The 57,671-nt window shown below is 47.9% G+C and carries 41 protein-coding genes (2 of these 41 cut by a window edge); 11 read left to right on the forward strand and 30 right to left on the reverse strand.

What is annotated here, in order from left to right; all coding sequences use genetic code 11:
* A protein-coding gene (locus tag MKY95_RS27190) for a glycosyltransferase (RefSeq protein ID WP_081745804.1) crosses the window boundary here: on the reverse strand, positions 1-161 show its start. 796 nt of this gene lie to the left of the window's left edge; the window shows 161 of its 957 coding nt (coding positions 1-161); the start codon lies at positions 159-161; its stop codon lies off the left edge, out of view.
* A 539-nt stretch (positions 162-700) separates the two neighbouring features.
* Entirely contained in the window at positions 701-898 is a 198-nt protein-coding gene (locus tag MKY95_RS27195; protein ID WP_339195350.1) for a hypothetical protein, read from the reverse strand.
* 30 nt (positions 899-928) lie between these two features.
* Between MKY95_RS27195 and MKY95_RS27200 the strand changes: the two genes are divergently transcribed.
* Positions 929-2,494, forward strand: coding sequence for a M4 family metallopeptidase (locus MKY95_RS27200; protein WP_036605810.1), 1,566 nt, complete (start codon positions 929-931; stop codon positions 2,492-2,494).
* 170 nt (positions 2,495-2,664) lie between these two features.
* Here MKY95_RS27200 and MKY95_RS27205 read toward each other — a convergent pair whose 3' ends face one another.
* On the reverse strand, positions 2,665-7,878 hold the full coding sequence (locus tag MKY95_RS27205) for a WIAG-tail domain (RefSeq protein ID WP_339195352.1): 5,214 nt from the start codon (positions 7,876-7,878) through the stop codon (positions 2,665-2,667).
* 516 nt (positions 7,879-8,394) lie between these two features.
* Here MKY95_RS27205 and MKY95_RS27210 point away from each other — a divergent pair.
* Both MKY95_RS27210 and asd read left to right on the forward strand, forming a co-directional pair.
* On the forward strand, positions 8,395-9,525 hold the full coding sequence (locus tag MKY95_RS27210; protein WP_036605809.1) for a YheC/YheD family protein: 1,131 nt from the start codon (positions 8,395-8,397) through the stop codon (positions 9,523-9,525).
* 85 nt (positions 9,526-9,610) lie between these two features.
* Positions 9,611-10,402 (forward strand): archaetidylserine decarboxylase, encoded by a 792-nt coding sequence (asd, locus tag MKY95_RS27215; RefSeq protein ID WP_036605808.1) that lies wholly within the window; start codon positions 9,611-9,613, stop codon positions 10,400-10,402.
* 347 nt (positions 10,403-10,749) lie between these two features.
* Here asd and MKY95_RS27220 read toward each other — a convergent pair whose 3' ends face one another.
* Together MKY95_RS27220 and MKY95_RS27225 are read right to left on the reverse strand one after the other, a co-directional pair.
* Positions 10,750-11,535 carry an AraC family transcriptional regulator gene (locus tag MKY95_RS27220; RefSeq protein WP_036605807.1) on the reverse strand — a complete coding sequence of 262 codons (786 nt, stop codon included), beginning with the start codon at positions 11,533-11,535 and terminating at the stop codon, positions 10,750-10,752.
* A gap of 178 nt (positions 11,536-11,713) precedes the next feature.
* Entirely contained in the window at positions 11,714-13,171 is a 1,458-nt protein-coding gene (locus MKY95_RS27225; protein ID WP_339200056.1) for a PLP-dependent aminotransferase family protein, read from the reverse strand.
* A 155-nt stretch (positions 13,172-13,326) separates the two neighbouring features.
* Here MKY95_RS27225 and MKY95_RS27230 point away from each other — a divergent pair, with 155 nt between their 5' ends.
* The 3 genes from MKY95_RS27230 to MKY95_RS27240 all read left to right on the forward strand — a co-directional run bounded on the left by MKY95_RS27230 (position 13,327) and on the right by MKY95_RS27240 (position 15,763).
* Positions 13,327-13,944, forward strand: a complete 618-nt coding sequence (locus MKY95_RS27230) for a pyridoxamine 5'-phosphate oxidase family protein (protein ID WP_036605805.1) — start codon at positions 13,327-13,329, stop codon at positions 13,942-13,944.
* Positions 13,945-14,122: 178 nt separating this feature from the next.
* Positions 14,123-15,421, forward strand: a complete 1,299-nt coding sequence (locus tag MKY95_RS27235; RefSeq protein ID WP_036605804.1) for an aminotransferase class I/II-fold pyridoxal phosphate-dependent enzyme — start codon at positions 14,123-14,125, stop codon at positions 15,419-15,421.
* 213 nt (positions 15,422-15,634) lie between these two features.
* Entirely contained in the window at positions 15,635-15,763 is a 129-nt protein-coding gene (locus MKY95_RS27240; RefSeq protein ID WP_017692471.1) for a hypothetical protein, read from the forward strand.
* Positions 15,764-15,932: 169 nt separating this feature from the next.
* On the opposite strand, the gene MKY95_RS27245 is transcribed toward MKY95_RS27240, so the two are convergent.
* The 5 genes from MKY95_RS27245 to MKY95_RS27265 all read right to left on the reverse strand — a co-directional run bounded on the left by MKY95_RS27245 (position 15,933) and on the right by MKY95_RS27265 (position 20,807).
* Entirely contained in the window at positions 15,933-17,150 is a 1,218-nt protein-coding gene (locus MKY95_RS27245; protein WP_036605803.1) for an ABC transporter permease, read from the reverse strand.
* Between the two features lie 2 nt (positions 17,151-17,152).
* A complete protein-coding gene (locus MKY95_RS27250; protein WP_036605802.1) occupies positions 17,153-17,905 on the reverse strand; it encodes an ABC transporter ATP-binding protein in 753 nt (250 codons plus the stop codon).
* Positions 17,906-17,932: 27 nt separating this feature from the next.
* The gene (locus MKY95_RS27255; RefSeq protein WP_036605801.1) at positions 17,933-19,306 is read right to left on the reverse strand and encodes a DEAD/DEAH box helicase; all 1,374 of its coding nucleotides are present in this window, start codon (positions 19,304-19,306) and stop codon (positions 17,933-17,935) included.
* Positions 19,307-19,518: 212 nt separating this feature from the next.
* Complete coding sequence (locus MKY95_RS27260) at positions 19,519-20,292, reverse strand: SDR family oxidoreductase (protein WP_036605800.1); 774 nt, start codon at positions 20,290-20,292, stop codon at positions 19,519-19,521.
* A gap of 56 nt (positions 20,293-20,348) precedes the next feature.
* On the reverse strand, positions 20,349-20,807 hold the full coding sequence (locus tag MKY95_RS27265) for a chemotaxis protein CheX (RefSeq protein ID WP_036605799.1): 459 nt from the start codon (positions 20,805-20,807) through the stop codon (positions 20,349-20,351).
* Positions 20,808-21,263: 456 nt separating this feature from the next.
* Between MKY95_RS27265 and MKY95_RS27270 the strand changes: the two genes are divergently transcribed.
* Complete coding sequence (locus tag MKY95_RS27270) at positions 21,264-22,166, forward strand: LysR family transcriptional regulator (RefSeq protein WP_036605798.1); 903 nt, start codon at positions 21,264-21,266, stop codon at positions 22,164-22,166.
* A 30-nt stretch (positions 22,167-22,196) separates the two neighbouring features.
* Positions 22,197-23,006, forward strand: coding sequence for a histidinol-phosphatase (locus tag MKY95_RS27275; protein ID WP_339195360.1), 810 nt, complete (start codon positions 22,197-22,199; stop codon positions 23,004-23,006).
* Between the two features lie 472 nt (positions 23,007-23,478).
* On the opposite strand, the gene MKY95_RS27280 is transcribed toward MKY95_RS27275, so the two are convergent.
* From MKY95_RS27280 to MKY95_RS27305, 6 genes are all read right to left on the reverse strand, one after another.
* Positions 23,479-24,111 carry a GNAT family N-acetyltransferase gene (locus tag MKY95_RS27280; protein ID WP_076319788.1) on the reverse strand — a complete coding sequence of 211 codons (633 nt, stop codon included), beginning with the start codon at positions 24,109-24,111 and terminating at the stop codon, positions 23,479-23,481.
* Positions 24,112-24,279: 168 nt separating this feature from the next.
* Positions 24,280-25,011 (reverse strand): metallophosphoesterase family protein, encoded by a 732-nt coding sequence (locus MKY95_RS27285; protein WP_076319789.1) that lies wholly within the window; start codon positions 25,009-25,011, stop codon positions 24,280-24,282.
* Positions 25,012-25,068: 57 nt separating this feature from the next.
* The gene (locus tag MKY95_RS27290; RefSeq protein ID WP_076319790.1) at positions 25,069-26,043 is read right to left on the reverse strand and encodes a metallophosphoesterase; all 975 of its coding nucleotides are present in this window, start codon (positions 26,041-26,043) and stop codon (positions 25,069-25,071) included.
* 175 nt (positions 26,044-26,218) lie between these two features.
* On the reverse strand, positions 26,219-26,983 hold the full coding sequence (gene sdhB, locus MKY95_RS27295; RefSeq protein WP_036605794.1) for a succinate dehydrogenase iron-sulfur subunit: 765 nt from the start codon (positions 26,981-26,983) through the stop codon (positions 26,219-26,221).
* A 663-nt stretch (positions 26,984-27,646) separates the two neighbouring features.
* Positions 27,647-29,389, reverse strand: coding sequence for a succinate dehydrogenase flavoprotein subunit (sdhA, locus tag MKY95_RS27300; protein ID WP_036673387.1), 1,743 nt, complete (start codon positions 29,387-29,389; stop codon positions 27,647-27,649).
* 43 nt (positions 29,390-29,432) lie between these two features.
* The gene (locus MKY95_RS27305) at positions 29,433-30,101 is read right to left on the reverse strand and encodes a succinate dehydrogenase cytochrome b558 subunit (RefSeq protein WP_036605792.1); all 669 of its coding nucleotides are present in this window, start codon (positions 30,099-30,101) and stop codon (positions 29,433-29,435) included.
* A gap of 295 nt (positions 30,102-30,396) precedes the next feature.
* On the opposite strand from MKY95_RS27305, the gene MKY95_RS27310 reads away from it, so the two are divergent.
* Complete coding sequence (locus MKY95_RS27310) at positions 30,397-31,326, forward strand: LysR family transcriptional regulator (protein WP_036673385.1); 930 nt, start codon at positions 30,397-30,399, stop codon at positions 31,324-31,326.
* 54 nt (positions 31,327-31,380) lie between these two features.
* Here the strand turns inward: MKY95_RS27310 and MKY95_RS27315 are convergent, their stop codons facing one another.
* Both MKY95_RS27315 and MKY95_RS27320 read right to left on the reverse strand, forming a co-directional pair.
* Complete coding sequence (locus MKY95_RS27315) at positions 31,381-32,052, reverse strand: TrkA family potassium uptake protein (RefSeq protein WP_017692455.1); 672 nt, start codon at positions 32,050-32,052, stop codon at positions 31,381-31,383.
* Positions 32,053-32,106: 54 nt separating this feature from the next.
* Positions 32,107-33,447, reverse strand: coding sequence for a TrkH family potassium uptake protein (locus tag MKY95_RS27320; protein ID WP_100529755.1), 1,341 nt, complete (start codon positions 33,445-33,447; stop codon positions 32,107-32,109).
* Positions 33,448-34,054: 607 nt separating this feature from the next.
* Between MKY95_RS27320 and MKY95_RS27325 the strand changes: the two genes are divergently transcribed.
* A complete protein-coding gene (locus tag MKY95_RS27325) occupies positions 34,055-35,752 on the forward strand; it encodes a type II CAAX endopeptidase family protein (protein WP_076319791.1) in 1,698 nt (565 codons plus the stop codon).
* Here the strand turns inward: MKY95_RS27325 and uvrC are convergent.
* A complete protein-coding gene (uvrC, locus tag MKY95_RS27330) occupies positions 35,721-37,808 on the reverse strand; it encodes an excinuclease ABC subunit UvrC (protein ID WP_076319792.1) in 2,088 nt (695 codons plus the stop codon). The two genes, MKY95_RS27325 and uvrC, sit on opposite strands and share 32 nt — an antisense overlap.
* 446 nt (positions 37,809-38,254) lie before the next feature.
* Positions 38,255-38,572, reverse strand: coding sequence for a thioredoxin (gene trxA, locus MKY95_RS27335; protein WP_017692451.1), 318 nt, complete (start codon positions 38,570-38,572; stop codon positions 38,255-38,257).
* 265 nt (positions 38,573-38,837) lie between these two features.
* Here trxA and MKY95_RS27340 point away from each other — a divergent pair, with 265 nt between their 5' ends.
* Positions 38,838-38,993, forward strand: coding sequence for a YqzM family protein (locus tag MKY95_RS27340; RefSeq protein ID WP_143781130.1), 156 nt, complete (start codon positions 38,838-38,840; stop codon positions 38,991-38,993).
* A 179-nt stretch (positions 38,994-39,172) separates the two neighbouring features.
* Here the strand turns inward: MKY95_RS27340 and dnaI are convergent, their stop codons facing one another.
* The 10 genes from dnaI to MKY95_RS27390 all read right to left on the reverse strand — a co-directional run.
* A complete protein-coding gene (dnaI, locus tag MKY95_RS27345; protein WP_076319793.1) occupies positions 39,173-40,123 on the reverse strand; it encodes a primosomal protein DnaI in 951 nt (316 codons plus the stop codon).
* Positions 40,124-40,386: 263 nt separating this feature from the next.
* Entirely contained in the window at positions 40,387-43,170 is a 2,784-nt protein-coding gene (locus MKY95_RS27350) for an alpha-mannosidase (RefSeq protein ID WP_076319794.1), read from the reverse strand.
* Positions 43,167-46,346 carry a beta-galactosidase gene (locus tag MKY95_RS27355; RefSeq protein WP_076319795.1) on the reverse strand — a complete coding sequence of 1,060 codons (3,180 nt, stop codon included), beginning with the start codon at positions 46,344-46,346 and terminating at the stop codon, positions 43,167-43,169. The genes MKY95_RS27350 and MKY95_RS27355 overlap by 4 nt, the downstream gene beginning before the upstream one ends.
* Entirely contained in the window at positions 46,343-47,662 is a 1,320-nt protein-coding gene (locus MKY95_RS27360; protein ID WP_076319796.1) for a glycoside hydrolase family 125 protein, read from the reverse strand. The genes MKY95_RS27355 and MKY95_RS27360 overlap by 4 nt, the downstream gene beginning before the upstream one ends.
* A 255-nt stretch (positions 47,663-47,917) precedes the next feature.
* Positions 47,918-51,124 (reverse strand): alpha-mannosidase, encoded by a 3,207-nt coding sequence (locus MKY95_RS27365; protein ID WP_339195369.1) that lies wholly within the window; start codon positions 51,122-51,124, stop codon positions 47,918-47,920.
* Between the two features lie 4 nt (positions 51,125-51,128).
* A complete protein-coding gene (locus tag MKY95_RS27370) occupies positions 51,129-53,483 on the reverse strand; it encodes a glycoside hydrolase family 3 N-terminal domain-containing protein (RefSeq protein WP_339200058.1) in 2,355 nt (784 codons plus the stop codon).
* A gap of 36 nt (positions 53,484-53,519) precedes the next feature.
* Positions 53,520-54,440, reverse strand: a complete 921-nt coding sequence (locus MKY95_RS27375) for a carbohydrate ABC transporter permease (RefSeq protein WP_036605781.1) — start codon at positions 54,438-54,440, stop codon at positions 53,520-53,522.
* A 23-nt stretch (positions 54,441-54,463) separates the two neighbouring features.
* Positions 54,464-55,393 carry an ABC transporter permease subunit gene (locus MKY95_RS27380; RefSeq protein WP_036605780.1) on the reverse strand — a complete coding sequence of 310 codons (930 nt, stop codon included), beginning with the start codon at positions 55,391-55,393 and terminating at the stop codon, positions 54,464-54,466.
* Positions 55,394-55,470: 77 nt separating this feature from the next.
* Positions 55,471-56,943 carry an ABC transporter substrate-binding protein gene (locus MKY95_RS27385; protein WP_036605779.1) on the reverse strand — a complete coding sequence of 491 codons (1,473 nt, stop codon included), beginning with the start codon at positions 56,941-56,943 and terminating at the stop codon, positions 55,471-55,473.
* Positions 56,944-57,224: 281 nt separating this feature from the next.
* A protein-coding gene (locus MKY95_RS27390; protein ID WP_339195373.1) for a response regulator transcription factor crosses the window boundary here: on the reverse strand, positions 57,225-57,671 show its end. It continues 1,068 nt past the right edge of the window; 447 of the gene's 1,515 nt are visible here — the last part of the coding sequence; the start codon falls outside the window, past its right edge; the stop codon is at positions 57,225-57,227.

Here is a 57,671-nt window from a genome sequence, read left to right on the forward strand (position 1 = left end):
TCCTTAGCCTGTGACATCAGCTGTTTGGATGGAATAACGAACGTATAGGCCTTTGTACCCTTTTTGTGTCCAGACTTCCATCTTCGTTTCTTCAGCACTGTTTTTCTTCGTGTCACATTGGTTCGGGTTGCATAACGTGCTGTGGTACGGGTTTTGCGCAACAGTTTCACCTCCCGCATTCGATCATCGGCATGCCAAGGGAGTACACGTTATTCTATGTATTCGTGGAGCAGTGGAAACGGCGTTTGTCCTTGCACTAAGCAGGTTCTCCCTGTGAACACGAGGGTACAGGCCTTGCTTTTAGACAAAATACGTCAAAATATGTGAAAAACGCTACCTCTCCCCTACTTCAGACACAAATTTAACAAAAATCTAAAATTGTATCTTTTCCAAAGTTTTACATTGTGATAATATACGTTCCAAGCAGTTTTATTTACAAAAATAACCTTGTGGTGAACATAAGTTCCTCTATATTTTTTAAATCAATTTATTGACCTTAGGTTGATTAGATTATGACCTCATTCACAGATCTTGTTAAGCAGATACATTCTACTCTTGAGAGGAGTGATGCCGTTCAGAACACACTGCCTTTGTCATTTACGCAAACCCGGATTGAACACCCCAGTTTTCCGTGAACGTATCTTCTACCTGCGCAATTGGACAACCCCCGGCTTTCTGAAAGAGGAACACAATAGACGATTCAACCTTCGGTTGAACTGAATAAACGGTTATCCTTTTTGTTTGGTGTCGTGCTTAACACTTCCCGAGCTAAGGCCAAGCCGATTTTGTTCCAATCGTTTCTTGTCTCATTCCACGCTTCAGGTCTAGCCCCACGCTCCGCGCTGCCCAAGTTGCAGACGGAATTCCAACCGAGACTGGCATGAACATTTTCCAACAAAAAATAAGTTTAAGAATGGGAGAGTTTACTATGAAATTTGCCAAAGTTATGCCAACAATTCTTGGAGGAGCTCTTTTGCTCGCTTCCGTGTCCTCTGCTACTGCAGCTCCAGTGTCTGATCAATCCATTCCACTTCAGGCCCCTTATGCTTCTGAGGAGGGTATTCCATTGAACAGTGGAACAGATGACACTATCTTTAATTATCTTGGACAGCAGGAACAACTCCTGAATTCCGATGTGAAATCCCAACTCAAAATTGTCAAAAGAAACACAGATACATCTGGCGTAAGACACTTCCGCCTGAAACAGTATATTAAAGGTATCCCGGTTTATGGTGCAGAACAGACGGTCCACCTGGACAAAACCGGAGCCGTGAGCTCCGCACTTGGCGATCTTCCACCGATTGAAGAGCAGGCCATTCCGAATGATGGTGTAGCCGAGATCAGCGGAGAAGACGCGATCCAGATTGCAACCGAAGAAGCAACCTCCCGGATTGGAGAGCTTGGCGCCGCGGAAATCACACCTCAAGCTGAATTGAACATCTATCATCATGAAGAAGATGGTCAGACGTATCTGGTTTACATTACGGAAGTAAACGTACTCGAACCTGCCCCTCTACGGACCAAATATTTCATTAACGCAGTGGATGGCAGTATCGTATCCCAGTTTGACCTCATTAACTTTGCCACCGGAACAGGTACAGGTGTACTTGGAGATACCAAAACCCTGACAACCACCCAATCCGGCAGCACCTTCCAACTGAAAGACACCACTCGCGGCAATGGCATCCAAACGTACACGGCGAACAATGGCTCATCACTGCCTGGTAGCTTGCTCACAGATTCGGATAATGTATGGACTGATCGTGCAGGTGTAGATGCTCACGCTCATGCCGCTGCTACGTATGATTTCTACAAAAACAAATTCAACCGTAACGGTATTAATGGTAACGGATTGTTGATCAGATCAACCGTGCACTACGGCTCCAATTACAATAACGCCTTCTGGAACGGGGCACAGATTGTCTTTGGTGACGGCGATGGAACGATGTTCCGATCCCTGTCTGGTGATCTGGATGTTGTGGGCCATGAATTGACGCATGGTGTTATTGAATATACAGCCAATCTGGAATATCGCAATGAACCAGGCGCACTCAATGAAGCCTTTGCCGATATTTTCGGTAATACGATCCAAAGCAAAAACTGGCTGCTCGGTGATGATATCTACACACCTAACACTCCAGGAGATGCGCTACGCTCCCTCTCCAACCCTACATTGTATGGTCAACCTGACAAATACAGCGATCGCTACACAGGCTCACAGGACAACGGCGGTGTCCATATCAACAGTGGTATCATCAATAAAGCCTATTTCCTTGCTGCTCAAGGCGGAACACATAATGGTGTGACTGTTACCGGAATCGGTCGGGATAAAGCGATCCAGATTTTCTACAGCACACTGGTGAATTACCTGACACCAACGTCCAAATTTGCCGCTGCCAAAACAGCTACCATTCAAGCAGCCAAAGATCTGTACGGAGCAACTTCCGCTGAAGCTACTGCTATTACCAAAGCATATCAAGCTGTAGGCCTGTAAAATCTTATTTTATTGTAGTTCAACTTATAATGTACTCATCCTAATGGTAACAAAACGTTCAGACACCCCTCACCGTCCGAACGGATTAAGCTGATATCAATCAAAAGCGGTGTCCCGGACAACTCTGGACACCGCTTTTGTCATTTGTTTATTACGGATACAATCCTGCACTATCCTTGCGAAGGTCCCGCAGCAATCCATGACAACAATCCGTACGTATGCTTGCAATCTGCTGTACGTGACACTTCAAGTACCGCTTCATCCTCACTCTGCGAGAGCAAGGAAATCTGGAATCCCCGATCATTACTCATGCCCACAATCACATAATGTTCTGAAGCAAATGACTCTTCAAAAACAACAGTTACCTCTGTGCATACTTCACTCTCTGGCAGTACAAAAGCTTCCATTCCGAATTGTTGTACAACCGGTTGTTTGCTTACGCTGCGAACGGGCTGGAAGGCCAGATGTTTGGCTTGAACTGCCCCCGATTGCAACTGGCTGCTGCCCACGGTATCATCACAGAGATGCTCCTGTTTAATCGATTGTTCACTTAACATAAACTCCGTAGTTCCAGCGATCTCCTGTGACTGTTCAAGCTGTGGTTGCTGAGCCTGATCTTCCTGATCTGCCTGCACTGCCTGCTCAGTTGTGAACAAAGCTGCCGGTAGTTCGCCAAGCTGATCTGTTTGGGATACCAGCTCTTGTTGTTGCTCCAGACCAGCACTCGGTAATGCCTCGACGATTACCTGCTGTGATTGCTGTACAACCTCATTTTCTGGTTGAAGCAATCCCTCTTGTCTTTTGATAGCTGCCAGCTGCTCCAGCGTTTCTCCACTGAACTGACGAATCGCATTCCATATCTCTTCGCTCAGATGCGCTGGACCTACAATCCCCGCATTCAAATGATTAGAGGTAATACTCTGCTCACTCAGTTTGCTGCCGTTCACGCTGCCATCGGCCAATTTGGCACTGGTGACGGACCCATTTTGCAGATGAACCCCGCTTACTGCTTCCTCTTCCAGATGAGTTGTGCGAATACTGCGTTCTTGAATATGATCAGCAAGAATGGTTCCATCCTGGATATGACGAGTTTGCACACTTTTGTCTGCTATGTGGATAGCCGATACCGCACCTTCAAGCAATTTATTACCGTTTACACTGCCGTCAGCCATTTTGGCACTTGTTATGGAACCATTGTGCAGATGAATCGAACTTACCGATTCGGCTTTGAGGTGGGAGATTCCAATGCTTCGCTCTTGAATATGGTCAGCATGTATGGCTTTCTCTTGGATATGACGGGATTGCACACTTCCATTGGCAATATGGACATCCGACACCGCATCTTCTAGCAGTTTGTCACTGCTCACACTGCCATCCGCCAGTTTGGCACTCGTTACAGACCCATTTTGCAGATGAACCGCACTTATGACTTCCTCTTCCAGATGGGACGTACCAATGCTATGCTCCTGAATATGATCAGCAAGGATCGCTCCTGCCTGGATATGGCGAGTTTGCACACTTTCCGACGCGATATGGCTCCCCAATACAGTATCTTCGAGCAATTTGCTGCCGCTAATGCTACTGTCAGCCAATTTGGCACTTGTGACGGACCCATTTTGCAGATGAACCGCACTTACGGCTTCCTCCTCCAGATGGGCTGTGCCGATGCTTCGCTCCTGAATATGAACAGCATGAATAGCTCCTGCCTGAATATGCCCGGATTGCACACTTTCCGATGCGATATGAATCCCGGATACCGTACCTTCGAGTAACTTGCTGCCAGTTATACTACCATCCGCCAGTTTGGCACTCGTTACAGCTCCATTTTGCAAATGAATGGCACTTACAGACTCCTCTTCCAAATGTGCTGTGCCGATGCTCCGCTCTTGAATATGATCAGCATGAATGGCTCCTGCCTGAATCTTACTGGATTGCACACTATCATCTGCAATGTGGATATCTGATACTGCTCCTTCGAGCAACTTGCTGCCGGTTACACTGCCGTCGGCCAACTTGGTACTTGTTACAGATCCATTTTGCAGATGAATGGCACTTACTGCTTCCTGTTCCAAGTGAAGCATGCCAATGCTGTGCTCCTGAATATGGTCAGCAAGGATTACTCCTGCCTGGATATGGCGGGATTGCACACTTTCAGAAGCGATATGGATTCCCGACACTGCATCTTCGATCAACTTGCTGCCGGTTACACTGCCGTCGGCCAGTTTGGCACTGATGACAGACCCATTTTGCAGGTGAATCGCACTTACTGCTTCCTCCTCCAGATGGGTTGTGCCGATGCTCCGCTCCAGAATATGGTCAGCATGAATGGCCCCTGCCTGAATATGCCCGGTTTGCACACTTTCGGACGCAATATGAACCCCCGATACGGTTCCTTCAAGCAATTTGCTGCCGTTGATACTGCCATCCGCCAGTTTGGCACTTGTTACAGATCCATTTTGCAAATGAACTGCACTTACAGACTCCTCATCCAAATGAACTGAGCCAATACTGCACTCTTGAATATGATCAGCAAGGATTGCTCCTTCTTGGATATGATGGGTTTGCACACTTTCATTGGCAAGGTGAGTAGCCGATACGCTTCCTGCAGCTAATTTGCTGCCATCCACACTACCCGTTGCTAGTTTGGAGCGTGTTACAGATTCATCCTGCAAAATAATCGTACTTACCGCTTCTTCTTCCAGATGAGATGTTCCGATGCTGCGTTCATGGATATGATGAGGAAGAATTTCACCATCTTGAATATGACGGGAATGCACAGCTCCTTGCTGCAGGTGAACAGCACTTGTCGACTCTGCCTGAAGATGCAAACCACTGATCAAACCTGGCTGAAGGTGAGCCGCTGTAATGGATAAAGGTGCCAGATGGTCTGTTTCGACAGATCCAGGTGCCAAGTGATGCGATGTGACCACCTGTTCAGCAATATGCTCCTCATGAATGATGTCTGGCTTCAGATGCTGTGAGCTCACTACTTGAGTCCCCAAATGGTCAGATTTCACGCTGCCTTCAGCCAGATGGACGGATTGTACAACGGATGGCTGCAAGTGCTCGCTACCTACAGCAGCCTGTTGCAGTTCTGTCCCGGATACCGAGTCTGCTGTCAAATGGTCCGCACTTATGGAGCCATGCTGAAGTTTGTTGCCGGTAATACTGCCATCAGCAAATAACTCGGGCGAGCGTATTTCTTCCGACAAATGTTCCAGGGAAACGGCATGCTGCTTCAGGTGATATCCGCGAATGGTTCCTGCTGGAATATGTTTGGCGTTAATACTCTCTGCCATAATCTTGGAAGAAGTCACGCTGCCGTCTGCCAGTTTAGCTGACGTGACAGCAAAATCCGCCAGTTTATCTGTTGCAACACTCTCTGGTGAAAGCTTGGGGGAGGTAACCGCATGATCTGTTAGATGAGGCGGAAAAATGGACCCGCCAGCCAGCTGGGCTGAAGTTACACTATCAATAGCCAATTTGTCTGTTGTGACCGCGGCCCGTGCAATCGCATCCGTTTCAACACTACCCGGCTGAAGATGAGGTACACCTACGGCGTGTTCTGTCAGATGTTCCGATTTCACTGCATAAGGTCTCAGGGCCTCGGAACCCACGCTGCCTGGAGCCAGATGTGTCCCTGTGACTCCACCACTCGCAAGATGCGAGGATATAACACTTCCCGGGGCAAGCGCTCTGCTACTCACCGATGCCGTTCCAAGCTTTTCTGTTGTCACACTTCCATCCGCAAGTTTAACGTCTGTAACGGCACCATCCTGCAATTCATACGTACCCACGGCCGACTCTGCAAGATGCCGCTCACACACCACGTCGTCTGCAAGAGCGTCTCCGGACACACTTCCGGCAGATAGATGAGCTGCCTCGATGCTTCCACTTGCAATGTGAATAGAGTGAATTGCGGAATTGTCCACATGTACTGGCGTAATTCCCCGATTTGCAATGTGTTCCGCACGAATGGACCCTTTGGCAAGATGTTTACCTTGTACCGCTTCATCCGCAATTTTGGAAGAAATGACGCTCTGATCAGAGATCTTGGATGCCGTAATGGACTGTTCCAGCAATTTTGCTGTTCCAACAGACTGGTCTGCCAGTTTGCTACTGGTTACTGCACCTTCCGTCAAATGCTCACTGCCCACTTCTCCATTGCCAATCTGCTCCTTGCCAACGGAATGAGCGCGAATCTGGTTTGATCCGATTGAACCGTCCAGGAGATGTCTTCCAGTTAGTGAACCCTCAGCTAAATGTCTTGTTTGTATGGATCCATCCTCTATCTGGTCACTTCCAATACTGCCACTTAATAGTTGGGAACGACCGACAGACCCTTCTGCCAGATGTGTCTGTTTAACAGCACCTGCCTGAATGTGGTGGGACTCGATGGAGTGTTCTTCGATTTTGCTGCCTGTGACAGCAGCTTCACGAATTTTGGTTGTAGTCACTGCATCGTCAGCCAGTTTGGAGGTATTCACAGCTCCTCCCGTGAGATGCCTTGTATCCACCCCGCTAATCGCGATCTTGTCTCCAGTTACGGCATGATTCTTGATTAATTCTTCCGTTACCAGCATCCGGCTGAGATGTCTTGTGCTGATAGAACCGTCGGCAATTTTGGCCGAATCGATGGCCTGGTTGCCAAGCTTCTGAGAAGTAATACTGCCATCTCTGATTTTCTCACCGGCAATAGAAGCATTTCGTATTTTGTGACCAGACACAGAACCGTCAATCAGGTGCTCCTCAGATACAGACGCTTCCGCAAGTTTCGCTGAAACGATGGCCCCGTCTGCAATGTGAATGCTGGTCACCGCATAATCCTGCAATGCTTCACTGCCAACCGCATCCGGTTTCAGCTTGGAGGCATCTACAGAGAAAGGAGCCAACTTGCTCTCCGTAACAGCAAATTCACTCAAGTCGTCCGTGTAGATGTAATGTCCGGTATGACCCGGCATCTGGTTCTGGTTCAGGATCTGCAGCCGGTCCTTGCTTGTTGTTTCTTGCTTGATGATATCCACCTCTTCTTCCAGAACAGGCGGAGCCACGCTGCTAACCTGAATTTGTTTATCCGAGCTATCTTCTGTCTCGATTTCCTTGCTATCAGACTCTACGGGTTCCGGCTTGATTTCGGCTTCGATCTCCACCTCTTCCAGCTCGTTTGTTGAAGCAGGTAGCTCCATTGAGTCGAATAGGAATTCTTCCGACTCCTGAACAGCCCTTGATTCCCTTTTATTCGTATTCAAACGTTCTTCCCTATTCACAGTGAAACCTGAGTTCATCTTGTCTGCCCGGCGATCAGTCAGTTCCAATTCTTTGTATTTCGGGCTCACATGCCGCAGTTTCGGCGTTGGAACCTTCTTTTTGCCATTTTTACTCATGCAGCTTGCTCCTTCCTCTAACGTTCGTCTCCGGCATCATATGCTTCCATATGGGCATCTGCCACTTCATTTATGACTTTTGCGGATTCCAGAGCACGAATGTACAGGCGTCAAGACAGGAAGGTTCGATGATCTTCGTGGAAATAGGCGTGTCAGGGCTGCAGAGGAAAGGCGGCTGTCCACGCCCCCGTCCCAGTCATGTCATAGGATATTATATCTAGGTCGTGTCTGAAAACTCGCTGAAGTGCATCTTTCACCGTCTTTTCGCCCCCCTGCTGTGTCACTTTCCCTAGCCGTGCCCCGGCACGCCTGCGGAAAACCTCCTTGCTTGGAACGAAGATTCGGCAAAACCTGCTTCCTTCAGAGTTTTAGACTCGCCTTGAGCAAGCACTAGTGCTTGGCGATGCATCTTACACACCGGTCTGCGTTATCGCGATGTCTGAGCCATGCGGTGACAGGCCGGCATTCCATGAATGGACGATCCATGGTCGCGATAACATCGAAGGAGGAACGGTCATGCTCCAAGAAACGATCGGCATTATGTTCGATTCACGCATGTACCGGGGGATACCGGCCGGAAGGACCGGTCAGGAATCACTCGCGAATTATGAACAGGCAGCGGCCAGTTATGGATTAACCCCCTGCTTTTTGAGGCTGGAAGATATCGATTCGGATCAAAAAACATGTCTTGCCTATGTTAAAAAAGAAGGCAGATATGTTCGCGAGCGTATGCCACTGCCCTCCGTCATTCATAACCGCTCACTCCAGCTTCGCCGGACGGAACAGCATCAGATTACCAAGCTGATGTTGCAGGGTATCCAGGTATTCAACGTTCGCAACCGGTACCGTAAAGATCACATTCATGACATGCTTCATCAGGACCTCGCCTTGCGAGAACACCTGCCCCGTGCAGTCAAAGCTACGCCAGAGTCTCTGGCCTATATGATGGAACAATATGATGACCTCGTCATCAAACCATGCAGCGGTAGCATCGGTCATGGGATTATGCGAGTCTTCGAGCGAGATGGGCAGTGGAAACTAACCTGTGAGACGAAGGCGGCACGCAAAGGGTGGGCTACCTTCCGATTGAGCAAAGGACAGCTTCCTTCCGCCACCCTAAGGCGGATCTTTCGCCATGCCTACCTCATTGAAGAGCGTATCCCACTGGTACGTTATGAGGGCAGGCCGGTAGATTTGCGGGTATCTGTACAACGTGGCAGCGATGGTCTTTGGGGAATAACAGGCATGTTTGCCAAAGCGGCTCCTGCCCATACGTTTGTCAGCAATATCGCCCAGGGCGGTAAAGTCATGAAGCTCGCAGAGGCCCTTGGATTAGGGGAATCTGGCTTTGACCTGGCCCAATTGGAATACAGAATCGGACTCGTTGCACTTCGAATTGCCCAGAACCTGGCGGCCAGTCTGCCACATCTGGCTGATCTGGGTCTTGATCTCGGGATAACGCGCAGCGGCCAGATCTATTTTATTGAATGCAATGGACGGGATCAGCGTTACGGTTTTCGCAAGGCGGGAATGTCGGAACACTGGAAGGCAACGTACAGCAAACCGATGGCTTATGGGCGTCTGCTGCTGGAACAGAATTCGAGAATTCCGAGACAACCGCAGACATACGATAGGAGACTATATTGATTTCGTGTGCATTCTGTGTCAATATTATGCAGAACGGCCGGTCTTGCCGGCCTTGAAGTTCGCATTAACCCTAAGGGGGATATTCATGGCAAAAACGCTGTTGCGATTAATGACCGAGCTTTCTTCGCGCAAATGGATCTCCCGGACCGTGGGAGCCTTCTCCAAAAGCCGGGGAAGTAAGGCATTTATCCCTTATTTTGTCCGGACCTACGACATCCCTGTTCAGGAGGCCGAGAAAGACTGGAAGGAATACCGTTCACTGAACGATTTCTTTACCCGCAAATTAAAGCCGGGCATGCGCCCGTTGGAACTTTCAGAGCATGCACTGATCAGCCCGGTAGATGCCAAGATTACGGCAGCCGGTCCAATATCTGCAGGGACACTCCTGAATGTTAAGGGACAAAATTATACACTTGCTGAATTATTAAACCATTCTCCCCATCTGGAGAAGTACAAGCACGGGTACGGGTTCGTCCTCTATCTCAGCCCTCGCGACTATCACCGCATTCATGCACCTGTCAGCGGCCGCAAGATAGAGAGCGAACACATCAAAGGCAAAGTTTATCCCGTGAATGACTTTGGCCTGACCCATATGAGATCCGTGCTTAGTCGAAACGAACGACTCATTACGTATATCGCACATGATTACGGTGAAGTGGCGGTTGTCAAAGTAGGTGCGATGAACGTGAGTAGCATACAATATGCTGATACGGACATAAGTACCTGGGCACAAGGCGATGATCTGGCCTATTTTGAATTCGGTTCCACCGTTGTTCTGCTGACGCAGAGTGGCACATTCGAACCAAACCCGGGCTTACAGCCAGGCGATTCCGTCAAAATGGGAGCATTGCTTGGTCGTTTAAAACCGAAGAACTAATGAGTCCATACGCAAATAAAGAGGATGGCGCAGCACCTGTAACCAGGTATTGCGCCATCCTCTTTATGAATTCATATTCATCCATATATACATGCAATACGAAGCTTCGCTCCGTCGTTATTGGTCTGCTGAGTTCTCCTCAAAACCACACATCTTGCAAGTCCTCTGCCGGTTTGAAGCGACGCAGACGGTTCCGGAAAATATTGCATCCCTTCGTAGAGCATCCCCGGTTGCGGACCCGACGTTTTCCGTTCATCATAAGTTCCCCCTTTTGGTCATCTGGAATGCTAGATAATTACCCTTGCATTCCAGACTTGAAACGGTTTCCTGTTTTTCTCATTAGAATTTTAACGAATCTCGGACGGGCTTTTGCCGGTATACTGCTTGAACTGACGACTGAAGAAGAAAATATCCCGGTAGCCCAGAGCATCCGCCACTTCGGTCACATTCATGCCGGTATGCACCAGCAGATGTTCCGCCCGTTCAATACGCATGCGGATAATATAAGATTGCACCGATGATCCCACCAGTTCCTTGAACTTGATCGAGAAGTATCGGGGCGATAAGCCAGCCCGCGCAGCCAGATCTTCCACCCGATGCGTAATCCCGGGATGCTGACGCACATAATTGGCGACCTCCTGGATGACATCGGACAACTGGTTGCTCACCTTTTTCTCCACAGGTTCTTCCGTATCGGCGCGCAGCAGATGAATCATCAATTGTTTCAGAATCAATCGGCTCTCTTCATCACGTCCGTACACATCCGATAAGAACAGTCTTACATAACGTGCCAGCAAGTGCTCAAACTCCACCGTTTCCTGTACCTCGCGATAGGACTGGGGAACGTCAGCAACAGGCACGTCCACATCAAAGTGAATATACGTAAGTACCAACGGTTTTTGCTTATTATGTGTTGCAGTAGGATGATCTCCTGGCCTGAACAAAAAACAACTACCCTTGCCAACTTCATACGACTGGTCATTCAGTACAAGCGTTCCTTCACCACTCCATACATAAAATAAATCATAGTTTTGCATCGGTTTTTCCCGTTTCTGCCACTTCCAGCCCGGTTCACAGACAATTTTGGCGACAGCGGGCAAAATAACAAATGATGACGGCGATGCCTGCAGCATGTCGCCACTCCCCCTTGATAGTTAATCTCTCTGCATATGGCATCATTCTGATCTGAATCTCACTTCTTCAATCCAGGCCATATGTATTTCAGTATCTTGCATGATTCAATCCAACTTGCTCATATATAATCTCTGCCCCTACAGGAGCGAAATGTCTTATCCCATTATACAGCGGAATTCACCGAAACGAAAATGTGCACTTCTCCCAGGCTAGCCGCATTCGCCGGATTCCCTCTGTCATCTCTTCTTTCTCCAGATGTGCAAAAGCAAAACAGGCCGCCGGATGACCTGAAGTCAACCGATATCGCTCTGCATCACGGAACAATATGCCATCCTCCTGAGCAAGCTTTTTAAATCGCTGATAACTGTCCACATCGCCATTCCAGGTAGCGTAGATATGCAGTCCTGCATCACCAAGCTGCATTGTGAATGCCTCCGGCAACTGTAGTTCCATCTCGCGGACAAAAAAATCATGCCGTTCCCCATATAACCGGGTTAACCGTCGTAAGTGCCTCAGGTAACCTCCTCTGGTCATAAATTTTGCCAGTGCGCGCTGCTCTAACAGCGCCGGAGGTACCGGTTCATACAACGCCTTGGCGGCAAGCAGAGGTTCTACCAGACCAGGTGGCAGTACGGCGTAGCCAAGTCGAAACGAAGCAACCATCGTTTGTGAGAATGAACCAACGTAGATGACGCGCTGTTCACGATCAAGCACTTTGAGGGGTTCAATTGGTCTTCCACCCCATCGGAATTCACTGTCGTAATCATCTTCAATGATGACCGCATTCCGCTTTGAGGCCCACGCAAGCAAGGCACGTCTTCTGTCCAATCCCAGCACGGCCCCTGTTGGAAACTGCCGGGTAGGGGTGACAAATAACGTCTGTGCCCCCCAAGGCTGAGGAATAATGCCTGCGGCATCCAGCTCTGCCGGGATGATATGCCCACCACAGGACTTGACGGCATGAGCGATGCCCGGATACCCCGGATTCTCTAATACAACTGCTGCCCCCTCTGTGATCAACAGCTGGGATAGTAAGGTGATGCCTTGCATTGAACCACTGAACAATACAATCTGAGAGGGTTCAGCCTGAATACCACGTGTCCATCTGAGATGGGAGGCGATGGCCTCACGCAGCTCCGGATCACCTGCTACACCGCTCGATTCTCGCCAACCACTGCGATGAACCGCAGCGAGTGCACTCTTCCACTCCCCTAACGGGAAATGTTCTGCAGGCATGCGCTGCATTTGAAAATTAATGACGGACGCCTTCGGTGAAGACATCTGAGTCCGCAGGATTTCATGTTGCGTATTCAACATCTGTACTCGTTCGCCCCAGGGAGACAACTTGAGAACGGCTTCCTGTTTTTCATTTTCCTGAGTGGATAATGTTTCGGTGACAAATGTACCTCTTCCCCGATGTGCATGGACATAACCATCCGCAAGCAACATGTCATATACCTGAGCTACCGAACCACGTGACATCTCATATTGCTTTGCCAGCTCACGGGTGGAAGGAAGCCGCGTGCCTCCCACCAATGTGCCTGCATGAATGGCATCACGTAACGCATGGTACAAGGCCTCATACTTGTATCGATGCTGAAGTTCATAGGTATCCATCGGCAGCCACAATTCCATCATGCACCTCTCTTCATTTGTATTCATCTGTGATCCCCGACTAATTGGCCTACTAAAGTGAATGTAAATTGGATCTATTTCATTGTCAATGTATGAACTATGGTTATCCATAAGATATGGCGTTCTATTATACATTCAATGATGGGGGAATACACATGAGACGGAAAGAATTCACAGTAGATGAAGAACAGGAAATTACCGCATTTCTGGATCAGTGCTCCTTCGGGTTTCTGGGAACGGTCAGTCCGGACGGACAACCACGGGTTACACCGCTGAATTTCGTATATATGGACGGTTGCTTTTATTTTCACGGCAGTCTGGCTGGCGAGAAGATGAAACAGATCAAACAGGATTCGTCGGTCAGTTTCACAGTAGCTGAAGAGTTCTCCCTGATTCCATCTTATTTCAGTGATCCTGAGCTTGCTTGTCCAGCGACTTCTTTCTTCAAAAGTGTTATGGCCTTTGGTCAGGCTGAACCGGTTAAAGATCTGGACATCAAAGGTAAGGTACTGCAACGATTCATGGAGAAACTCCAGCCGCAAGGCGGATATGTACCCATTGACGCTACTGACTCGCGTTACACAGGAAACCTCAAAGCTGTAGCCGTAGTCCGAATTAGTCCTGAAAGGATCAGTGCCAAGTTTAAATTTGGACAAAACCTCTCGAGTGAACGATTCGATCATATCCGTGGTGAACTGGAACAGCGCAATGAAGGAAGAGATGCCGAAACTGCTGAAATGATGCGGAAATACTGTCCATTTCATCAGCAATAAGTTTCATTTCTTGAGGATTACTCCAAGGTCGAATACAACGATAACCCACCCGAAAACCCTCTGCAACAACGCGGTAAAGTGATATAACTGTCATATTGCGTAATTTCCGTGACGGGGGCATGTCAAGGTGATATAATGTTAGGCAGTTGAATCACAAAGACTTGGAAGGATGAAAAGAATGAATCCACTGGCTGAACAGTTGAACGAAAGTATTCAGACAGGCAGCAGTCACGTCTACTCCATGCTGTCACAGCTTGGCAAAGAAATTTATTTTCCTAAAGAGGGGATTTTGAGTCAATCTGCTGAAGCAGCAAGCTTGGCCAAGACCCATAATGCCACGATTGGTATCGCCCTGGAGGGTGGTGTGCCGATGCATCTTCAGGTTATTCAGGAGAAGCTGTCTGCATTCCAACCAAAGGATCTGTATCCTTACGCTCCACCTGCAGGCAAACCTGAATTGCGGACCGTTTGGAGAGACAAGATGCTGAAGGAAACACCTTCTCTGGAAGGCAAAACGTTTGGCAATCCGATTGTAACCAATGCATTAACCCATGGACTTAGTATCGTAGCCGACCTGTTCGCCGATGAAGGGGACGCTGTCATATATCCAGATAAAAACTGGGAAAATTACGAGCTGACCTTCGGAATTCGTCGTCATGGCCAGTTGGTTCATTATCCCCTGTTCGATGATCAGTTGAACTTCAACAGTGATGGTCTGCTTCAGGCTTTGCTTGATCAAAAGGACAAAGGTAAAGCCATCGTTCTGCTCAACTTCCCGAATAACCCTACAGGTTATACGCCTGGAGCCGAAGAAGCAGATGCCATTGTGAACACGATTCTTCAGGCAGCTGAAGCCGGCGTTAACGTGGTTGCTGTAACAGATGATGCCTACTTTGGACTGTTCTTCGAAGATTCCATTCATGAATCCCTGTTTGGCAAACTTGCCAACATTCATCCACGTGTGTTGACCGTAAAAGTGGATGGTGCAACCAAGGAAGAATTCGTATGGGGCTTCCGCGTTGGATTCATTACGTATGCCCATGAAGATGCAGCCGTTCTGCATGCATTGGAACAAAAAACACTCGGTATTATCCGGGCAACGATCTCCAGTGGCCCGCATCCTTCCCAGACTTTTGTACTGGATGCGCTCAAAGCACCGGAATTTGAAGCACAGAAACAGGAGAAGTTCGAGATTATGAAAGGCCGTGCCAATAAGGTAAAAACCATTCTCGATAGCGGCAAGTATGGAGATGCATGGGACTATTATCCGTTCAACTCCGGTTACTTCATGTGCCTGAAGCTGAAAGAAGTTGGCGCTGAAGAACTTCGAAGCCATTTGCTGCACAAATATGGTGTGGGTACAATCGCGCTGGGTGAATCGGATCTGCGAATCGCCTTCTCCTGTATTGAAGAATCCGGGTTGGAAGATCTGTATGAAACCATCTATCGTGGAGTTCAGGATCTGCGGACGAGTTAAATCATACCTGAACCCTGAATGTTATAAGAACCCTTTGTATAACGGCGACGCTTCATGTCACTGAATATACAAAGGGTTCTTTTGTGTTTTATCAGCCCAAAAGCTTTAATTTCTGGCTTTACCGGGCATCGGCCCAATCAGCCTACCCCCATGGCACATAATATACGATGTACGCAAGGGCGTGCCAAACAACCACTTGAAAGGGGAATGACCATGTCTGGAGTTGAAGATACAAGAGGCGGTTATGGATGCGGCGGTTACGGCGGAGGATTTACAAACACAGGTGCCATTCTCGTTCTGTTCATCTTGCTCGTGATCATCACTAAATCGTTCCTCTGTTAGTATCAATACACACTTGCGCGAGAATCAAGTGATCTGATTGCAAGATTCCATTACAGCACAAAGAAGGGTATACCGGGATACAGCCCGGCATACCCTTCTTTTGTTATCTTTTGTACCTCTCACTGATGAACCCAATGTAATAATCCGAGTTGGTCAGGTGTCCGATCGTTTACTCGTCCTCTTCTTCCTTCAACCACTTGTTACCTTGCGAACGCCGCATGATCACAATCACCAGTATACCCAAAATAAGTGCTACTCCGGTGACAGTCAGTCCGCTTGCTCCGGCAGCCAGCATAGGCAACCACATGAGCAATGCAGCCAGTGCATGTAGATGGAATATGAATCCCAACACCTGAGAACGACGACTCTCACCCGAGATTGGATAGATCATAATCCAGAACGATTCACTATGACTGCGACGCAGTGCACCTAACTGAACACCTGCAAGCAACAGGAAGAACAGATACACCCCGACACCAAAGTAGCTGCCTGCTGTCCACCAGGATAGTAACATGCCCAGAACAACTAGGCGTAACACGATTGAGAACACTTCGGTTCGAACAAACGTTTTGGTTATCAAGTAACGGTAAGCTTTACCTGCATTCCAGGGAAGACCACTCCCCAATCTGCTAAGCCAGCGACGCGAACTTACTTTCTGTCCGGATGAAGGTACATCCACAAACCAGCCAAGCGTCCGCATAACCCTGCCAGCCTGACCCTGCTCTACCTGAATCAGTCGTTCCCACGCTACACGATGTTTCACCGGTATACGCAGGGCGACGATGTAGACAACAGCCAGCAACAGCAGGAACCAGACGCTGCGCTGCGGAGGTTGCCACAGCCAAGCGCTAACCGCCAGCACTGCCAGAGCCCATCGCAAGAGACGATATCCTCTTGCTGCCCCAACCTGAACCATTCTTAGCTCTTGCCATGCTCCATAACTGGACAACCCTTTCCACAGCAGCAGGAACACAATGAACCAGCCAAATGGCCGTGCATCCAGATCTGCTCTGACATAGAGCGGCCACAGTGTAACAAATACAAGCAGCAAGCCGAGAGTTTTATAGATGATGCCCCGGGCAAAGCTGTTCTTCAAATATTCCTGCATCCGATATTCCTGTGGTCGCAGGAACACAATATCTGCCGGAAGCAGATATGTACGATAACTGCTAAACAGCACTAGTGGTGCCAGCAGCAGCAATGCAACCCAGCGAATCGGAAATTCCGCCGGAATGTTCTGGACAAACGATGTATACCAGGCGGAGAACGCAATGACGAGAAATAAAAAAACCATAGCTACACCGCTCTGGATCACATAACCCAGATAAGGAAGAATTCCATTCCAGAATCCTGTGCGTCTTTGCTTCCATAGCAGCTTGAGATCCATGCTCAATCCCTGCCTTGTACGAGGGAATAGAACATGTGCTCCAGCGTGGCATCGGATTCCCCGAATTGGGAGCGCAGTTCATTCAGCGTACCTTGAGCAATAACCTGCCCACGGTGCAGAACGATAAAACGGTCACAGTAATTTTCAATCGTGGACAGAATGTGTGAACTGAGCAGGATGGATGATCCCGAAGCTTTCATCTCCAGCATAAAATCAAGCAAAGAGCGAATACCCAGCGGGTCCAGTCCCAGGAAAGGCTCATCAATGATGTACAGTGGTGGTCCTGCCACAAAAGCACACATGATCATGACCTTTTGTCTCATCCCCTTGGACAGGTGAGTCGACAGACTTGTACTTTTCTCATTCATACGGAACAGTTCCAGCAGTTTCTCCGTACGTTGTTTGAAATCAGCCTCCGACACATTGTACGCTCTTGCCGTAAACTCCAGGTGCTCCATCACCGTCATCTCATCATACAGTTCGGGTGATTCCGGTACAAATGCCATAGCCGATTGGTAGATCTGCGCATCCTCGTCCCGCTTCTTGCCCATCACTCGCACTTCGCCCTGTTGAGGGGTCATCAAGCCGAGGATGTGTTTCATGGTTGTGCTTTTGCCAGCACCGTTTAAGCCGATTAGTCCGACCATCTCTCCACGTCCAACTTCCAGATCGATGCCGTGAAGGACGGGCCGTTTGGCACTATAACCTCCGCTTAACCCGCTGATTTGCAGAACAGGCGATTGAACGTTTTCCATCTATCCCTGCACCCCTTTCGTCAGATTCTATTCTTCGGAGCGTGGCGTTTTATCTTTACTCCACTTGGGTGCTCCTTTGTTTTTACGATCCTGGTCGCGCTCCGTGCGGCCTGTATTAACCGTTGGTTTGCTACCCACTGGACGCGAATTGGAGATTGTAGCTCTGGTTCCCCCATTACGATTGCCCTGACCTGGTTTGCGATCTCTGGATTGTCCTGGTTTTCTCGAGAACGAATGTCCCTCAGGCCGCGTGTCCGGACGCGGGTCAGCCTCCAATACTTTACCGCCAAAGAGTACACGTTCTGACAGTTCGATTCCGAGTTCGCGTGCGAATTTACGCATAATAAAGATCTGTGTTTCATCCACAATGGACAAAACGATACCCGAGCGTCCCATCCGGCCTGTACGACCTGCACGGTGAACATAGTGCTCCGAGTCAAAGGCAGGGTCATAGTTAATGACCATTGGCAAACCTTCGATATCCAGTCCTCTGGCAGCCACTTCGCTGGCAATCAGCAACTGAAGTTTGCCATTACGGAAGGCAGACAATACGTTACTGCGGGTCACTTTGTCAGCATCTCCATACAGCGCAGCAGCGGACAAGCCCAGATGATTCATTTTTGCTTCAACTTCACCGATATCTTCGGTTGCATTCACAAATACGATTGCCCGATCCGGATTGTACTGTCTAACCAGACGACGCAGCATGTCAATTTTGTTACGGTTTTCTTCTACAAAATAATAATGCTCAAGGCCCGCAGCCGTAGCTCGATCCGGTTCAATTCCGATCTGAACAGGCTCTTTCATCTCACGCTTTGCGAGTCCAGCTGTATGCTCATCAATGGTTGCTGACAGGAAGATCAGCTGACGGTCCCGCAATGCGCTCTTAAGTACAAAGTTCACGTCACTTACGCCGCCAAGTTGGAACACTTGGTCTGCTTCATCGATAACGATCGTGGAAACGTTGTGCATTTTCAGTTTTTTGAGTGTAATCAATTCCTTCAGTCGTCCCGGTGTACCCACAACCAATTGTGGATGCTCACGCAGCTTCTCGATCTGACGTTTAGCCGCTGCACCTCCAATTAGACCCAATACGCCAATCTTACGTTCTTCCGCATAACGCTGCGCTTCACGTACAATTTGCATCGCCAGCTCTTGCGTAGGTGCAATAATGAGTTTCTGCGTACCTTTGATATCCATTTTGATGGATTGTAACAGTGGCAGCAGATATGCCAGCGTTTTTCCTGTTCCCGTCTGGGATTTGGATACGACATCTCGTCCTTCCAAAATAACCGGGATCGTCTGAGCCTGTACAGGTGAAGGTTCGTTAATGCCATGTTTCGCCAAAACGGCCTCCAGATCCTGTTCCACGCCAATTGAAGCAAATGTTTGATTCGTCATGTATGTCCATCCTTTTAATTTATTCATTTTGATGTTAGCCTTGCTTGTACGGATATAAAACCGAAGCCTGTCATCACATTACCTTTCATTATATGCGAAAAAAGCCTGTGTACCAAATCTTATTCCAGAATTGTATGTATACACGCCAAAAAAAAGAAAAGCCCCTCGGCGGAGCCTTTCTTTCATTCCGTATATGATGCCTCGTATCACATTTACTTCTGATTCATTACACCGTGCGACAATCGATCTGCAAGACGAGGAAATAGCTGGTACAACCATATGCCAGCAGAAGCAAGTCTTGGCAGATTCACTTCTTCCTTGCGCTTTTTCATCGCCCGAATCATATGACCCGCAACGTCTTCCGGTTTCAACATCATCCAGCGTACATTATTCACATAATTGCCAGAAGGGTCAGCCCGATGGAAAAATGGTGTATCAATCGGACCCGGATTAATCGTTGTCACCAGGACGCCAGTCTTGCGAAGCTCTTGACGCAGCGCATTACTAAATCCGAGGACAGCATGTTTCGTAGCTGTATAGGAAGCGGATTTGGCTGTACCAATTTTGCCAGCCATGGAGGCCACGTTCACAATCTGACCTTTGCCACGTTCCAGCATTTGTGGAAGCACTGCTTTGGTACAGCGGACAATGCCCATGTAATTAACGTCCATCATCTCATCGAATTCCTGTACAGACATCTCTGTCATCGCTGCGAATTTCCCGTAACCTGCATTGTTCAGCAAAATGTCGATTCGTCCGTATTTATGCAATATCGCATCCACAGCTGCCTGAACCTGCTCACTATCCGTAACATCAAGCGTGAGTAATTCATGCGGCCCTTTCAGCGAGGCACCAATCTCTTCCAGCTTGTCCCGTGAACGGGCAGCCAGAATTGGGATGGCTCCTTCTTCTATCAGCATCTGCGCACACAGCGCACCGATACCACTCGATGCACCTGTGATAAACACTACCTGATCTTTCAGCATCCGTGATGTCCTCCCGTATTGAACACATATTGCCTTTTGAGGCGTATGGTTCTATTCTACGAGATCATGACCTGAATATCCATCTCACCAATGCCGTCCATCAGCAAAGGAATGCTCAGTGCTTTCGTTGCACTAAATGTAGTCAGATGTTCGGACTTCATCACTTGTGGAGGTGTAATATCGACCACAACACCCTGGTTTGACAGGATAGTGCTGGCGTTACCACTGATCATATTACCCAGTTCGGAAATCGCACTTTTGCTCATTTCATCCATTTCTGTAATGACAAAACCGCCCATCATCGCAGATACAATTTTCAATGCAACTTGTTCATTAATTCCAAATACAATGTTTCCGCTAAGTTGTCCGGTCATTCCGATCACGATCCAGACATGGTCTGCAATGTACTCTACATTTTTCACGCCAAGACTCCCGGTGGAAGGCGAAACCTGGATGAGCTGTTCAAATACGTTCCGTGCCGATTCCAGGAAAGGATTAATCACTTCCGCTTTCACTGTCTATGTCCCCCTCGCACTGGGTTATTGGTCACACACCAAAAGTCCCATATTCATTAAATTTATTATACTTTATCACGTACAAGAATTCATTAAGAATTCGTTAAACCATGTGTACTATAATTTATCGTCATCCGTGGGGCAAATGTTTATAGCTGATTCTAGCGAATAAACAGCGCTTTTCACTTCTTTTGAAGAAAGCTTTTCGTTCATTGTGCGTGGCAAAAGGCATTTAGGACTTTATTACTGCTTCTCACAACTGTAAAAAAAATCAAATTCTTGTATTCGCGTTTTTTTCACAGTCTCTTGAACTACTTTTGATCCTGATAATTACCTTCATTGCTCTGCTGTCCTGAATCACCTATAATTTAAGATAACGGAACAATAACTAGTTACGGGATTACATCGAACCAAACACTACATAATCAAGAAATTTTGCCTGCAAGGAGGTCACCTATGAACATAAGCCAACTGGAGACACTAATTACCATTTCCAAAACGATGAGCTTCCGCAAGGCGGGAGAACTTCTGAACCTTACCCAGCCTGCCGTCTCGGCCCAGATCAAAAGTCTGGAGGACGAATTCAGCACCGTTCTTGTGGATCGGAACCAACCCGTTACCCTGACAGACCGTGGACAGGTATTCCTGGAGCACGCTGAACGGATGCTCGACATCGTTGATGAGTTAAAACAAAAATTGTCCGATCTCGATGAAACGCCTCAGGGACGTATCGTATTAGGCACAACAACTTCCATTGCTATTCAGATCTTGCCAAGGGTGTTATCCTATTTCCAAGATCAATTCCCGTTGATCAAAACCAGTATCCAATCCCTTCCCTCATCACAGATCTATACCCAGGTCGAAAATGGTCTGGTTGATATTGGTATCGGTTATCTCACGGAGCGTAATCCCAACCTGAATACATCTGTGCTGTACTATGACACATTTGAACTCGTGGTATCTCCTTCCCATCCGCTGGCGAAGAAAAAACATGCTGCAGTCGATGTACTCCGGAGTACACCATTGATTCTGCTGTCCCCTGATACCGTAGGACGAAGGTTTACGGAAACGATCTTCAAGAAACATAATATTGAACCTAATATTGTAATGGAGTTGTCGAGCAGCGAAGAAGTGAAACGGATGGTCGAGATTGATCTCGGGGCAGCTGTCATCTCCAAACAATCTGTTGCGCATGAGTTGCGTCAAGGTACATTGCGAATGATACCCTTAAGTGAGCTGGAGGTCAGTCACCCTGTCGGTGTCATCTATAAGTCCAGTCGATACCTTAACTCAGCGATGCAGCAATTCATAAGCGATCTCAAAGGTATGCCGGAAACCCAATTCATCAGTTCAGAATGACAATGAGCCATGAGAAAGGAAGGATTCCATATGAAATTTGATCTTCATACACATCATTTTCGTTGTGGTCACGCAGACGGCAACATCCGCGATTATATAGATGCAGGTATTAAGGCAGGACTTCAGGCCATCGGTATCTCGGATCATACGCCATACTTTGGCAGTGAGCTTGAGCAGGCATTTCCCCGGATCGCAATGGGTAAGTCGGAATTACAGCATTATGTGGAAGAAGTCCTTGCTCTGAAAGAAGAATACGCTGGTAAAATCGATGTGCTGCTTGGCATTGAATCCGACTACTTCCCTACTCATGCGGAATTGTATCGTACCACGCTGGGACAGTATCCTTTTGACTATATTATTGGTTCAGTTCATCATACCGAGGATGTAAGCATCTTCAACAAAACCCGGTGGAATGGCCTAAGTAATGCTCGCAAAGTTGAAGTGAAAGAGAGCTATTATTCATTAATCCGGGAATCGGCTCGCAGCGGTATATTCCAGATTCTTGGACACATTGATGCGATGAAAGGAAACTATCCACCTTTCTCCGAAATTATCGCTGATCAGGCCATTGATGAAACGTTGCAGGTCATTGCAGAATCCAACGTAGCGATTGAAATTAACACATCTGGCAAAACCAAACTCAGCGGTGGCTGGTATCCCTCGGATGCCATTCTCGAACGCGCCCAGCATTATGGAGTGAAGGTGACATTTGGATCGGACGCTCATAAACCACAGCGGGTGGCAGACGAGCTGGATGACGTTCGTACACGTCTCAAGGAGATCGGATTCACCGACTGGGTATACTTCAAGCAGAAACAGATGCAGATTGTATCACTGTAAAATAGAGCAAACACAAAGCCCCCCACAGCGTGCTTGTTTACGCCGTGGGGGGGCTTTGTAGTGTCCTATATAAAGAGATACAACTATATTTTGCACGATAACGGAGAGGACAGAAAAAACCAGAAGAAGCGAAGCGGTCGCCTAAAAGCTTTCTGAAAGAAAGCTGCATCGGAAGCATACGCTATCAACGGATTTTCCCTTTTCAAAAGGGAATCAAAAAATCTGGGGATAACAGCGATCAGAAGGTTATTCTGTCATCGGAGTGGCCAGTGTAAATCCCCCACAGTTAACTTATATGGACAAAAAAAATGAACCCGCTCGCGCGGGTCCCAACAGCATTATCTATTATCAAAAAGGGGGTCATGAGATAAGTTTACCCCCTGTCTGTTAGAGTTCAATTGCAGCTATATTTCAATTGTGTAACAAATGATTGAAGTTCGATTCATTCACGTTTGACTACTCTTACTCTATGTCATTGCGGCTTGTCAGATACCAGGGTTTGCAGATCTTTTTCCTTAAGCGGGCGGGCGTATTGTTCCCGGTACATACTGTACACTTTGACATCCATCAGGGATTCAGATCCCTCGTCATCCTCATCATGCAGTACAAACGAGGGAAGACTCCGCTCATAGGACATCCCTATTTTGCTTAACACCCGTTGTGAAGATACATTGGCCTCATAACAACGTGCTTCCACCCTCCACAAATGAAGATCGTCAAATCCAAACTGCAACAGCCGCTGTACCGCCTCGGTAGCCACCCCCATGCCCCAACAGGACCTGTTAAGGATATAACCAATCTGTGCGGTACCATTCTGATCATTCCAGTGCTGGAATGAGGTGATCCCAATCACCTGTTCCTTGCCTCTCCAGCAGATCCCATAATGTAACGAATCCAGCTTGGCGCTGCTGCTCCGTATCTGGTTCAATAACCGTCTCGCCCTGATTGGCGTGGGCTGGCTTCCCCTATTAACATATCTTATGACTTGAGGATCGGAAAAGAGTTCCGATAATGTGCTGTAATCACTTTGACGTAATGATCGCAGGACAAGCCGCTCTGTCCACAAAGCCGGCAGACCTTGAACCAGCATTTTTCGGGTAAGCATGACAATCGCTCCTTTTGCCTAAACGGGCTCTAGTCCGGTAAGACAAGCATGCTCTGATGATGATCCGGCGTAATACCATTTGAACTGATCCACGAACTTTAGTATTCGCATTTTAGTATTAATATATTGCATCATTCAATTCCTCATGCTAAAAGGCCCAGATACTGACTACTCCTGCAGCCCGCGATAGATACCCGTACGAATCTCACGAATATAGAAATCCAATGCAGGAACATTCGCCGACTGTGCAACCTGTACTTCTCGCTCAATATCATAAGGCACCCTCACAAATTGAACATTGAACGGGGTGTTGTTATCGTTGCTGTCTTCACCCTCCAGAATACAGTAGGAAGCTTGGGGAAGATCGAGTGGATTACCAACACTGCCTGCATTAAACAGTAACTTGCCGTTCATATACTGCAAGTATGCGTTATGCACATCCCCATAACCTACAACATCTGCAATACCTTGCTCAGGCTCATCAGCCGGAGGATCAAACATTGCCAACCTCTTTTCCATCGCGTCCCACGGCTGTACACGATGGTATACACTTTGAGGTGAAGCATGGACCAGACGGATGGTGCGACCGCTCAGTTGAAATTGATGACTGAAGGGTAGGCCCGCCAAGTACGCCAATCGTTCCTCACCCAACCGTTCTGCTTGCCACGTAAAGTTCTCGTTGTCCTGGTTAACCGCAACCAGTTCATCCCAATTGCCACGGATAACAAGTTCGCACGTCGCTCTCACCTGATCCACAACCTGTACCGGTTCTGGCCCCTTGCCCACGAGGTCACCAAGACAAAAGATTCGCTCTACGCCACGACTTCGGATATCTTTTAACACTGCTTCCCAGGCAGTCATGTTGCCATGAATGTCGGATACAATCGCAATTCTTTCCATCTGGATAACCTCCATTCATGTTGAATCCTTTATGTTTTATATTCATCTTATATTCTTTTATGTGGTTGATCCTTTAAGCTCAAAAACCGTTAATTCTGGTCTGCACAGAAAACGAATGGGCAGTTGAGTCATGCCAAAACCACGATTCACATACACCGGCATCTGTGTCTGGGTGGTGTAATATACCCCCTGGACATCCGTGTAATACAACCCTTGAACATACTTGTGTGAACCTCGCGGAGTTGTCAGTGCCCCAATCCAGGGAAAACGTACCTGTCCACCATGGCTATGACCGGAAAGTTGTAATCCGAAACCATAGGGAGTGGCAATGTCGGCATAATCCGGTTCATGCATAAGTAACAATTTCCACACATCGTGATCCAATCCCTTGATGGCTTCAGCAGGATCAGGCCTGCCTGTAAGTGCGTCATCCAGACCAGCTATGGCCAGACGTTCGCCCCCTTGTTCAATCACCACATGTTCGTTCCGTAACAAAGTGAATCCAGCTTCACGGAACATGGTTGTCACTTCATTCTGCTGCCCGCCCCGATAATCATGATTCCCCAAAACAGCAAATTTGCCATACTTTGCTTGCATGGAGGCGAGTACCGGAATACATTCTCGCATCGGCTCTGCTTCCCTCTCGACGATGTCTCCGGTAAAACAAATCAAGTCCGGTTGCTGCTCCTCAATCGTTGCTGCCAGCTTCTTCAGCTCTTTCACCCCGGTATGAAAACCAAGATGGGCATCGCTGAACTGAACGACACGCAAACCGTCAAATGCCTTTGGAAACTTCGGAAGTTTCAGCGCCACTTGCTTGATCTCCAGACGACGCGGTTCCCATAACCAGGCATAACCTCCTGTAAGCAGACTAGCACCCGCTGTCATCAAAACCATGCGCAATAAGAAACTTCGGCGAGAGGGATCATGATCCTTTTCTTCCCCAGGAAACACAGACTCTTCTGCACCTGGTGCTTTGTGCGAGCGCTGGGACGGCGAGTTGTTGCTGCCCTGACGCGGTGTCTCTGCCATATCTCCCCCTCCTTCTACGCTCTTAATCCATCCGCTTAGTATATCATATTCTGCATGGGTAGCCCGGTTCCTCTGCTTCATTACAAAAAGAAGCCGGGATCTCCGGCATGTTGCTGCACGGGATCACGACTTCTTCTAAGTTGCAGATTACACTTCTGCACATTTTATGACGAGATTATACACCCAACCAGCGTTTGAACATATGCTTGGTCGTTTGTTTGTTCATTTCGGCAATGGAGGTTGTCAGTGGAATGCCTTTTGGACAGGATTGCACACAGTTCTGTGAGTTACCACAGCCCTCAATGCCTCCGTCTTCCATCAACGCTTCCAGACGATCGTCGGCGTTCATCTCCCCTGTTGGGTGAGCGTTGAACAGGCGCACTTGGGACAGTGCTGCTGGACCGATAAAGTCTGTTTTCTCATTGACGTTCGGACATGCTTCCAGACATACACCACATGTCATGCATTTGGACAGCTCATATGCCCACTGACGCTTCTTCTCAGGCATCCGTGGACCTGGACCGAGGTCATAGGTACCATCGATCGGAATCCATGCTTTTACGCGTTTCAGGGCGCTAAACATCCGGCTACGGTCGATGACCAAGTCACGAACCACTGGGAATGTCTTCATCGGTTCGATACGAACGGGCTGTTCGAGCTTGTCGATCAGGGCTGCACATGCTTGACGTGGCTTGCCGTTGATGACCATGGAGCAGGCACCGCAGACTTCTTCGAGACAATTGGAATCCCAGCAAACGGGAGCAATGGATTTGCCATCTGTATTGACGGGGTTCCGCTGAATCTCCATCAGGGCGCTGATCACATTCATGTTGGGACGGTACGGAAGCTCAAATTCTTCGTTGTACGAAGATGACTCCGGGCTATCCTGACGGGTGATGATAAACTTGACGGTTTTGTTGGCTGTAGCTTGTTCCGCCATATCGTAGTCCCCTCCTCTGGTGACGATGATTGGTGTTGCTGATGCGCAAAGTTACTCTTTTGGTGCACGGGTGGCGCTCCGTCAGTGGAATGACCTTCCGACCGCTGTTGCTCCCCCATTTTACTGAATGGATCTCTATTGAATAAAATGGGGTATCAAAGGCGGACGCTTCGCTTCTTCAGGTCAATTCCACTTCCTCCGCTACGTTGTGCACGCAGAGTCACTTTGCTGGAAAACTGCACTCCATTCATGCTGGATGGCAGTATTGAAGTGCTGAAGCATCGCTAGGCGCTTTGCTTCTTCTGGGCATTTCCGCTTCCTCCGCTACGTCGTGCACGCAGGGTCACTTTGCTGGAAACTGCACTCCATTCATGCTGGATGGGCAGTATTGAAGTTCTGAAGCATCGCTAAGGCGCTTTGCTTCTTCTGGGCATTTCCGCTTCCTCCGCTACGTCGTGCACTGGGTCACTTTGCTGGAAACTGCACTCCATTCATGCTGGATGGGCAGTATTGAAGTTCTGAAGCATCGCTAGGGCTTTGCTTCTTCTGGGTCTTTCCTTCACTTTGATGGCAGTAACTTTGAAGAAGCTCTGCTTCTTCAAAGTTCTCCTGCCTCTCCGTTCAGGTGTTTAACTATTCATTGCATGAATAGTGTGGTACTTCTTAATCCTTGGAGTAATCCCGGATACGTGGTGGGATCAGGGATACGTCTACTGGCTCGTACGAGATTTTCGGGCCTTCCTTCGACCAGCTTGCGATAGTCGTTTTCAGGAACTCTTCGTCATTACGTTCCGTAAATTCCGGTTTGTAATGCGCGCCGCGGCTTTCGTTACGGAGTAGAGCACCGAGAGTCATTGCTTCTGCCAGTTCAATCATGTTCCACAGTTGGCGAGTGAATGCTGCGCTTGGGTTATTCCAACCGGAGCTGTCATACATGTTGATTTTGCCATAACGCTCTTTCAATTCCTTGATCTTGCCAATCGTGGCTTCAAGCTTGTCGTTGTAACGCACAACCGTCATGTTGGCTGTCATCCACTCGCCAAGCTCTTTATGAATGACATAGGCATTTTCCGTGCCCTGCATTTTCAAGATGCCTTCGTACTTGTCGCTTTGTTGTTTGGTGTGTTTCTCAAATACGGAAGATGGGATATCAGCGGACGATTTTTTAAGTCCTTTGATATATTCAGCCGCTTTTGGTCCAGCCACCATACCACCATAGATCGCAGATACCAATGAGTTTGCACCCAGACGGTTCGCACCATGGTATTGATATTCACATTCACCAGCTGCGAACAGCCCAGGAATGTTAGTCATTTGATTGTAATCTACCCACATGCCGCCCATGGAATAATGGACTGCCGGGAAGATTTTCATTGGGATTTTACGCGGGTCATCACCCATGAACTTCTCATAGATCTCAATGATTCCGCCGAGTTTAACATCCAGTTCCTTCGGATCTTTGTGCGACAGGTCGAGATAAACCATGTTCTCGCCGTTCACACCCAGACCCATATCTACGCAGACGCTGAAGATTTCACGAGTCGCGATATCACGTGGAACCAGGTTACCGTAGGATGGATATTTTTCTTCAAGGAAGTACCAAGGTTTTCCGTCTTTGTACGTCCAGATCCGTCCACCTTCACCACGCGCGGATTCAGACATGAGACGTAGCTTGTCATCCCCTGGAATGGCTGTTGGGTGAATCTGAATGAATTCCCCGTTTGCGTAATTTACACCTTGCTGATACACCGCACTTGCTGCTGTACCTGTGTTAATTACAGAGTTGGTCGTTTTACCGAAGATGATCCCCGGACCACCACTCGCCAGAATAACCGCTTCTGCCGGGAAGGTCTGTACCTTCATCGTTTTCAGATCTTGGGCTACGATTCCGCGACAAACGCCTTCATCATCCAAAACCGCCTGCAGGAACTCCCAGTTCTCATATTTCGTAACCAGGCCAGCTGCTTCCCAGCGACGTACCTGCTCGTCTAATGCATAGAGCAATTGTTGTCCTGTTGTCGCTCCTGCAAATGCCGTACGGTGATGCTTCGTTCCCCCGAAACGACGGAAATCAAGCAAACCTTCCGGTGTCCGGTTGAACATTACGCCCATACGGTCCATCAAGTGAATGATGCCAGGTGCTGCTTCGCACATCGCTTTAACAGGAGGTTGGTTCGCAAGGAAGTCACCGCCGTATACCGTATCATCAAAGTGTACCCATGGGGAGTCACCCTCACCCTTGGTATTTACCGCTCCGTTAATGCCGCCTTGTGCGCATACAGAGTGGGATCGTTTAACAGGAACCAGTGAAAATAAATGAACATGGACTCCGGCTTCAGCCGATTTGATCGCCGCCATCAATCCCGCGAGACCGCCGCCCACAATAATTACATTCGTTGATGCCATTGCTGTTCACTCCCTTATAAGTCAGCATTTATACGCTAAATGCTTAAATTAGAACTGTTTTTACTGCGTCAATCATCGAAGTAGCTGTTTGGAAATCAATGCTCCGGAAAGCAAATAGTGAAGCAATAAACATGATGGAAACAATAGCGAACAAGCTCATACATACGTAAGAGGATACACGTTGCGCACGCGGACCAACCGTAATTCCCCAGCTAACAAGGAACGACCACAGACCATTGGCAAAGTGATATGACGCCGCAACCACACTGATCATATATATCGCAAAGGTTATCGGATTCGTCACCGCATCATGTATGACGCCGCCAATCTCTTCATGGGATACATTACCCAGCGCAATCTGTACTCGCGTCTCCCATACGTGCCAGATGACGAATACAAACGTAATAATACCGCTTACCCTCTGTAACGTGTAGCGCCAGTTGCGCTCATTACCGTAACGCCCAACGTTAGGCTTGGCCTGATAGGCAATGTAAAGACCATAAACACCGTGATAGAACAACGGCAGCCAGATAAGTAATGCCTCAATTACAATAACAAGAGGCAAACCGTTCAGAAATGCAACGGCACCGTAAAAAGCTTCTTTGCCGCCTTCAACTGCCGTGAAGTTCGTCACCAAATGCTCAACAAAAAACAAACTGAGCGGAATGACGCCAAGCAAGGAGTGCAGCTTTCTGGAGTAAAACCCTTTCATAAAATGTCGATCCCCTTTCGCTAAATACAACGTTTTCATAAATGATTTCACTTATCATGACACGAATCCTTTTCCATGAAAAGGTTCGACAAATTGTTCCGTTTTCCCCAGGTGTGAACAACTTGTGTCACGGTTCATGTTACTCCTTTTTTTCTTATAAGGGAATTGCAATATAATTATTAAATGTTATAACCTATAGGTATAAGCAGTGAAACATTGGGTTTACAGGCTATACAACATGGAAAACGATTGAGCAAGGGCAAGAATCACATTCATGGAAAAGAGGTTATTGTTCATGTTTGAGGAGTTAAATGCATTTGCAGCGGTCGTGGAGCAGTCCAGCCTGAACCGTGCATCCAAGTTACTGAACTTGTCCCAACCCGCACTCTCACGCAAAATCGCCAAATTGGAGGATGAACTCGGAGTTGCCCTGTTCCACCGCCGTGGCAAACGGCTGGAGTTAACCAGTGTGGGCCAGTTCACCTATACCTACGCTGTAGAACAGAAGCAGCAACAACAGAAGTTCCTCACCATGCTGGCCCAGTATAAAGACGAAGAACAAAGCACCATTACACTTGGAGCCAGTCTGACGACGCTTCAAACTACGTTACCACCTCTCGTCAATGCCTTTATGGAGAAACATCCAAATGCCGAACTGAAACTGTTGACGGGTAAAACACATGAGATTGTGTCGTTTGTGCGTGACAAAAAAGCCGATGTGGGCATTGTCGCCTCCTCCATCAGCGAAGTGGGGCTTAACTGTGTGCCGCTCTTTGACGATCACCTGGAACTGGTTGTGCCGCTTACACACCCCTTGTCCGGTAAGGAAGCTGGGATGGAGCATTTGCAGGATCTGCCGATGATCACGTTCTCCAAAGGCACCTGGTATCGCAAATTAACGGACGATCTCTTCCAGCGCTGTGCCGTGATGCCGGATATTCGCATGGAGATTGATTCCTTCGAAGCGATCATCCGACTTCTGCCTTCCGCCAAAGCTGCTGCTCTATTGCCCAAGTCATATCTTCGTCCACAATTGCTCGCGGACAATGATCTTGTTTCTGTTCATTTGCCTCAATTACAGCAGACCCGCAGAACAACTTGTATGATCTATGGGGAAAAAGAGGACCTCAGCGAGACCTCCAGACAATGGGTCAAGGAGACTGCTGCACTCTTTACAGCAAAGGCGCCATTGCCCTCACGGAGGGCTACGACGCCTTTGCCTTGATCTGAATCAGCCAGGTTCTAACGCCTGGCTTCCATATTTAACTCATGATAATTATCAGCTCTCTTGGCTGATAACCTCTTCTTCAAATCGGTCGATATCTGCATTATTACCAATAATGACCATGATATCCCCCATTTGAAGCGAATCCAGTGCCGTCGGAGCGATAATGACCCCAGCTTCCTTCTGTAACGCTACAATGCTGCAACCAAAACGTACACGTGCATTCAGGGTGGAAAGGGTTTTGTTGTGCAGACAGGCGGGAACCTTCATCTCGACAATACTGTAATCATTGGATAATTCAATGTAATCCAGCAAGTTCGGGGTAACCAGCTGGTGGGCAACCCGAATGCCCATATCCCGCTCAGGATAAACGACACGATCAATCCCCAGTTTATCCAATGCGCGTCCGTGAAGGACGGATATGGCCTTGGCCACAACCGTCTTGACGCCCAGCTCTTTTAACAGAATCGCGGTGAGAATGCTCGTCTGAATATCATCCCCGATAGCAACGATACAGCAGTCAAAATTTCGAATACCCAGGGAGCGTAGCACTTCCTCATCTGTGGCATCGGCTACAACGGCATGGGTGACCAATTCACTAATGTCTTCGACGACTTCTTCATTTTTATCGATCCCGAGCACCTCGTAGCCGAGTTCCATTAATTCCTGTGCCAGACTGGAGCCAAATCGCCCAAGCCCAATCACCGCAAACTGCTGTGTTTTCATTGTTCTTCACGAACCCCTTATCCAAATCAATTTCAAAACTCACTAAAAATAGATTTATCCAATAATCATTTTGCCTTCCGGATACCTGTATAACTCTTTACCCTTTTTCTGCCCAAGTGCATACGCTAATGTAATCGGTCCAAGCCTTCCAGCAAACATCGTAAAACAAATCAAGAGTTTGCCCAATGTAGTCAACTTCAGCGTTAGTCCAAGCGATAATCCTACAGTACCAAAGGCCGATGTCGTTTCAAATAAGATCATCATAAAACTGGCGTCTTCTGTGGTACTCAGTGCCATCGTTACAGCTATGATGAACAAAAGCGCCAGCAATGTAATGGTAAGCGCCTTGAAAATCCGTTCCTGTACAAGCCGATAGCGGAAAAACACGATATCTTCACGTCCACGCATCATGGCGATGACCGCTCCAGCCATAATCATAAATGTCGTTGTTTTGATCCCGCCTCCGGTAGAACCCGGCGAAGCACCAATGAACATCAGAATGATCATAAAGAACTGTGTTGCCTGTCTCAGCCCGGCAATATCTACCGTATTGGCTCCTGCTGTTCGCGGCGTAACGGACTGGAAGAATGAACCGAGAATTTTGCCACCCCAGTTCAGGCCACCCAGTGTCCGTGGATTGCTGAATTCAAATACGAAAATGACAAGTGCACCAAACACAATTAACAATCCAGTCATTAACAGTACAACTTTGGAGTGCAGAGACAGCTTCCGCGTTTTGCGGTAATCCACCAGGTCTGACAACACCACAAAACCGATACCACCAGAGACAATCAGGAACATTGCTGTAAAATTAACCAACGGGTCATACACATAACCGGTCAGACTGCGAAAATCCCCAAACATATCAAAGCCCGCATTGTTGAACATGGAGATCGCATGCCAATAGCCATAATAGATCGCCTGTCCAATCGGCATGTCGAACGACCAGCGAATGGCAAACAGTGTGCCACATATGCCTTCGATAATGAGTGAGTAGATCACAACTTTACGGATCAGCCGGACGATGCCCTCCATCGTGCTCTGATTCATCGCTTCCTGTAGAATCAACCGTTCTCTAAGCGAAATCCGCCGTTTGAACGCAATGGCAACCAATGTGGACATTGTCATGAAGCCCAGTCCGCCAATCTGAATCAGAATCGCGATTACAACCTGACCCAGCACCGAGAAATGAGTCCCTGTATCCACCACAACCAAACCAGTGACACAAACAGCCGAAGTTGCTGTAAAGAGCGCATCAATAAATGCAAGACTGTCTCCGTTACGGTTGGATGCCGGAAGCATTAACAACATTGTGCCTACCAATATGATGCCAGCAAACCCTAACACAAGAATACGGGGTGGCGATAATCGCATCCATTGCACATTCAGTTTCACTTGAGTATCTTCCACCTCTTCTAAAATGAAAATAACTCCACACCCGTGGAGCGTTCTTCATTTGAAATGCTGTTGCCAAACGTTAAACAAGTATGATTCAGATTAAAACGACATATATAATGAAGTTGGAATATATCCTATTCGTTCCCTTGTTGGGCGAAAGACATGCGAATCATTGCACATTTGTTTCAAAATTATAAGCGCTGCGACGTTTGTAGACAAAACGTTTTTTGTGTAAATCGGATCGAATTCAGCCAAAAAGGGAAGAACTCAGATATGGCGACGGATGGATCAGATTCTTTCGGTCCTTTTCATTCATTTTCAAGGATTTACACCTGTTTTCGTTACATCATTGGCATTCGGTGCTTGGCCTGTGCTATGTTAACTTTAATATCCATATTAGTGCGTGTTCAAAAAGGGCGGTTTTCAGTACCAAGAAGATGGGATGAAGATAGATATGGAGTAGCGGAGCGTAGATCGAGCTACGTGAGCAACGGACATTTCGGCTGAATTCCATATTCGATGCTGATGATGCCGTTAGGCAACCTTCGTAATCAAAAGCGGACTTTTTGAACTACCTCTATCAATAAAGGAGGAACACCATTACATGAATCCCTTAGGGCAGCCTTTGCAACTCAAGGCTAACTTCAAGCGGCTGGGGTTGCTTGCGGCGATTGGCCTGATTCTATTTTTTGTATTTCAGATCTTTCCTGCTACCTCATCGCAAACGACAGAAATTTCATCCACGTCCTTCATAACCAAGGAGCAGGCGAAGCAATCCGCACGATTATTCGCAGCTTCTGTGAATGACTATACACTGCCAAATGATGATGCAAAAACCCTGGTCACCTACCAGACACATTCGGATATCTACGGGTATATGGCCAAAACCAAACAACTTGATACCTATAACCAGAAATGGGAAACAAGCTATCCTTACGATGTATTCCGCGTTCGTTTGCCTGATCAACACAAAGGCGGATATCTTAATGTTGACGTACATATGAAAACAGGAAAAGTCGTCGGCTTCAAACGGGAACTGCCTTCTTCACTCTATACCGCCATTGAGGCGGAGCAGGTTAGTGGACGAGTGACCACATCGCAAGTACTTGCTGAAGGCAATATATCTCTGGACGAGAAACAACAGCTCGCGGCTGGCGTTCTGACCGAATTCGGTTATGAAGTGCCGGCACTTCAACTGGAGACTCGCGATGGTGAAGCGGGACTGAAGTATGTGGATTCTGAAAAAGCCATTGGAGACTCTAAGCTTGAATTGAATTTTACGTTTGAAGAGGGTGCGGTACGATCCTTCGATCCTGGATTCTCTGTCCCTGAATCCCATACCGATTATGTGAAAGATCAAACGCGCCAAGCTAATTGGATGACCTATGGCGGCTATGCATTCCTGACCTTTGTTCTGGGCGTGCTGGCAATCATCTATAGCATTCTGACCCGAGCACATACGTCTTTCAAACGCGGGATCATTCTCTCGCTGGTGTATTTCGCAGCTTCGGTAATTGGTACGCTGAACATGATTCCACTCTTTCAGGCACAAGGGCTCTCCAGCTTCATGTTAGCGTTCCTGATGTTAATGCAGGCGGGAATTACGCTCGTCATGAGTGCAACCATCTATCTGTCCCTTGTTGCCGGTGACGGCATGTGGCGTAAAATAGGTCTGAACCCATGGCCTCGTGCGAAAGAACCCGGATATGGAAAATATGTACTTCACAGTATGTATGCTGGTTATCTGTGGGCATTCATTCTACTGGGTGTGCAATCCATCCTGTTCTTCATTCTGGAGCGAAGCATTGGCACATGGTCAACAACGTCAGCAGATCAATCTACATTTAATATGACCTATGCCTGGCTCTTCCCGATCATGGCCTGGATGGCCGGTATTGGTGAAGAAACTGTTTATCGACTGTTCGGCATTCGCATGATGCAAAAGATTGTGCGTAACACGTTTATTGCCTGTTTGATCCCAACCATCATTTGGGCACTTGGACACACATTGTATCCGATCTATCCAGTAATCACCCGTCCCATTGAGCTGTTGGTGATTGGATTGCTGTTCAGTCTGATTATGCTGCGTCACGGCTTCATTGCCGTTGTATTTGCCCATGTGATCTTCGACAGCTTGCTGATGGGACTCAGCTTGGTCTTTATGGGCGATGCCCTGAATATGGCTGCCGGACTCTTCTGGATTGTACTGCCGGCCATCGTTGGATATGTGGTCTACAAATTCAATCCAAAACAAAAAGAGAAGCCGTATGTTACGACTCCTCATCACGAAGTGCTGCAATAATCTGATTTGCCAGTTTGTCACCAATAGATAGAGGCCGGAAGTCTTCAACGCTGGCCTCTTTTATTTTGCGCAAAGAGCCAAAATGCTTCAACAACAACTTACGCCGCTTTTCTCCAATACCCGGAATGGCATCCAAACGTGATGTCACCATCGATTTGCCACGCTGTTCCCGGTGGAACGAGATCGCAAAACGGTGGACCTCTTCCTGTATCCGCTGCAACAGGTAGAATTCCTGACTATCCCGAGGCAGGGAGATGACTTCCGGTGGATTACCGATCATCAACTGCGAAGTCTTATGCTTCGCATCCTTCACCAGACCACATACCGGAATAAACAGCCCCAGCTCATTTTCCAAAATATCGACCGCAGCCGAGATCTGTCCTTTACCACCATCGACCACAATCAGGTCAGGCTGGGTCAGGTTTTCTTTTAATACCCGTTCGTAACGGCGACGGATGACCTCTCTCATCGTTTCATAATCATCCGGCCCTTCAACCGAACGGACCTTGTACTTCCGATATTCCTTCTTATCCGGTTTACCATCGGTAAATACAATCATGGCAGATACCGGGTTTGTACCCTGAATATTCGAGTTATCAAACGCTTCAATACGGTGAAGCTGATCCAACCCAATAAAACGTCCCAGTCCTTCGGCAGCTTTGGATGTACGTTCTTCATTTCGCTCAATCAAACGGAACTTCTCTTCCAATGCCACACGTGCGTTATCCACAGCCATCGTGATCATCTGGCGTTTCAATCCACGTTGCGGAATGAGCACTTTGATCTCCAACCACTCCTGTAAAGCAGCAGCAACCTGAGTTGGGTCTTCCAGTCCTGATGGAAGCTTTTCAGTTGAAGTAGTTGTATCCATTATTGATTCATCCTCTTGCATACTATCAGGTTGTTCACCTTCTGCATCTGTGGAACCTCCGTAAGCTGCACGAGTCTCAGCAACCAGTGGCTGGGAAGCGTTACTCCGCTCCACTTGTCCCATCTGCTCGAATTCTACCGTAACTGCGGCAGGCACCGATCCCTCAGCATCAGATACTGTATCCAAACTTTCGTTATCTGTTGCAAGATCCTTGGGCATTTCCGGCAACAAAATTTCTTGTGGCAATGCCGGATTATCGCTGTAATACTGTGTTACATAGGACATGAAATCACTGTACGCCTCACCGTAAAACGGGAAGGTTGATACGTGACGTTCAATCATTTTACCCTGACGCATATATAGAATCTGGACACACATCCAGCCTTTATCAATGGCAAAACCAAATACATCGCGGTCTCTGGCATCGGCCATCGTAATTTTCTGTTTTTCCATCATCGCATCGATGGCGATTACCTGATCGCGCAATTCCTTGGCACGTTCAAAATAAAGGTCCTCCGCAGCCTCTTGCATCTTACGCTGCAAATCCTTCTTAATCTCTTCGTGACCACCGCTCAGAAATGAACCAATTTCTTGTGAAATCTGGTCGTACTGCTCCTTCTCCACTTCCTTCACACAAGGGGCAAGACACTGTCCCATATGATAATACAGGCACACTTCTTTGGGCATTACACCACATTTGCGCAGTGGATACATGCGATCGAGCAATTTTTTCGTTTGGTGTGCCGCATACGAGTTCGGATAAGGTCCGAAGTATTTGGCTTTATCTTTCAGCACACGCCGGGTTACTTCCAGCCGGGGGTGCTTTTCATTTGTAATTTTAAGATATGGAAATGTCTTGTCATCCTTGAGCAACACGTTGTACCGCGGCATATGTTTCTTGATCAGGTTACACTCCAGAATGAGTGCTTCCATGTTACTGCCCGTCACGATATATTCGAAATCACGAATTTCGGACACCAGACGCTGGGTCTTTCCGTTATGACTGCCGATAAAATAAGAGCGTACGCGGTTCTTCAGAACTTTAGCCTTACCAACATAGATAATGGTGCCTTCACTGTTCTTCATCAGGTAACATCCAGACATGTCTGGCAGCAAAGCGAGCTTGTGGCGAATCTGCTCCAATGCCTTCTCCTGATCCTGCAAATCATTGATGAATTGATCCATAATTCGGTGAATCCTCCTTCCCGAAAAAGCTGAAATCCTCACGTTACATGAGATACTCCGACGACAGAATGATCTTTCGATCGCTGTAATTCACACGAACACTACGATAACAGAACAACCTTCCAATCGCTGTTATCCCCAGATTTTTTGATTCCCTTTTACAAGGGGAAAATCCGGTGATAAAGGCGAACGCTTCGCTTTTTCAGGTTTTTTCTGTTCTCTCCGCTATTGTGTGAGTAATTAATGCAATACATATTAAAAAGTGAAACTCGGATAAAAATTGCAACGGCTATGCTTCTACAGTTCATTTCTGTCTTCTTCGTTAAACATGTAAATTTCCAGTTTCATTTTATATAAATAGTATACTTTATATTGTCCTATATAAAGGTATTCGACGCAAAACGCCCCCGGCATGTAAACCGGAGGCGTATGTGTAAGCCTGTAAATTATTGGTGTTTTGCGATAATTCCTTTGAGCGCATCTTTCGAGTTCAGACCAACCACTTTATCTACCGGTTGACCGTCTTTGAAGAAGATCAAAGTTGGAATGCTCATTACGCCAAAGCGGGAAGCAGATTCCGGATTTTCATCCACGTTAACTTTAGCAATTTTCACTGCATCGCCAACTTCTGTGGACAGCTCTTCCAGGATTGGAGCGAGCATTTTACAAGGACCACACCAAGGCGCCCAGAAATCAACAAGAACCGTTCCTTCGCCTTCTACTTCAGCGTTGAAGGATTGATCGGATACGTTAACAATAGCCATGAAATTGTCCTCCTTATATATACTTACGGTTTATTTTAACCTGTAACGTCGTGAACGACACTTCCAGTATAACACAGGTACGTCAAACTTGTGAATTGAACGCTGCAATGTTCATCTTCCCAACATCAAATCTTCACAATTACAGGATGTAGCATACTAACTGCAAAATCTTTACAAACGCTTTCTTTTCCAAGTATACTAAAATTACTCCGGGTTTCAGCCCCTCCCATACGGGCAAGCTGTTTCCCCATAAGGAGGCAATAACATGGATGCAAATGTGCGGATCAACGACCCGCGTGAACATGTGAACGAGGAACCCCGCAACGATCTATTTGATCTGATCGCGGGTGTTGCCGGCATGGCCGGCCTGATGACAGTGATCTTTTTCGGTATGGTTATCTTCAAATTCCTCACCGAATAGGATGCTTCCAGGCTCACGCAGGACCAGAAAAGCCCGGTTTTCGCAACAATGCGAAAGCCAGGCTTTTTTTGGGACTACTTTAGCTTTTGATTGCAATCAGCTCAGCTTCTAAATCGTAAGCTCCACCGATAATTTGAAGATTAACCTTGTCCAGAACCATTTTGTTCAATTAGATCGGTTCAACGTTTGCCGCGCTGATTCTCACCCCGAACGGAGATGACATCCACGAATGGACGAATCCGGTCCATGAGACGCTGGCCTTTATTCATTTCCTCGCCGTCCCGGTTGGTAAAGCTAAGGTGTTTTTCAAGCCCATCCAGATTGTAATTGGACGTATAGAACGTAGGTTTGCGATTCATTCGATAGTTCAGAATGGACCCCATCACATGATCCCGAACCCAAGGGTTCAGATTCTCTGCCCCGATATCATCAAAGATGAGCAGATCACAACTTTTCAAAATATCCGTCATTTCCTTCAGCTTCTGCCCTTCACTGATCATGGATTTCAGATCCTCCACAAAGTCAGGCATATAAATAATGACACCCGTGTGGCCTGCAACCGCCAGTTCATGCAGCAGGTAACACATCAGAAACGTCTTACCCGTCCCGAATGTTCCTTCCAGAAACAGTCCTTGCGGAGATAATCCATTCTCCTTGGTCTCCCTAATATAACGAAGCACCTGATTTACTGCCGGAGCACGCATCCGATCCTTGCCCATAATCTCAACGTCATTGTATCCGGCACTGAGCGCACGCTCGTCCACATAGAAACTGCGAATGCGTTGCTTAATAATATGTTCATTTTGCCGGGCGATATGTTTGGAACAAGGCGCTTTTATATCTATGATTTCGGGTTTACCGTTAAAATGTTCTACTTCCAGTTTGCAAAAGTGGCCCTGAAAATCGTTAGGACAGTTGTCGAGTCCCGGACAATTCGCACAGTTCTTAGAGTCTTTGGCGTACTGAAACAGCTTGCTCAGATCAGTCATGAGCTGTGCATCTTGCAGTTCAGGATGACCTGCGCGGAATTCGCGTACGTACGGATTTTCCATCAATTCCGCCGCAATCCGCCGCGATTGCTCACGAAAGGCAGGGTTCAGCTGCTGAAGCAGTCCTCCCAAGGATTCCATGGCTTCAAGCCCCCTTAATGTTTCAATATAGAATGAACAATGAAGTGTACCCCTGACCATCTTGATGGCATAGGAACTTTCGATCATTTGCAATTCTACTGTTCATTCTATAGAAAAACAACCAATAACTCAACTCATAGATCTGGTAAATAGCGTAACCCTTCTGCCACCGTACGTAATGCCTAGTTTATAGTACACTTGCAGTCCTGTACCTTTTAGTGTGTGTTCAAAAGTCTGTTTTTCGACTCTTTAAACAACTTTGATCAGCGGCGCAAGCCGACAGTAACGATCTCGCATGAATCTGTCTGTATGTTCCATTCCTTGGTGGCAAATGATAATGTTGATGCCTCTTCTATGCTGTTGAGATGAAGTATTTCGCCCTCTTCCTCCAGGATGTTGCTTTTGTATGCCGTTTCGAATGGCTGCGGATTCGCTTGTGATGTTGCAAGCTTCAACGTGGCAGAGTCGGTGGTCATATTGAACCAGCGTAACATGACATCGCCGGAATCTTCATTCACCTTGAGTGAAGAAAAAGCCAAGCCGTCTCCTTGCCATGCAAACGGTGTGTTGTTAGGTGTCAGATAACCCGTGTGTACTTCGGTTTGTGCCAGCGTCCAAGGAACCTGGAACTGATACGCCTCGATATATGCACCTGATGCTGCACCATTGCCATCGTGGGGAATGATCTCGACTTTAAATGTATGTTCACCAAGGCATTGTGCTTCAGGTGTCGGGAACAAACCCCAGTCTCCAAGTTCGCCCACAGCACGAAGCAGCGTAACGGCGATGGTGTTGCGACCATCCTGAAGGACTTCATATTCATTCAGGCCCAGATTGGCAACGACCAATCCGGCGTCCTTTTCACTCACATCCACAAAATTCTGTTGATGCTGTGTATTGCTTGGATTTTGCCACTCCGGTGCAGGCTTGTTATCACGTGTTGCAATTTCGAACATAGAATCCACATGGTGAACAGCAGATACAAGATCCGTTGGGAAAAGAGTACGCACCCGATGATCCTTCGCCTGATTGTTAAAGGTTGTTTCCATTTGCACTCCTTTTCCATTACGACTGAGGGATACAACCGTGCGAATCTGGAGCGGAATCATTTTCGTTGAACGCTGGGCTTTGCGATGTGGATAATAAATCAGTTCTCGCTGTTCCTGATCCAGCATCTCATCTGCTGACTCCGGTATTTCCCAATGATGAATCACCTCGATCGAGGCTGAGTATGATGTATCTTCTAATACCCGAATCTCGGCCTGAAGCGCTTGTGTTGTCCACGCCACTTCGTTCTCTGGCTGCTTGAACATGTATTCATTGCCGATATCACCCACATTTTCGTACACGCCAAGGTCCTTGTAAGTCCGGCTTGTTCGTTTGTCTGTGAGTGTGAATGAACCGTTGTCTGCAATCGTGACGATCAAATGTTGATTTTCCATGCCACGTTCACCACGCAACAGCGTAGTCGTTTTCGACGGAGTACCACTCTTAGCATCATCCGCAACGTTGACCAATGCATAGGTTTTTAGTCCAAATGCAGCTACATTTTCTGTTTCAAAACGAATACGTACTCGCCGACAACTATACGGTTGGCGGAAGCGATCATCCGGCAGATCATAGCCGAATTGTAGACCCAGATCCTCCACCGTACATGGAATGTGGTTACCATTTTCATCTACAAGTACGCGGTCTGACAGGTCAACGGCTTTCATCTGCGTCGCCATCTCTTCCAACGTATGTCCATCCCGGAAATACAACCGAGCCGCGTCCAGTTCCATCTGAACTACACCGCTGCGTTCCCAACCCGTTGTATTAAATACCACAACAGGTCGAGCCTGCTCGCCGTAACGCTCAAATATGGAGGTATCGACAGCTGTAGTAATCTGGCTGGTGCTCTCTTCAATTAAAGCCTCTGCTACATGACGGCTCTTATCAAACCGTGTCACCATCTCGCGATGCACCTCATCCACACTGCATCCACAGATGCTGTCATGCGGATGATTTTGCATCAGCGTTTTCCAGGCATACGTCAGTTGATCATGTGGATAGGCATGTCCAAGCAGATAGGCGTAGGATGCCAGGGGTTCAGCCACTTTTTCCAGCATAGTCTGGCCCAGCTGGTTCATCTGTTTCAGATACACACGAGCCGAGGCGGTGTTCACCAGAGTTCCCCAGCCATCGGTACGCTGACTGCGCAGTTCGCCTTTGACCGTGGACAGTTCATGTTCAGACGATGCTCTCAAAGCTTCCAGATAATCCGGAAAGTTGGAGTGAATGAACTCGATATCGGGATGTAATTGTTCAGCCATGCGAATCGCTTCTGGCAGATCTCGCTGAATCGGCTGGTGATCACATCCGTTCATGTACAACAACTCATTGGTCGATGCATATTTCTCGGCATCTGCAAGCTTGGTTTCCCAGAACTTGCGGGCCGATTCCTCGTCTACAGGAACTTCATTTCCGTTGGAGTACCAGTTGGCAAACAATACGCCGAGCACTTTTGATCCGTCTGGTCCTTCCCACATCAGCTCCGAGAAGCTTGATTCATATCCGGCATCCGATACCGTATTGTTAAATCCCGTCGGCTTCACACCACGTCCAAAAAACACATTATCAATGCCTGATTGTTGCATCAGCTGCGGAGTCTGTCCGACCAATCCAAATGTATCGGGAAAGTAACCAATTTTCGAAGGGGTGCCGTAACGTTTGGCGTCCTTATGTCCAACCTGCATGTTGCGCACATTGGCTTCTCCGCTCGTCAGAAACGCATCCTGCAAAATGTACCATGGTCCAATCACAATCCGCCCATTGCGGATATGTTTCTCCAGTCTTTCCTTCTGCTCCGGTCGAACCTGAAGATAGTCATCGATAATAATCGTTTGTCCATCCAAATAAAAGCTTTTATAGTCCGATCCCTCATCAAGCTGATCCAACAGTGAATCGACGAGCTGAATAAGACGCATATGATGCTTCTCATACGGCAAATACCATTCCCGATCCCAGTGGGTATGCGAAATAATATGTGCTCTCTTTTTTTTGGTCATCGTGTTATCCCACCTCTTTCATCTTGTTGTACAATCTCAACATCATCAGGGCGATACACCGCAGTCAGCTTTCCGGAAGCATCTGTCGCAAACAGCACCGAACGATTTTTCTCCAATTGGAACGAGTACGATACACCTGTACGTTGATCTCTCACGTGAACTTCATGGTTCAAGGCAAATTCCGATACAAATACATACATATTTCCTTTTGGAAAACTCAGCTTCCGTCCATAGATCCCTGCGATATCTCCGCCAGATATCCATTCCAACTCCTGTTCGATGCCCGAAATCTCGGTTGCATAACGATACAATTCAGCAAGTGGCTCGTCCCGTCCATTTAACTCGAGCGGCAGTGGAGTCCAGATTAATTTCCCTTTACCCAAAGGCAAAACGGTTACTTCATCTGCTGTACCTTTATCCCCATGAAGCAACGTCTCCTTGGCCACCTCGGCGATACGACGCCGTCCGTAGGTCACCCGGTGATTCACGCCGTTAATATTCAGCAGTTCTTCCCGCTGTACGTTACCCAGACTGCGTTTACCTACGATATGATCGGCCCGGTCAGTTGCCTTCCAGTATGCGTCCAGTCCTAGCGGCCCTGTAATGAGCAGGCTCGTGCCTTCCTTCTCCGCAAACGTGAGCAATTGTTGAAGTGCATCGCTCTCCATATTGTGCGGACTCGGTACGATAATCAGTTTCGGTGGCTGCTGCTCCAACGCTTCCAGATGATATTCGGATAACGCACGGAATGGCAATTTCAGATCATAGGACATCACGCGAGTAAGCTTTGTTGTGGCATCATAGGCCAGGGCACGGTTGGAGAAGTCATTGGAATACGGGAACACCACTGCAATATCCTCCAGCTCACGGTCTTCAAAGAGATCACGAATGCCATGCATGAATCGGCCAAAATCATAAGATACATCCGCCTCGGGTTTCTCCGTACCATCTGCACGAAGGGCCCCAATATGGGACTCATTGGCATTATCCATATAAAAGTTGGTGTTCCAGATCCATTGCACGGCGCCAGCGCCGCCTGTCGAGAAAGCATAGGCGTACTTGCGTTCGAGAATGCCACGAAGCTCTTCTTCCGTACGTTTGGCTCGCCCATCCGGGGTTTCCACATACATGATGCCCGTCTCCTGAATGAGATTTGGCTTATGTGGCGTTTTAGCGAAAATGCCATCCCAGATCAGATCATCGTTTAACCACCAGGAGTGCACGGTTGTATAATCCACTTCACGTTCATAGAAGAAAGGCGAAGGACGCTGTGCACCAAGGGCTTCATCCTGTCCCACAGTGACCAGATGATTCGGTACCAGATCCTTGATCGTACCTACAAGCTCTCTTGCCCAAACATTGTGCATCTCCATAGAGAAGAGACAGTAATCGAGCCAGCGTGTTCCCTTTTTGGCCTTGTGCATGTCCTGTACATCAAAGTTAATCTCTTCCGCCTCCGGGATCACCGCGGCAGCAAAGTTCGGAAGCTGCTTCGGTGACATGTTCCATGCCTCCTGCAACGCCTCAATCGTCTGATGCCGTTGTTCAAGCCAAGCGATAAAAGCCTGCTGTTCATACGAATCCCTCGCCGAGCGTGGGCCAGCTGAGAAGATACGTACTGGATCGAACATCGATGGCTCATTAATCAGATCCCAGTCCACATGTGTTGTATGCGTGTGACGACTGACGATGCTGCGGATGAAACGTTTCTGTGCTTCGACACTCTGCGGGTCCAAATACGGATTCGTGCCTTCCCATGTCTCTGGTGTAAAGGAGAAGAAAGTGAACGTGACCTGCAAGCCGTGGCGTTTCGCCGTTAAAATAAATGCATCAATGGCACGAAGCACATCCTCTGCCATATGTCCGTCCACCTGCATCATGTTGCGATAGGCGGTCCAGATTCCTGTCCGAATCCAGTTGATGCCGGCTTTTGCCATCTGGGCCATGTCTCGATCCCAAACATCCGCATTCGGCAGAAACAGAAATTTCCGTGCCACATCGGAGGTCATGTAGGTCATGCCCACAACTGGGAGAGGACGTCCGTCTTTTACAAAATAGTCCCTGCTGCGGGTAATCACTTCCCCTTCTGCCAGCAGTGCAGCATCCTTTCCCCAGAAGCCTTGACGCAAGGTCCGAACTTCACCGTCAGGAGCCTGCGCGTGGCATATGATCCGATACAGCCCACTTTCAATGGATACCGGGAGAAGTATACGTTCGAAACGCTGCTCACCGGAAAGTTCCATCTCCAGTCGATGGCTCCATACCTTCTCCGTCGTGCCATTTGTGCGATCTTCATGCTCGACTGTTATGTCGAATGCCCACAGCTCGGACTCGGTAAGTCTGTTGCCTGCTCGCTGTAAAATCTGGCCTTGCAGCATGAGTATAGCCCTCTCATCTGGCTCATACGAAGCATAATTCGTTTTCAGGGATAGCTCGGTTACACCTTGCGCACAGAATTGCGCCCATTTCACAATCTCGTCAGCGCCATCCTGCGTCCAGAATGAGGTGGTCAGTGGTAAATGCACAAACATCCAGCGTGAACCAACGAAACTCCCGCGGGAGTTTTCCCACAGAACGACCGGAGCGGCGATGCTGCGTCCATCCTTATTCATTCCACGAAGTAACGGGTAAATCTGCGTGCTCATCGGTCCTGATGACCCCATCTGGTGAGGCAGATCACTTGTTTTGGTTGTATGTGGAACCAGATTCCATGTATTTGCCTTCTCGAACAGCCCCTCTTTCCCAGTGAGAAGCGGGAGCTGTTCGGATGAAGTGTACGATTGCACATTGGCAGAAGATACGTTCAGTGCCTCATGAATATAGAGTTCCTGATGATACGCGGTCTGCTCGGACTCTACAACCCATGCCCCATTTTCATATCGAACCGGACGTTTGAAGGGTGCACCCCCCACACTGATCAGGCTTCCGCCCTGATGCAAGTAAGCTGCAATCTCCGTCCAGGCGGACTTGGGAAAATAGGGTGCATGCAGATTGACCAGACATCCTTCACCTGCTGTGGTCTTCAAAGCCTCTGCAAGTTCTTCGGCGTTTACAACGGTGATCTCTTCTACTGCTTTCCATGCATTCAGTGCCTGTGGAGTTGGCATAACGCCTTCCATCGGAAACGTAGGATCAGCGAAGATAATCAGCTTTTTATCATTAGGTTGGATACTCATAACAGGCCATCCTTCATGGATTTATACACCAACTGGGAGAACAGGCTGTTGGACCATGCAAACCATTTGCGTGTAAAAATCGTTGGATCATCGGCGTGGAAGCCTTCATGCATATAACCTGTATCCGCATCCGTTGCTTCGAGCATGCGAATAATCTCCAGTTTCTCCTCGGAAGACTGCGCAGTCAGTCCTTGCATGGACAATCCCATATGCCAGATGTAATCTGGTGGTGTGTGCGGACTTCCGATCCCTTTGGCAACCTTGCCCTCATAATAGAACGGGTTCTCTTTGCTCAGAGCGAAGCGGCGCGTATTCTGGTAGATCGGATCATCCGCTGTGACGTAACCCAGATATGGAATGGACATGAGTCCCGGTGTACCCGCATCATCCATGAGACAGTGGTTGCCATAACCGTCCGTCTCGTACGCATAGATCGGTCCAAATTCGGGATGACGATAAATCCCGTACAGCTGAATACCGTGATCTACGTCCTGCTCCAGATCCTTCAATTCCTGCAAAAGTTCCATATCCCGGAACACCCACTCGGCAAACTCCTGCATTTGGCGCAGAGCTACAACCGCGAACATGTTGCCAGGGATATTGTAGTGGAAATCACACGCATCATCACTGGAACGGAAACCGGACCAGATCATACCCGTGTAGTTGACTGGCATACCTTTTCCGTGATTGCGCAGGGAATCTGTTGGGATACCGTTATTGCGAGTGAAGCGATATGGAGATTGTTCCATGTGATGCTGTTCAACTTTGAACAGGTCAACGATTTTACGCATCGCTGCTTTGAAGCTTGAATCGAAAATGTCAGTTAGCTCGGTTTCCTTCCAATATAAATAGGCCAGGCGCACAACGAAACATAATGAATCAATCTCAAATTTGCGTTCCCACACCCAAGGTGACATCTCGGTCTCGTCCGTGGTGTTCCAGTGCCAGTCGTTGGCCGTCTCATTGAAGGCATTGGCATACGGATCGATGTGAACATATTGGATATGACGTTTGATCAGCCCGCCAATAATGCGTTGCAGGTCCTCGTCTTCTTTTGCAAACGGAATGTAATGTACCATTTGCTCCACAGAATCACGCAGCCAGGAAGCCGGAATATCTCCTGTGATCACAAAAGTGGTACCGTCCTTCATCAACTTCGTTGTTGTTTCGATAGTGTTGGGGAAGCAGTTTTTGAATAATTGAAGCAGTTTTGGTCGGTGAGCCAGTTTCTGTTCTGCTTCTTTGAGCACAGCCTGAATAGATTGTGGCAAGCCAACAGGCGGCATTGGTATTTTGGGTAATCTGAACTGTTCCATGGATGAGTGCAACTCCTTAAACAAATTGAATGGTGTAGCTATACAGGATGAAACAAAAAATTTACACGGGACCACTGCGCGGTCAGAAATATCCTCCGATCGCTGTTATCCCCAGATTTTTTTGATTCCCTTTTCTAAAGGGTAAAATCTGGGGATAAAGGCGAACGCTTCGCTTCTTCGAATTCTTTCTGTCCTCTCCGTTAACGTGTGAATTTTTAGTTGAACATGTATAGCTCAAAAATATTTCAAAAAGGTTTACCGCAGTAGCACGGTTTGTATTTGGTAAGGTTTAAAAGATAATGTAAACTGGCCATTGGTATGGGCCAGTGGTTTGACTGGTTCTTCAAGTGCGTTGGAGTGATACGCTTGCTCAAAGGCATGTGGCCATTGCAATGTGATGTTTTCGCGTTTGCCTGACGATTCATAGAAACGCAGCACGGTGCCTGGTCCATCCTCTGCCATTTTGACCGTATCTAGAATGACATGGTTACTATTAAAGTTAATCCAGGAGCCTGTTGCTGGACGTACAGGTGCCGCAATTGCAGTTGCATCTGCAATTGGATCGACTCCAGTCCCTGTGCTTGGCTGCACCTGCTCTATCTGCTGCTCTTGTTGTATCTGGCCCTTTTGTTGAACTTGTTTCACTTGCTGTACTGTCACCTCATGATTCAGCTCGGCAGCCTGACGTACGGTGTGTGCAGTTCGCCAGTCTCCGTCGTGAGGGTAGAGGGAATAGGTGAATTCATGTTCTCCCAGATCGGCTGTGCGATCAGGCCATTTGGGTGCACGCAGTAGGGACAAACGAATGGTGCTTCCCTGCACGTCGTACCCGTACTTGCAGTCATTGAGCAGGCTCACGCCGTATCCATATTCGGATACATCCGCGAAGCGATGTCCACAGACTTCATACTGGGCTTGCTCCCAGCTTGTGTTGCGATGTGTTGGGCGTTCCAGTGCGCCAAATGGAATTTCAAATGTGGCCTTGGAAGTCACCACATCAATCGGGAAACCAACTTTCAGAAGTTTGTGATTTTCGTTCCAGTTCACCTGTGTCTGGAAGTCGATACGTCGTGAATCATGATAAAAGACGATATCTTGTGTGATTTCCGATTGATGTAGCTTCCAATGGAAACGCAGGATATCCTTCGTTGTACCCGCCAGCACCAGCTTTTTCTCCAACAGTTCCACTTCGCCAGCAATCTGTTCCTCATAACGACTGTCGATATCCCATGCATCCCAGAGCGTTGGACGATCGTGGAAGAAGTGAAGTTGATTACCACGTTTTCCCGGCTTCAGCATCTCACGCTCTGCATTTTTATCCCACAGGCGGGTGATCTCCCCACGTTCATTGAACTGCACATGGTAAAAGGCGGTATCCCATGTATCATTAAAGGTTGGTTGTGCGGCAAGGGTGGTCATTTCCCGTACATTCGTTTCCCTTGTATTTTCCGGTACAAGCCAAATCGTTTTATATCCAAACGCCGGAATGTCTGTCACGAGAATAGACATGCTGCCATCCTCCCGATCCATCCGCAAGCGCTGACCTTCTTCATCGATGCCGTAGCGATCCAAACCATCCTGCACAGGAAGTTGAACGACTGCACTCCGTTTCCAGCCCAGGCTGTTGAATACAACATAGGCTACTGAACCTTCCGGTCCATCTGTGTTGATACCCGTTGTCAATGCAGCAATGCCTTGATCCAGTCCGGTTCTGCCCAATTCAAATACCTGTACATATTCCTCATTCGAAGTGACGTAGGACTCCGTAATTGCCGAGCCCGGTATAATATCGTGGAATTGATTCAGCAACATTAATTTCCAGCCTTCATGCAGTGCTGAACGCACTTCAGCTTCTGCATCTGCCTCCATATCTGGCAGAGCGAGTGTATTCCACAGCTCAGCTTCTCGATACAGAACCTCCGCTTTCCGGTTGTTGCGCTTATTGCGCGCATGGGTCGTGTAGGTTCCCCGATGTAACTCCAGATACAGATCGCCATGCCACTTCGGAAGTACAGGTTGCTCCTTTTCAATTCCGGCAAAGAAAGCTCCAGCTGTACTATATCGGCTCGCAGGCTGTCCAACCATCAGGTCTGCGCGATCCACATACTCCAGCATCTCGCGTGTTACGCCACCGCCGCCATCTCCGTGTCCGTATAGAAGCATGTGCTCCGGATGTGCTGCTTTCTCACGGTAGGACTGCCAGTGATCATGAATGTCCTTCGGCAGTGTGTGTTCGTTAACCCCATGATTGAGGTAGGACAGGATCGGTGTACCGTCAATACCCACCCAATGGAAGAGATCGTATGGAAACACATTTGTGTCGTTCCATCCGAGCTTTGTTGTCATGAAATATTCCACATTGCCATGCTTCAAAATCTGCGGCAGGGAGGCACAATACCCAAACGTATCCGGCAACCATTCAATCTGTGATGTTTTACCAAACTCCTCCATATAGAAACGCTGACCATATAACATCTGGCGAATCAGGGACTCCCCGCTTGGGATGTTCAGATCCGGCTCAACCCACATACCTCCAACCAGTTCCCAGCGACCTTCTACAATCCGCTGCTTCACCCGTGCATACAGCTCGGGATCATGCTCCTTCAGAAACGCATATAATAAGGGTTGGCTCTGGGAATAAACATAGTCCGGATATTCATTCATGAGTGCATCCACGGTGGAGAAAGTACGGCTCGTTTTGCGTACCGTCTCACGTACAGGCCACAGCCAGGCAATATCAATATGGGACTGTCCCACCATATGCTCCAGACCTTCCGCGTTTCCGCCAATCTCACGCACATGATGCTTCAAATTATTCTCAATCTGACGAATACCCTCACCCTGCTCAATCTCTTCTGCTGACATGCCTACAAATTGATCCATCGCACGATATACCAGTTCTAACAGGCGAACCCGCCGAAAGTCACTTTCCGGTAGCAACACAGCCGAATCACGCACAATAATGACGGTATACATCAGACTACGAACCGCTTCATTGGGTCTCACCAGCAGGCTCGTAATTGATGTGATCGGTGGCTGAATAACCGCCTGTTGATTCAACGGGTCTACAGGTTCAGGTACCGGATCAAACATCTCGATCTCCAGTTCTGGAGCGTTTCCGACTTTGGATGGATCAAGCGTGACGTAGGTATGATTGCGGTCAAGGCCCTGATAAGAGTTCCCATTTACCCGAAGCAAGCCTTCTCCGCCTGTCTCAAATACAAGCCCATAAGGTGTTTGCTGCCATGTAGCAGGAATCTCCAAACGTGTTCTAAAGAAATAAGTCGTTCCCTGTTTGCTCGGAAAACGATCAAAATCTTGCCCTTCGGGGTACTCACCCTGATCCTCGTACTGTCCTGGCACATGATAATAAGCGCGGGTAATGTCCCAGCTGCGCAGCTGTAATTGCTCCAGCCACTGATGTTCGGACAACTCGCGAATAAATCGTCTGATACGTTCCAACGTCTTACGCCTCCCTTACGGTCAGTTCGGCTATTTGCGTATCGTTTACGCTGCTGCCGATATGAATATGGAATTGTCCTGGTTCAACGACAGGCTTCAAATCACGACCAATATACTGCAGCTGCTCGGCCCCTATGTGGAATTCCACGGTCTGTGTCTCTCCCGGCTCCAGGTTCACTTTTGCAAACCCCTTCAGTTCCTTGGCCGGACGAGTTAGTGAGCTGACCACGTCAGAGATGTACATCTGTACAACTTCTGCACCTGCATAACGGCCGGTGTTGGTCACGTTCACCGATACCGTAACTGAATCATCAGTTGTCATAGATGCAGCACTCAGCTGCGGTTCACTGTACTCATATGTGGTATAGCTAAGTCCGTATCCAAATGCATAACGTGGCTCCAGATCCTCTTCGAGGTAACGTTTGCCTCGGGAACGTTTGCCGTTATAATAGATCGGTAATTGGCCGACATGCTTCGGAATGGAGATCGTCAATTTGCCTGACGGATTCACATCACCGAATAAAATATCTGCAATGGCACGACCGCCCTCTTGACCCGGATACCACGCCTCCAGAATCGCATCGGCATGTTCATCCACCCAAGGTTCAGTGATGGGACGACCATTAATGTAAACAACGACAAGTTTCTTGCCGAGCTTGTGAATCTCCTGAATCAGTTCCAACTGTACTCCGGCAAGACCCAATGTCATCCGGTCGATCCCTTCGCCACACTCCATATCATTCCAGGAGTTATCCGAGACATTGGAAGCGCCCGTCTTCAGATCAATTGTTCCTTCTCCAAAGTCACGCGCACTGGAGCCACCAACCACCATAATGACTGTATCTGCCTGGCTGGCAACTTCAAGGGCACGCTCGAATCCTTCTTTTGAATCACCTTTGATCCGGCAGCCTGGTGCATAAAGAAGCTGATCTGTACTGCTGTCACCAGTCAAAGGGCCAACAGGACTCTTCTCCGTTTGCCCATCCACATGATTAGCCAGCTTACTGCGAATCCCATCCAGTACCGTCGCCACTTTCGACTTCGGTTGCGGAGATGTGTAATCGCCCAGTTGATTGTAGGCCTGATCCGCATTTGGACCAATCACGGCAATCCGGCCCACATCTGCTAACGAGAGGGGTAACGTGTCAGCCTCATTTTTGAGAAGTACAACCCCTTCCGCAGCCAACTGGCGTGCCAGTTGAATATGCGCTTCACTTCCAATTACTTCTGCTGCCCGATCGGCATCCACATAAGGCTGTTCGAATAAGCCCAGTCTGAACTTCAACGCCAGCACGCGAGAGGTAGCCTGATCCAGAACCTGCATATCAAGCTTGCCTTCTGCCACCGCCTGCACCAGATATTGCCCAAACATCTCACCGGACATTTCCATATCGATGCCTGCCTCAATCGCCTGTACGGAAGCTTCCATTCCATCTGCCGCCACATCATGCCCACTTGCCAGCATGTTAATCGCACCACAATCCGTAATGACCAGACCGTCAAAGCCCCAATCCTTACGCAAAACATCTTCCAGCAATTCCGTATTCACGGTGCAAGGCGTGCCATCAATTTCGTTATATGCTGGCATGATCGACGCAGCGCCCGCTTCCACCGCTTTGCGGAATGGATAGAGATCCACTTCCAGCAGCTCGCGCCAGCCCATATGTACAGGCCCTGCATTACGTCCGCCTTCTGAGCTGCCATAACCAACAAAATGTTTCAGAGTTGCCGCTACTGTATCTCCACGGTCAAGACTTTCACCCTGAAGCCCTTCTACGGAAGCAACTGCCAGCTCTCCAATGAGAAACGGATCTTCACCGAAACATTCCTCCGTACGTCCCCAGCGCGGATCACGCACAACATCCAGTACCGGAGAATAGGTGACCGCACCACCTTGAGCACGTGTCTCCCGTGCTACTGCCCGGCACATCTCCCGATACAGATCCACATTCCAGGTGCTCCCCAGTAAAAGAGGGACAGGATAGACCGTTCCGTCAATAGCCATATGACCATGCGAGCACTCTTCCCCGATCAGAATGGGAATCCCCAGTCTGGAATGTTCTATTGCATAACGTTGAATCAGATTGACCGCCTCAGCGCCTTCTCTGGCGGATAGTCCATTTTCCAGCGTAACGCCCGTCCACGGATCTGCGCGAAGTGCACCATAGAGGGAGCCGACGCCCCCATTTTCCACTTGCTGTTTAAAGGATTCGTTTAACGTGATGTTCCCTTGATCATTCGTATATGTCTGCCAGCCAAATGGCTGCGTAAGTTGACCTACCTTTTCTTCCGTAGTCATCAGGCTCAGCAGGTGTTGTACCCGTTCCTCTACGGATTTGCTTTGGTCCTTATAAGTCATCAATCTGCATCTCTCCAATCCTATAACGTGATCCGGTTATTCTTTGACCGCGCCCACCGTCAGACCCTGTACAAAATAACGCTGGAAGAACGGATAAGCGAATATAATCGGCAACGTAGCAAGCACAACCATCGCCATTCGGGACGTATCCTGCGGAATGGACTGCATGGCTGCCAGACTCATCGAACTGTTAGCAGAGTTCTGCTGGATAAATTGGATACTCGACTCAATCCGCATTAACATAGATTGCAGTGGTACCAGATTCGGATTATCGATGTATAACAGCGCATTGAACCAATCATTCCAGTAACCGAGTGTACTGAACAACCCGATGGTTGCCAGTCCCGGCAAGGAGAGTGGAACCACGATTTTCATAAAGGTATAGAACTCACCGGCGCCATCAATCTTCGCCGATTCAATGACTGCATCCGGTACACTGGTGGAGTAGAATGTACGCAGGATCATAATATAGAAGGCATTCATCGCCAGCGGCAGAATAAGTGCCCATAACGTATCTTTCAACCCGAGCAGCTGGGATACGACCATATAGGTTGGAATCATCCCGCCGTTGAACAGCATGGTAAGAATTGCAAAGATGGAGAAAAATCTCCGATATCTGAAGCTCTTGCGGGAAACCGCATACGCATACAGCGACATGAGAATCAGACTGATGATGGTACCAAGTACCGTCACCAGGATGGTAACTCCATACGCCCGCAGCAGCGTGTCCCCACTCTGCCAGACAAACTGATATGCCGCGAGACTCCATTCTGCCGGAATCAGACGATACCCATCACGGGCCAGTGCTTTCTCGTCTGTGAACGAGATGATGACTACAAATATAAAAGGAAATACACAGATCAGAGCGAATAGACCTGCGATGATGTTCATGATCACGTTCCAGCCGTTGGATACGTGGTGGAAGTCGCGTTTTTTAACAAGCCCTGCTTGAGCCATAGTGGTTCACTCCTTTCCCTGTCCTAGAATAGGCTGCTGTCTTTATCTACTTTGCGAACAACATAGTTGGAGATAATAACAAGCACAAAGCCCACCACGGATTGATACAATCCCGCTGCTGTACTCATGCCGATCTCACCACTAGTTTTCAAACCTCGATATACATACGTATCAATAACATTGGTCACGGAATAAAGCGTACCCGAATCCCTTGGCACCTGATAAAAGAGTCCAAAGTCGGCATAGAAAATGCGGCCTACGGCCAGCAAGGTCATAATCGTGATGATGGGCGACAGCAACGGAATCGTAATATTGCGAATCTGCTGCCATTTGCTTGCTCCATCAATCATGGCTGCTTCATACAGTGATTTATCAATCCCCAGTATGGAAGCCAGATAGACAACGCTGCTATAACCGATGGTTTTCCATAACGCTACGAATACCAGAATATACGGCCAATATTTCGCCTCGGAGTACCACTGAATTGGTTCCATCCCAAACCAGCCGATAATCTGATTCAACATCCCGCGGTCCATGCTCAAGAAGCTGAATGCGAAGTAACCAACAATAACCCAGGAGAGAAAATACGGCAGAAACATGCCGGTTTGATACAGTTTGGCGAGTCGTTTATTGACTAGTTCCGAGAGCAGGATTGCCAATGCCACAGCAAACACCAGTCCCAGGAAGATAATGGCGATGTTATAAAAGAGGGTGTTGCGTGTAATGAGCCATGCGTCACTTGTGCTGAACAGGAATTTGAAATTGTCCCAGCCAACCCATTCACTCTTCATCAGACTTGCCCAGAACCCTTCACGGCTGAATCGATATTCTTTGAAAGCAGCCACTGTACCCACGAGTGGCAAGTAGGAGAAGAAGAAGAACCAGATGGCGCCTGGTAGCACCATGAGCAACATGACTCGGTTTCTAATCAGGTTTTTCAAAAATGTAGTCATTGTGGAGATCCTCCTTCAGGCTTGAATGAAAAAGGACCGGACGCGATAAGCAGCCGCCCGATCCTTACGATGTACTGTTACTTGTTTTCCGCTCTCCAGGCATCCAGCTGGCTTTGGGCTTCAGCCATTACTTTCTCCAGTCCGGCTTGATTGAACTTCTCAATCACTTGATCCAGATTGGCTGCCGGGTCCAGTGTACCTGTCATCAGTGCTGCCCAATATTGCTCTTTCACGTTCTGTACCGCCGTCAGTTCGGACGATACATTGCTTGCATCAAAGTTAAAGCTGAGGATCGGGGAATTGACACCTTCAGCGTTAAACTTCTTGAACTCATCCCATTTGTTATCCGGGTCATTGCTGTTCAGATAGAGCAGCATGTTGTTCCCAAGGGAGTATGAAGGCATATCGTAGTTTTTCGATTCAGGCAGATTTTCCATATGTGTGTCATCCACTTTTTTGTAGTGTGTGCCCTCAATACCGGAGTCCACCATATTACGCAGCACAGGATCTGTATTGAGCAGGTTCAGGAATTCCATCGCTTTCTCCGGATATTCCGAGTTGGCCGAGATGGCCATGATGGAACCTTGTACAGATGTATTCGTTATAATTGCTTCACTTGCAGGTGTTGAAACGACTTGATAACCGTAACTTGCAGACCATTGATTGTCCGCGAGCGGCTGAGTCTGTGCACGATCCAGGAACCAGTTGCCCGATGTTGTCAGGTCGTTGGTGGAACCTGTTGTTGCCGCTTCTGCTGATACATAACCAGCCTTGTAGTATTTGTGCATCGTAGTAAGTGCTTCTTTCATTTCAGGTGTTTCCAGTATGTTTACAAGCTTATAGTCTGTTGTATCCAGCTTGATTGCCATTGGCAGATTCTGAATGACATAGTCATAAGGCACGTAAGGAACATAGTTTTTATCCATGGCAAATGGTGTTACACTCGCCTCGTTTTCCTTAATTGTTTTGAGCAGAGGCTCCAGACTGTCTAACGTACGAACGCCAGAGATGTCCAACTTGTATTTATCAACCAGCATTTGGTTAAAGCGCCATACCTCTTGTTGTGGCAACTCTTTGTTGGCTGGAATTCCGTAATTGTGTCCATCTACCTTGGAACCGCTGAGGAATGCAGGATCAATGGTCTTGGTAAGATCCTGACCGTATTCAGCAAGCAGGTCATCCAATTCAAGGAATGCACCTTTTCTAGCATTTTGTACATAATCGAATCCACCAGAAGAAGTGAACAGAATGTCCATTGGCTCACCGGATGCTACGTTAACCTGCATCTTCTGCGGGTAGTCACCCCAGTCAACCATCTTCATCGTTACCGTGGCATTAATTTTCTCTTTGGTATACTTGCTCACTTCTTCCATCACTTTGTTGACGTCTTTCTGAGGGGTACCGATGGTATACCAGATCAACTCTACCGCGTCATCTCCAGCTCCCCCGGATTCTGAAGCATCTTTGCTTCCTCCACAGGCACTAAGAACAAGTGTAACGGCCATTAACAATGCAAGAACGAGTGAGAAGCGTTTTCTTTGTTTACTCATTTCTTTGATCCTCCCTTTTCGTGTTCCCTTAGGCTCTACTTACTAACTGCTTTAACCTTATCGAATGAAAGCATTTACAAAAAGAAGATAAACTTAAGTTTTCGAGGTACAAATTAAAGAGAAATCGTCCTTGGGCATCTATTTTGTACCTATTTAAATAAATCGCTTACATGAAAGAGACATGCCGGGTAAAGTATGCCATGATTTTCTACCATGCCATTCCTGTTCCCGATATGTCTCTTGGCTCTCTGTCCCCATGGTTGGATCTACCCGTCACCGAATTAACCAAACACCTTGAAATCAGTCGGTGAAATCCCCACATATTTGCGGAACTGTTTATAGAAATATCCCGTCTCCCAGTACCCCACATTTCGGGCGATCTCATGTACCTTCAGATTGGAATTGCGTAGTTGCTCCTTCGCACGTTCAATCCGGTATTTGTTGATATATTCGGCAAACGTCTCCCCGGTCTCCTTATGGAACAATTGTCCCAAATACACCGGATGCAAATGATAGTGGGCACCAAGCAGCTTAAGGGAGAGCTCTTCTGCGTAGTGTTTGTCGATATGCTGAAGCACCTGGTTCACAATTGGATTTTTCAGATCCTGCAATAGGGATTGGATCGTCTGCGACCCAACCTGCTGAAGCGCCCGCACAAGTTCATCAAAAGTACCACTGTCCAGTACAAGTTGAAGCCCTTTTTGGTATATGGCAGACTCATCCGAGTG

The organism is Paenibacillus sp. FSL P4-0176 (genome assembly GCF_037975265.1).
Classification (GTDB): Bacteria; Bacillota; Bacilli; order Paenibacillales; family Paenibacillaceae; genus Paenibacillus; species Paenibacillus amylolyticus.

Excerpts from the sequence above, each read along its gene's own strand:
- MKY95_RS27200 (WP_036605810.1), top strand. The coding sequence starts at position 929 with ATGAAATTTGCCAAAGTTATGCCAACAATTCTTGGAGGAGCTCTTTTG.
- MKY95_RS27205 (WP_339195352.1), bottom strand. The coding sequence starts at position 7,878 with ATGAGTAAAAATGGCAAAAAGAAGGTTCCAACGCCGAAACTGCGGCAT.
- MKY95_RS27210 (WP_036605809.1), top strand. The coding sequence starts at position 8,395 with ATGCTCCAAGAAACGATCGGCATTATGTTCGATTCACGCATGTACCGG.
- asd (WP_036605808.1), top strand. The coding sequence starts at position 9,611 with ATGGCAAAAACGCTGTTGCGATTAATGACCGAGCTTTCTTCGCGCAAA.
- MKY95_RS27220 (WP_036605807.1), bottom strand. The coding sequence starts at position 11,535 with ATGCTGCAGGCATCGCCGTCATCATTTGTTATTTTGCCCGCTGTCGCC.
- MKY95_RS27225 (WP_339200056.1), bottom strand. The coding sequence starts at position 13,171 with ATGGAATTGTGGCTGCCGATGGATACCTATGAACTTCAGCATCGATAC.
- MKY95_RS27230 (WP_036605805.1), top strand. The coding sequence starts at position 13,327 with ATGAGACGGAAAGAATTCACAGTAGATGAAGAACAGGAAATTACCGCA.
- MKY95_RS27235 (WP_036605804.1), top strand. The coding sequence starts at position 14,123 with ATGAATCCACTGGCTGAACAGTTGAACGAAAGTATTCAGACAGGCAGC.
- MKY95_RS27240 (WP_017692471.1), top strand. The coding sequence starts at position 15,635 with ATGTCTGGAGTTGAAGATACAAGAGGCGGTTATGGATGCGGCGGTTAC.
- MKY95_RS27245 (WP_036605803.1), bottom strand. The coding sequence starts at position 17,150 with ATGGATCTCAAGCTGCTATGGAAGCAAAGACGCACAGGATTCTGGAAT.
- MKY95_RS27250 (WP_036605802.1), bottom strand. The coding sequence starts at position 17,905 with ATGGAAAACGTTCAATCGCCTGTTCTGCAAATCAGCGGGTTAAGCGGA.
- MKY95_RS27255 (WP_036605801.1), bottom strand. The coding sequence starts at position 19,306 with ATGACGAATCAAACATTTGCTTCAATTGGCGTGGAACAGGATCTGGAG.
- MKY95_RS27260 (WP_036605800.1), bottom strand. The coding sequence starts at position 20,292 with ATGCTGAAAGATCAGGTAGTGTTTATCACAGGTGCATCGAGTGGTATC.
- MKY95_RS27270 (WP_036605798.1), top strand. The coding sequence starts at position 21,264 with ATGAACATAAGCCAACTGGAGACACTAATTACCATTTCCAAAACGATG.
- MKY95_RS27275 (WP_339195360.1), top strand. The coding sequence starts at position 22,197 with ATGAAATTTGATCTTCATACACATCATTTTCGTTGTGGTCACGCAGAC.
- MKY95_RS27280 (WP_076319788.1), bottom strand. The coding sequence starts at position 24,111 with ATGCTTACCCGAAAAATGCTGGTTCAAGGTCTGCCGGCTTTGTGGACA.
- MKY95_RS27285 (WP_076319789.1), bottom strand. The coding sequence starts at position 25,011 with ATGGAAAGAATTGCGATTGTATCCGACATTCATGGCAACATGACTGCC.
- MKY95_RS27290 (WP_076319790.1), bottom strand. The coding sequence starts at position 26,043 with ATGGCAGAGACACCGCGTCAGGGCAGCAACAACTCGCCGTCCCAGCGC.
- sdhB (WP_036605794.1), bottom strand. The coding sequence starts at position 26,983 with ATGGCGGAACAAGCTACAGCCAACAAAACCGTCAAGTTTATCATCACC.
- sdhA (WP_036673387.1), bottom strand. The coding sequence starts at position 29,389 with ATGGCATCAACGAATGTAATTATTGTGGGCGGCGGTCTCGCGGGATTG.
- MKY95_RS27305 (WP_036605792.1), bottom strand. The coding sequence starts at position 30,101 with ATGAAAGGGTTTTACTCCAGAAAGCTGCACTCCTTGCTTGGCGTCATT.
- MKY95_RS27310 (WP_036673385.1), top strand. The coding sequence starts at position 30,397 with ATGTTTGAGGAGTTAAATGCATTTGCAGCGGTCGTGGAGCAGTCCAGC.
- MKY95_RS27315 (WP_017692455.1), bottom strand. The coding sequence starts at position 32,052 with ATGAAAACACAGCAGTTTGCGGTGATTGGGCTTGGGCGATTTGGCTCC.
- MKY95_RS27325 (WP_076319791.1), top strand. The coding sequence starts at position 34,055 with ATGAATCCCTTAGGGCAGCCTTTGCAACTCAAGGCTAACTTCAAGCGG.
- uvrC (WP_076319792.1), bottom strand. The coding sequence starts at position 37,808 with ATGGATCAATTCATCAATGATTTGCAGGATCAGGAGAAGGCATTGGAG.
- trxA (WP_017692451.1), bottom strand. The coding sequence starts at position 38,572 with ATGGCTATTGTTAACGTATCCGATCAATCCTTCAACGCTGAAGTAGAA.
- MKY95_RS27340 (WP_143781130.1), top strand. The coding sequence starts at position 38,838 with ATGGATGCAAATGTGCGGATCAACGACCCGCGTGAACATGTGAACGAG.
- dnaI (WP_076319793.1), bottom strand. The coding sequence starts at position 40,123 with ATGGAATCCTTGGGAGGACTGCTTCAGCAGCTGAACCCTGCCTTTCGT.
- MKY95_RS27350 (WP_076319794.1), bottom strand. The coding sequence starts at position 43,170 with ATGACCAAAAAAAAGAGAGCACATATTATTTCGCATACCCACTGGGAT.
- MKY95_RS27355 (WP_076319795.1), bottom strand. The coding sequence starts at position 46,346 with ATGAGTATCCAACCTAATGATAAAAAGCTGATTATCTTCGCTGATCCT.
- MKY95_RS27360 (WP_076319796.1), bottom strand. The coding sequence starts at position 47,662 with ATGGAACAGTTCAGATTACCCAAAATACCAATGCCGCCTGTTGGCTTG.
- MKY95_RS27370 (WP_339200058.1), bottom strand. The coding sequence starts at position 53,483 with ATGACTTATAAGGACCAAAGCAAATCCGTAGAGGAACGGGTACAACAC.
- MKY95_RS27375 (WP_036605781.1), bottom strand. The coding sequence starts at position 54,440 with ATGGCTCAAGCAGGGCTTGTTAAAAAACGCGACTTCCACCACGTATCC.
- MKY95_RS27380 (WP_036605780.1), bottom strand. The coding sequence starts at position 55,393 with ATGACTACATTTTTGAAAAACCTGATTAGAAACCGAGTCATGTTGCTC.
- MKY95_RS27385 (WP_036605779.1), bottom strand. The coding sequence starts at position 56,943 with ATGAGTAAACAAAGAAAACGCTTCTCACTCGTTCTTGCATTGTTAATG.